Raw genomic sequence first — 57,281 nt, forward strand, 5'->3', positions numbered from 1 at the left:
GTGTAGTCGCCAGCCTTGATCCCGTCGTAGGCCCGCCAGGATGTCTGCGCGAGATGCGGTATCGACTGGATCGTGGCCAGTCCGATTTGCACGGTGCGCTCGCCGGATGCGCCAAACGGCGAGAGTAACCATGCGACCGTACCCAGGTCGGCCTGCGTGGTGCTTCGTGTCAGATGCCTGGTATTGAGGCGTGTGAGTTCAACGGCCGTATCGTAGGACGCATCGGTCAGGTCATCGGTGATGTCGCGATATGTGAATGCCTCTTCCAGCAGGGTGCAGAAGGCGTGGCCCGTGCCACCGGTCGCCCATTGCCAGGTCCGTGATGGGTGGGATACCGCGAAATGCGGTGTTCCGTCAGGGCCATATGTGGCAAATGAAGCGGGCAGGCGTTCAAGAAGATACGGTTCGAAACGCTGCTGGTGCAGGACATTCTCGATCATCTCTTCGCGGCTGGCGAACTGGCGCAAGGTGATTCCGTCTGGCGCGTCAGGCATGTAGAGCACGAGGCCTGAATCGGCTTGCCTGGACTTCGGTGCAATGACGAGTGCACCAGGAAGCGCAGTACCCCGGTACACCAGCTGTTGCACCGTAAGCTCACGCCCATCGACGCGAGGCCTTCTCCGTGCAGACGGATGCCTGGTGACGACATCCACCCAGCGCAGGCCAGATGCTTCCATGCTCGGCCGCGATGCGGAAAGGAGTGCATCGTGGCGCTTCAATGTTGCCGATGCGGCATCCAGGCGCATGCGCATCAGATACAGGTCGGAAGCCAGCTGGCGGTGCTGTCGCCCGACGGGCGTATCGCCCAGCACCTCGTCGATATGCCGGAGATATCGTGGACCAAGGTCGATATCACGGATAGCGTGCCGTACGGCGGACGGCGTAAGACGAGGGTGCGTTCCGCCGTCGTCGTCGAGGATCTGCAGGTCGTCGATGGGCAGTCCGGGTGCGTTGTCGAAAGACAGTTGCAAAAGGGAGGTTACGGATTTTTCCTTTGCTCCTTCCGCGTTGGACAGGGCTTCGGAAGGTGCGCCAGGCAAAGGAACGCGCGTTACCCGAATACGCTCCGGATCCTCGTTCACGCCCAGGTCGCGTAGTCGTTCATGCAGTGCGTTTCGCGCAAATTCGATAAGGGACAGCGGTGTGGCGATGTCCCGGCTCTCCTGTACGAGGGCACTGCGTCGCCGGCTCGCAAGATAGGCATCGGATGCCTCCCTCCATGTATCGGCGAGGTCCCCGGGGTAGGTGCTAAGCGTGTCGTCGCGATGGTGCCGCAGAAGGGCCGCATCGCGATGGAGAACGATACCGTGGATATCCACCAGTGCATGCAGGTCGCCGGTCTCATGGAGAAGGTCTGCGCGTGACACCGTGTCGAGGTCATGCGCGGTATCCCACGATTCGTCGATCTTTTGCCGGTGATGTTCGACAAGTCGTCCGGCGATGGCGTCGAAAACGTTTCCTCCCAGTGCGCGCACGCCGAGGAACGCATCGTCGATGGCGTCATCGATTTCGCGCGTGCCTATGCCTGGCAGGATACCTTCGTTGGCGAGAACCTGACGCATGCGTCGTTCGGTGTCGCGATACATGGTATCCAGTGAATCGAAGGCTTCCCACCCGCCTTGTGTCGTGAACAGGAGCACCAGCGCCGGATGGCGATCATCGCGGAGCACGAGTGCTCCCGCGTAAGCGACCCGGCCGAAGAGAAGCTCATACGCGTGCACAGGATCGCCATCAGGCTTCATGCCTGCCATCGTTGCCGAACGCAGCAGATCGACGGCTTCCGTCGGCAGGGTTCCATCTTCCACGCGCACGGCAGCATCGTCGCGGGCCACCTGCTCAAGCTGCCTTGCCAGGGCGTCGCGTCGTGTCGCCATCGGCTGGCCGGTCATCCACCGGACAGGTGTGTCCCAGAATTGATCGATGCGATCGAGGTAGGCATCCTTCGACCCTGCATCAACGGGAGGGTCGGGTAGCTGATCGTGTTGATCGACGAGCCAGGACTGGGCATCGCTGAGACGCCGGATCGCATCGACGCTTGCCTGTTGACGTACCGAAACGTGAGCGGGCGGGGCTTGCGGGGGCAGCATATCCACGGTGAATCATCCTTGATGTTGAAACATGGGCTGGATCAGGGCGAGGGCAGGTGCACCGAGACATGCTCGAAGAGCCACAGAGGATGACGTGCCGTGCCGGCCAGGGCATTGCGCGCCGTGGGACGCAGCATGAAGGCATGGCTTCCGGGGCCGCCCTGGCGGAACAGCTCGAACGATGGTGCATCGCCGTTGATACCCTTCAGGGCGGCGCGCAGGTCGATGCGCGCCCATGCCCCGGTGATCGAGCCGATGGTGTCCTGCGGGGCTCTTGCGCGGGCCGGAAGCCACCCATCGGCCAGTGCGGTGATCTGGTTCAGTGGTGTCTCGGGCGCAGCGGAAAACAGGGGGATGCCGCTGGCACCGCCCGGACTGAGCTGGGACTGGCTCAGGACGATCGCCGAGTCGCCGACGGTTTCAAGGGTTTGTCGTGGTGCGTAGTGATAGACCACATCGGGCCACTCGTCCTCGGGTACAAACCACAGGTTGTCGTCGAGAGCCTGGCGTGCCGTTGTGGCGGTTGGCTGGAGATACCGTTGCCTGCGCACGGCGGCGAGCGCATCGTTCCACGTAGCGAGCTTGTCCGTAGATACCGGCGATGGCACGGGAGAACCAGCGGGAAGGTAAGCCATATCCTGGTACAGCGCCTCTCCGGGGTAATAGTTGAGGCGTCGCTTCAGTTCCGTCCTCAGCATGCGCTGCTCCTGCATCGACAGATCTGCCAGATCGGATGAAAGCGAGAGGGTGGGGTTGTAGGGGCGGATACGTCTGGCACGTACATCGGAAAGCGCTTCATCCCACGCATTGCGCTGTATGGCAGTGAGCACTGGCGTGGGCGAGTTCGGTGATGGTGTAAGCGCCATGCTCCGGTAGGCCATGTCGCCGTCGAGCTCACCAAGCCTGTCCTTCAGCAGGTCGCGCAGGCTGGCGAGTTCCTGAGGACGCAGGTCGGCCAGGTCGGGCACGATCGTCTGCCTTGACCTCGGCTGGCCCCGTTGATTGCGTATGGTGGATACGATCTCGTCCCATGCAGTGCGTTGTGCGTCGGGAAGCGCAGGAATGTGATCCGTCTGCTGAAATGCCATCTCGCCGTACACATGTGCCCCTTGCTCCGGGCCCAGGCGCCTGTTGAGCTGATTGCGAAGCTTGGTCCGCTCGTAGCTGGTGAAGTCCTCGGTGTCGAAGGATTTCACCCGGCGCACCGGTGCTGGAGTGGCAGGAGGTGTCGGTGGCGACGGCGGCATCATCTGCAACCTGCGGCCTCGCACGTTGGTGAGTAGTTCGTTCCACAGGCCGACATGCTCGGAAGGTATGGCCGGGATACTCGTTTCGCCTGCGTTGCGGTAAGCCATCTCATGGAAGGCCCGCGTACCGTCGGCGAAATCGAGCCGGCGGATCAGCCGGCGCTGCATCCAGTGGATCTCGTCCGCGGAGAGGTCGGCCAGTTCGGGTGATATGTTCCGGCTTGGTGCCGGTGGCGGCGATGGCTGTCGCCGGCCCGTCCGCGCTATGACCATTGCCTCGTTCCACACCCCTTGTTCGCGTGCCGTGACCTGGGTGGTTTCGGCACCCGTGGTCGTGCGCCTCATCACGCGTTGATACAGATCGATGCCGTCGTTGAGACCGAGGCGATCCGTCAGCTCGCCCTGAAGGACACGCAGTTGTTCTGCCGTCAGTTGGTTCACCTCGGACGCTGCTGAAGCAGGCGCCGAGATGCGCCGCCGCGCCGTGGCTTGTGGACGGCCGCTGCCACCAGTCAGGCCGGTTCGCCGGTAATGCCACAGACCGTCGGCATGGCGTTCGACCAGTGGGCCGGAATAGCGCGGGTCCAGGGCACCGGGCCGGTCGAGTCGCCATCCGCCCATGCCGCTATCGAAGCGAACACCGTAGAGATTGTCACCTTGCCTGATGAAGCGGCGGCCGCCGATGAGATAGATGCCCTCCATGGGCACCTCCCCGGCAGGGACGGATACATCACGGGCGATGTATCGCGGTGACAGGAGCGTGTCGGGTGACGGAAGCACGGTAGTGCCTCGCGAAACGGTTGTCCGCCCCGGTAGATCGATACCTGCCTGCCGTGCACGCACCTTGAAGGGTATGCGGGCGATACGACCGCCCAGTGGAGGCAGCTGTTTCGCTCCCGTGCGGATGGCGCGCCCCGCGACACCGTTGACGACGAGGGGCGGGGAACGTCGGAGCCTCGTGGCTTCTGCTGGCGCATCATGCGACGTTGCGGCAAGCATGGCATGCGGGTCGAGCAGCCTGCTCGGGTCAGATGCCCTGTACAGGGCATCGATGCCGTCCGGGTCGTCCCATGCGTCATGCAATGTAGTGCGGAAATCGCTGAGCAGGTGTTCCGAGACGGCACCGAACGGCGCACGCCCGGCCTCGTAGGGATGGAAGGAGGGTGTTCCTACCGCTTCGCCGTCATCCGTAGTGTGCTGGCGGAGCCTGAACTCGACGTCTGCCAGAAGGGTATCTATCGAAGAAAAGGCCTCCCAACCAGCGCTGACGGTGAAAAGCAGCACTTCACCAGGGAACCGGTCGTCGCAGATGACAAGCATGCCGGCGATCGGCAGATCGTTTACCTTGATTTCTCCGGCACGTACATACGAGGGACGTACCGTTGGTGATGGCCGGGCGATGACCTGGATGATCGGCAACGCCTGTTCATCGAGTGCTCCGCTCTCCACCTGGAGGCGCGCGACATCGCGTGACGCCTGAATCAGCATGCGTGTGAAGGCCTCGCGGCGCGATATGAAACCTTCGCCCGGGGCACCAGGTACAAGGGCCGCCCAGAAGGCGTCGATGTCCGCCAGGAAGTCATCCGGCGATGCGTGGGGGGCCGAAGGATCGGGCAGCGCGTCCTGTTGCCCCGCAAGCCAGCGCTGCACATCGGCTAGTCGCTGTGACGCATCATGCAAGGCTTGCTGGCTGGAAGAAACGGAGGCAGGCGGAGCCTGCGGCGGCGGCATGTCCATGAGGTCTGTCCTCGGCGTGGCGGGGCTGCCACGTTAAGGTCATGCGGGGCGGGTTTCCGTCGGCGTCACGCTTGCCTGCATGTGGGCCATGCAGGGTGTTTCCGGTCCGCGCATGAGAAATCGCCCGCGCTTTCCTTGAAGGGGAAGCACGGGCGATTTGTCAGGCTACATGCCGGCAATGGCAGGCAGGATTGATCACTCGCCTGTGTGGTGGCGATGCTTTTCGTTCGCTACGTGCCGTTCGTGCAGTGAATCACCCGTGCCCGATGTCTGCGGATCGTCCGGCGGCCGCGCATCGAGATCGCGGTCGTTATCACCGCCCGGGGTGATCTTCAGGATCGAATGGCGCACTTCGCGAGCCAGGATGACGCGTGCATCGCGCACCATGTCTTCCAGGGCGTCGGCGAAGTCGAGCTTGCCCTGCTCGTCGGTCCAGACGATCTTCGCCTCGCGCAGCTTCTGGATGAAGCCGCGGAACAGCGCCTTGTCGAAGAATTCCGGTGCGGACAGTTCGTTGAGCAGGCTGAGGCGCTGCGCCGTGAGCGTGCAGGCATTTTCCAGCTCACCCGCCGACATGGTGTGCGGGCCATTCTTCACCAGAGCGGCAATGGCGATGTAATAGCGCTCAAAGGCCTGCAACATGCTGCGGGCGATCACACGCAGCTGGTAGGCGCCGTCGTCCTGACCGGGTCCGCGTTCCAGCACACGACCTTCGCCGGTCGCTTCGATGAGACCACGGCGCACGAAGAAATCGATCGTTTCCTGCACCTGGTTGGCAAAGCCTTCGGCATCCCACGGCAGGAACAGCTCGCCCTGGATGAACGGGTAGATGATCTTGCCCAGGCGCACCACGGACGAGCGCGACATGCGCCGGTTGTTGAGGAAGCAGGCCGCCACCCACGCAGCAGGCGCATTGAGGTGCAGCACGTTGTTGCGGAAGTAGGACAGCAGCACCGCCTGCTCGCCCTCGGTAACGAGCACGTCGCCCAGCGGATGGCGCACGCGGCGGATCCAGTTCATCTGCTCGCCGTAGGCGATGATGCCCTGCGGATTCATTGGCGTGATCGTGACGCGGTCGGAGTACGGCAGCTCCTGGAACATCGCCTTGGTGAGTTCGAGCTGTGCGAGCAGGTCGTTCTCGGCCATCGCGTGCTTGGGCGTGGCCAGCAGGGCCAGCGCGAGCAGGTTGATGGGATTCACGTCGGCCGCGCGATTGATGTTGATCTGGATGCGCTCGGCGAGGTCGTCCACCACGCGGCCCAGCCACTCCGGCTTGATGTCGGGGTCGGCCGTGGTTTCGCGCCATTGTGCCGAGGCGTCGTCCAGCATCGGGGTAAGCAGGATCGGCTCGCCGAAGTTGATGGTGACGTGGCCGTAGCGCTGGCGCAGCACCTTCAGGCCACGCAGCAGGCCGATCAGCGATTCCTTTTCCTTTGCCTTGCCCGACAGCTCGCCGATGTACGACTTGCCTTCCATCAGCTTTTCGTAGCCGATGTACACGGGCTGGAACATCACCGGGCGGCGCGGCGCGCGCAGGAAGGCGCGTACCGTCATCGCCAGCATGCCAGCGCGCGGCGTGAGCAGGCGGCCCGTACGCGAGCGGCCGCCTTCGATGAAGTATTCCAGCGGCACGCCGCGGTCCACCAGCTGCGCGAGATATTCGTTGAATACCACCGAGTACAGCGCGTTGCCCTTGAAGCTGCGACGCAGGAAGAACGCACCGCCACGACGTAGCACGGGGCCGATCAGCGGCAGGTTGAGGTTGACGCCGGCCGCGATATGCGGCGGCACGATGCCCGAATGGTGCAGCTGGTACGACAGCAGCAGGTAGTCGGCATGGCTGCGATGGCTAGGCACGTACACCACTTCGTGTCCCGGCGCGGCGGCGCGGGCCTTGTCGAAGTGATGCATGGCGATGCCGTCGTAGAGCTTGTTCCAGAAATTGGACAGCACGAACGAGGTGGAGCGTACCACCGGATGCGAATAGTCGGCGGCGATTTCCAGGGCGAAATCACGCGCGCGCCGTTCGGCCTTCGCCAGCGTGATGTTCTCCTTGCTCGACGCGGCCGCAATGGCATCGCGCACCGGCTGGGCGTTCAACACCGCATCGACCACGGTGCGGCGATGCGAGAGGTCGGGGCCGATCACTGCCGCGCGGATGCGGCGGAAGTGCGTGCGCAGCACGCGGGCGATCTTGCGGGTGAGGCGCTCGCGCGTGAGGCCGCTGGATTCCGACAGCACGGTGCGCAGCGACACCGGCGCGGAGAACTGCACGACGGTATCGCGGCCATTGAGCAGCAGCGCCAGCATGCGGCGAAAGCGACCGACCACCAGCCAGTTTTCGGCGAACAGCACGCTGAACCAGCCACTTTCACGGTTGGGTGCGCGGCCGACGTAGATGGACACCGGCACCACCTGGATATCGCGGGAGGGGTCGTCCTCCAGTGCCTGGATCAGCTGGCCGATGGGCTCCTTGGGGCCGCGCGTGTCGGTGCGCCCGAACAGCCAGCCCTCGCGGCGGCTCAGCGAGAACACCGAGCGACGGCGGCGGCCGGGCAGCTGGAGCAGTTGCATGGGGCTGGGCAGGCCCGCCTCGCGGCAGGCGCGCTCGAGGATCAGCGCATCGGAAGTGCCGTCGCGCTCGATGGCATAGCAGACGGCCGCACCGCTCTGGAGCAGGGCGGCGGGTTCGGCGGGTTCGCGCTTGATCTTCACCCAGGGTTCGAGCAGGCGCCCCAGCAGCTTGAACCACCAGGGAGAACGGGCGACTTGGACGTGCGGATCCGCACTCATCGGAATATCGGACATCACAGGATTGTACGGCCTTAGCGGGGGCGGGCGTCTGCCACGGGGGCAGCGGGCGCGGCGGCAGTGCCGGCGGGGGCGGGCGAGCTGGCGGCCGGCGCGGGAGCGCTCAGCCGGGCATGCTCGGCGCGGACGTCCTGCAGGAGGTCGCTGTCATACCAGCGGCCGTCGAGCAAAACCAGGGTGGTGTCGGTCTGGATGGGTTTGTCGAGCACGGTGTAGGTGATCTTCACGTGCGCCGAGGCGCCGCTGTTTTCCAGCGTCTCGATATTGGCCGTGTCGAAGCTCTTGTCCAGGGAAAGTCCGTAGACGTCGAGCAGTTTCTTCAGGCCCAGCCACGCGGTGGAATACGTTGCCATCGACTGCTGGAAATCCAGTGCATGCAGCGCCTCGGGCGTGGACAGGTGCGCGTTGCGTACCGTCTCCACGGCGATGGCGATGGCCTGCTTTGCCTTGGCCTGGTCGTTCCAGGCCACCGTCTGCGTCCAGGGCATGATCGCGTTCACGGCTTCGCGCAGCTGGCGCTTCTGGGGTACCGAGAGATCCTTGTCCTGGTCGATGGCCGTCAGCGCCAGTGACTGGCCCACGCCGGAGAGCAGGGGCATCTGGTCCTTGTAGTCGCGATCGAAGCGGACCAGCGTCGGGCGGACATCGGCAAACAGCTTCTTCTCGGCGTCCGCCTCGCTGAAGCGTTTCACCATGGCCGCAAAGCGGGCGCTGTCCTGCGGGTCCACTGGTGCGTGGGCGCTGTCGCGGCGCGTCCAGTCGGCGCGCAGCGTGGCGAAATCGGCGGGTGGCAGCGCGTGCTGCCAGTACATGTCGAAGCGACCGTCGCGGATCAGCTCCAGCGAGGCGCGCACGGCATCTTCCGGTGAGCCGCCACCCGGCGTGCCCGGTGGCTCCTTGTCCTTGCCGCAGGCGGCCAGGAGAACGAGAGCCGGGATCAGTAACCAGGCCTTGGTCGTGGAGCGGAGCATCGGTCGTCGTCCGTAAACGGCGGGGAGGCGAGGGTACGGGGGTGCCCCGCCGATCACAAGGGTAATCCGGTCAGGATGAAGGGCCGCATAAAGAAAAACCCCGGAGACCAGGAGGCCTCACGGGGTTATCCGGCCCGAAGCCGGCAAGGGAAATGGCCTTGCCCGCATTGCTTTCAGCGCCACGGGTTTTGGCGCCTCAAATGATAGTTGGACGACATTGCTAAAGCAATACCTTAGCAAATGTCGACTAACTTATTGAATTATTTGATTTTCAACGCGTCGATCTTCTTCTGCCGACGCGCTTCGCGAGGCAGAGTGTAATCGTTGTCGAACAGGGATGCCTCCCACGCGCCGTAAGTGGGGTTCGGCAGCACGAACCAGCGCTCGCCGATCCAGGCCGTGTAGGGGGCCATGGCCTTGGTGCGACCCTCGGCCGTATTGCCCGGGATGTTGGCGAAATCGGCGATCTGGTCGCCGAACTGCATCAGCACGCGGTAGTTCTTCGCCACCAGCTGGCGACGGCAGCCCTTCTCGCTGCCCACCTGCTCGCAGCCTTCGACGAAGGTGCCCAGGCCCAGGAAGGATTCCTTGCCTGCCACGGGGAAGCCGGCCGAGCGCAGGTTGGCGAGGGTGGATTCGTCGAGGTCCTTCGCGCGGTTGGAGATGTAGATCACGGCAATACCGTGGTCGGCGGCAAACTTCGTGAACTCCACGGCGCCCGGCAGCGGGCGTGCAATGGCTTCCTTGCACCATTCGGCCCAGGCGGCCTCGTTGAACTCGCCACCGGAACGGACCAGACGGGCCTGGTAAGGCGAGTTGTCGAGCACGGTCTCGTCGATGTCGAGCACCACGGCCGGTTTCAGGCCCTTCAGCGAAGCGTGGGCTTCGCGATCGTCCTTCGGCAGGGCGTCCCAGCGGGTGTCTTCCTTCGCTTTGAGCAATTTCTCTTGCGCGTTGCGGAACGTCTGCAGGTAGATGAAGTCGTGCTCGCTGGCCGTCTGTGTCCACGCCACGGCATTCAGGTTGTCGTCGGCGACGGGGCCGCCCGGAGCCGGTGCGGCGGCGGGTGCCTGCGGCGCGGGAGCGGCGGTAGCGACAGGTTTCTGCACGCCAGCGCAGGCGGTCAGCAGCAGGGCCGCGGCAAGCGCGGTCGGGACGAACTTCTTCATGGTAAGGAAAACCCCTGGTGAAACAGGCTGCGCGCCCGTGGGGCGGCGATTGTCCGGGGAGTTTACGACAGCGTGACGACGGACGGGGCTCTGGTATACGCCACCCCGTACTGACAGACTTCGCCCTCATCCACGACGAGGTCGTTCATGGACGCCGTCTCATCCCGGATCAGGGCATCTCGTATCGCCAGCTACCTCATGGCAGGTCTTGGCCTGTTCCTGATTCTTTACCTGCGCCTGCTGCCCGCCCTGATGGCCGGCCTGCTGGTGTACGAAGTGGTGGTGTCCCTGGCGCCGCTGATGGGCCGTCGCATCTCGGGCGATCGTGCCCGCGTGCTTGCCGTGGCCATCATCGGCGTGGTGGTGGTGGGCGTGATTACCCTGCTCATCCTCGGCGCGATCAGCTTCTTCCGCATGGAGATCGGCAACCCCGAAGACCTCTGGCAGAACAAGCTGATGCCGATGGTGGAGCGCGCGCGGCAGCAGCTGCCGCAGGCCGTGGTCGATCGCCTGCCCGACAGCGTGGACGACCTGCGCGTCACGGCGCTGGACTGGGCCCGCTCGCACGCCGTCACGCTTCAGCTTGCCGGAAAGGAAGCGGCCCGCGTGCTGGTGCATATCGTCATCGGCCTCGTGCTGGGTGCTTTCGTGGCCCTGAGCCGCACGCGACCGTCTCACCAGATGGGGCCGTTCGCTGCCGAACTGAGTCTGCGCTGCGCCCGGCTGGCCGATGCCTTCCACAACATCGTGTTCGCCCAGATCAAGATCTCGCTGGTGAATACGGCTTTCACCGCCATCTTCCTCGTCGGCGTGCTGCCCCTGTTCGGCGTGCACCTGCCGCTCACCAAGACGCTGATCGTCATCACCTTCATCGTCGGCCTGCTACCGGTGATCGGCAACCTGTTCTCCAACACGGCCATCACCATCGTGGGCCTGTCGGTCGGCCTGTACGTGGGCCTGGGGGCGCTGGCGTTCCTCATTCTCATCCACAAGCTCGAATACTTCCTCAATGCCCGCATCGTGGGTGGGCAGATCCGGGCGAGGGCCTGGGAGCTGCTGGTGGCGATGCTGGTCTTCGAGGCGGCGTTTGGCTTGCCGGGCCTCGTGGCGGCCCCCATCTTCTATGCTTACCTGAAGGCGGAGCTGGAAGCCGGGCGATTGATCTGACATTCATCGCCTCCCTGCTGGAATCCCGCCACCCCTAGGAGTACCGGCATGGTCCAGCTTCCCACCGATTCCCGCATCGTGCGCATCGCCAGCTACCTGCTGGCGGCGCTGGCGCTGTGGGGCATCCTGATGATCCACCTGGTCTCTGCCCTGCTCGCGGGGTTGCTGGTGTACGAGGTGGTGGAGGCGCTGACCCCGCTGATCCGGCGCATCACCTCCGGGCGCGAAGGCGCGCGAACCATCGCGGTGGCGGTGGTGGCCGTGGTGGTGGTCGGTGCCATCGTGCTGATCGTGGTGGGCATCCTCGGCTTCTACCGGCACGACCTGGGTGACCCGCAGCAGCTATGGGATACCAAGCTGTCGCCCCTGCTCAACAAGGCGCACGAGCAACTGCCGGCCTTCATCACCACGAACTTGCCCGACAGCTTCGCCGACATGCGTTCGCAAGGCATGGACTGGGCGCACAAGCATTCGGGCGACCTGCAACTGGTGGGTACGACGGCGGCAAGAGTGTTCGCCCATGTGCTGATCGGCCTGGTGCTGGGCGCCATAGTGGCGATCTCGCATGGCTCGGGTGGCCGCCCTGCACGCCCGCTGGCGTTCGAACTGTCGACGCGGGTGCGTCGCCTGGCCGAAGCCTTCCACAACATCATCTTCGCGCAGCTGAAGATCTCGGCGATCAACACGATGCTGGCGGCCCTGTTCCTGCTGGTAGTGCTGCCGCTGCTGGGCGCCGATGTCCCGCTGGCAAAGACGCTGGTGATCATCACCTTCGTGGTGGGCCTGCTGCCCGTGGTCGGCAACCTGATTTCCAACACCCTCATCACCGTGGCCGCGCTGTCGGTATCGCTGTGGGTGGGCGTGGCAGCGCTGGGTTTCCTGGTGGTGGTGCACAAGCTGGAATACTTCCTCAATGCCCGCATCGTGGGCGGCCAGATCCGCGCACGCACCTGGGAGCTGCTGGTGGCCATGCTGGTATTTGAGGCCGCTTTCGGCATCCCCGGCCTGGTGGCCGGCCCGATCTACTACGCCTACCTCAAAAGCGAACTCGAAGCCGAAGAGCTGGTGTAGGAGCGCGCCTGCGAGCGACCGGAGGTATCGCAACGGCCGGTCGCGCGCGAGGCGCGCTCCTACAGGAGCTGGCAGCAAAAGTTATTCCAGAAGCTCGTGCAAGCTGGGCAGGTCATTCATCGGACTGAGAGCGACCGCGTACTCGGTGTTATGCAGGAGCAACGGTAGGTCGCTCCGGGGCCGCACGATAAGATCGTCGGGATTCTGCAGATGGCGGTAGACATCAAAGCGCGCCTGCCCTGCCTGGATGCTCTCGTCGTAAGCCTCGCGAAGCCTGATCCGGAGGGAATAGGAAGGCACATCCAGTGAGACAGGATGCGTCGTCGTGCTGCGCATGGTGATGCCTTGATGGGTGACAGATACCATGTCCGACTCCATGCGCAGATAAGTGGATGGCCGCCCACCGAAGGTTCGTATTTGCACGAGGTGTCCTTCGGATCGCCAGGGCGTGTACGCCAGTTCGGGTATCTCGGTGTCGGTCAGCACCCGATACCCTGGCGGAGCAGGGGCTGGTGTGGATGGCAAGCGGGGAGGGTGTACGTCCGCTGCGTGATTCACTGCGAAGTCGAGACGGTGCTGATGCTCCATTGAAAGCGTCCTGACATACCCGGGATTACCGATGCGATGGCGTAGATCGACGAGAGCCGCTTCCCGCTGTACGGGATTCGGAAAGGCATCTTCAAGTTCGCCGATGAGACGCTGGAAGTAACGGATACCTCTTTGCGGCGGGGCCGGATTTCTAGCGGGCGGGAGTGATGCCGGACGAGGCCTGTCACCTCCGCCAAGCAGGCCGGTCCGGTGATGTGTCCAGCGATTGGTGCCGATTCGCTGGATGGGAGGGCCGTAAGCCGTGGGAGCGGCATCCGGGCGACGCAGGCGAACGGTACTCATCTGTTCGTCATAGCGGGCGCCGTACATCAGGCCGTCATGATCGATATAGGTCTGCCCGCCTATCCGGTACAGTCCGTGGCTATCCGGCTCGCCTTGCTTGCGCACGCGGGTAGCGAGGAACCTGGGCTCGAAGGGCTCCGGAGTGAGATCCTGCGTTCGTAGATGCACGATTCCCCATGCTTCATCGGGCATGCTCCCACCGATAACCTTTGGCCATCTTGGTTTGCGACGAAAGGGACGGAGCAACCATGTGAACAGATCGCGCTTGCCCCGGGAAGCGGGTTCGCCGGAACCGGTTGCATACCATGGCGGCGTCACATGTCGAAATGGCGCGGTCAGCATCGATGGCATTGCGCTATCCCCGATCAGCGCAGACTGCGAAAGCGCGGCGAGGGCGTCATCGAAGTGAGCGTCGAGCACGTCACCCTTGATTTCACGCTGCAGGGAAGCCTGCTGCCCGAAGTCCCCCGGAAGCTGCGGAACGCGTGCTGCGAGGTAATCGTGGAACATGGGGTGGTGAAGGAACCGGTTCGTGGCATCCTGCCAGTCGTCGAATTCGCGAAAGTGCTTGCCGTCGGGCGCATCCGGTGTGTACAGCACCACAGTCGGAACACTTTGCGGCTGCCGCACGCCGATGGCGATCAGGCCCTCCACGGGAATGCCCGCAAGGAGAACCTGGCTGGCGACAATCTCGTGTCCCTCCACCTTGGCACGCCCTGCAGGCGCCGGTGAATCGAGAACCGCCTTGACCCATTGATATCCGCGCTGGGAATGGTCGTCACGAAAAGTGGCCGGCTCGTGCGACAGGACATAACCGAGCCGTGCGTCTTCGGCCCTGATCCGCATCAAGGCATGGCTCAAGCCGGTCGTCAGCTGCTTGCGCAGCTCGCCGGCGCGGCCGGAACGCAGGCTCTCCAGATAGGCATCGTATAGCGCGATGGCGGGCTGCTGTTCATTGCGCTGCAGAGCGAATGCCAATGCATCCACGGGAGGTGCGATGCCATGATCGGCAAGGATGCCAGCCGCTGCGCGATGCGCGGAACGATAGGCCAGCGCAGCGGCAATCCAGTCCTGTCGCATCGGGGCAGGCACGGCTGCCAGACGATCTTCCTGGTGGGCAAGATAGAGGCGCTCGTCACGGGTGGCGAGCATGGCATCGATGTCGATCACGGCATCCAGTTCCAGGGTATCGCGCATCTGGTCGATGATGGCGAAACCGGGTGACGCGTCAGGCGACATGACCTGCGACTGGAACCAGGCTTGCCGAAACTTTTCCTTCTGCAGGTCGACGATTCGCTTGGCCATGGCTTGCCACGGTGAACCTTCCACGGTGCGGAGTCCTGCCGAGAATCGCTGCATGGCAAGAGCGGATTGCATGCGATCCATGGCAGGAAGGTCGGATCGTCGCGTCAGTGCGTGACGCATGCGGTGCTCCAGTTCGCGGTAGTAAGCATCGAGGTTTCCGATGACCTTCCAGCCACCATCCAGGGTCAGCACGATGGCCTGGCCGGGTTGGTTGTCGTTCTGCAAGACCAGCGTGCCCGCGAGCGGCACGCCGTTGACCAGCAGCTCACTAGCGTGCAGCCCTGCCGGAATCTGCTCAAGGTTGGCAGCCAGTGCTTGCGCAGCAGTGGCCGCCGTGTCATCCAGGCTGCCGTCCCGGGCCATCAGCGCCGCGATGTCGCGGGCCAGCCCAGCCAGCTGCCAGGCCAATGCCTGTTGGCGTGGCATGGAATCGCGATCAGCCTCAAGGCGGACGGAATCGATCCAGTAGGCATCGAGTGCCGTAAGGAAGGCGTCGACATCCCGCTGTGACGCTATGTCGTCGACCGATGGCATCAGTGCCTGCTGGGTAGCGATCCAGCGTTGCCTGGATGCCATGCGTGCGACGGCATCGATGCCTTCCTGCTGTGTAGAGAGCATCAGGGCTGGGGGAGCTTGTGGTGGCGCGGTATCCATGACACGTCCTTTGTGTGGGAAGTGTGGGATTCTCGACGCTCCAGGTAGTTGCTGCTGTCGGTGCGTTCGGGAGAATCGCGTGTGTTTATGGCTCACCAGGTGGGCTTTTGCATCGTAGGGAGGGCTCGTCTTCCGGCCTCTCCCGACGTGATGGCGTGCTTTTGCAGGAGCGCGCCTGCGCGCGACCGGTTATCGCGAACATCATCATCGTTTCGATTCATCCGGTCGCGCGCAAGCACGCTCCTACAAGGGAGCGTCACCCCATGGGCTTTCCCACCGGACCCCTTCCGCTCCGGGCGATCCGCCGGGCGCGAGGCCGGAAAGCGAATCGTCCCTACGGGGCGAGACACAACCCCGGACACCCTCAGTACGTCACGGTCACCGTAATCGTGTCGCTATAGATCCCCGCCTGCACGGCAGACTGTGTCCTGACGAAGCCATACACCGTCAACGTCTGCTGTGCTCCGGATCCCGTGCCGCCCGCCGTGTCGGTGTTGAGCGTATTGCCCCATCGCTGCGTCCCCAGGTTATCGGTGTACAAATCGTAGAGGACGTACCCCGTACCGGACGACATGCGTCGCTGTCCGCTCAATGCATTTATTCCGTTGTCCAGGCCCACCTGAAAGGCTGCGCGATTGGTGCAGGTGACGCGCACCAGCGTCGTCGCATTGCTGGTGGTGTTCAGCAGGCCCGACACATTGCCGAACTGCATGTTGGTGGCGGTGCCGAGCGTGCACTTGGCGGCCACCGATGCCGATACGTTTATCTGCGGCATCGTGGCCTGGAGAGGGCCGCCGGAACCTCCCGCCGTGCAACTGGACGGGAAGGTGCCCAGGCTCAGCAATACCTCGTTATAGCTATAGGTCAGCTGGTTGTTCGCGGCAGCAAGCGTGGCGGCGTACGCGCCGGGCGAGAGGTTGGATTGTGACGCAGGTACGCGACCATAGATCGTCGTACTTCCGTTCACTATGGCGCCATTGCTCAGCAGGCCGATCTGCAGGTTGAACGAACCGGGGGTATAGCTTCCGCTGAGGCGGGAGCCCCAGACCACCGTTCGGCCTGCATCCTGGAACAGTCCGTACTGCATGCGATCGCCGCTCGGGTCGATCATCGTGCGTGGCGAGAAATTGCCGAGATCGTCAGGCCCGATGCTGCCGCACAGAGTGACGAAGCTGCCGAACAGCGCACCCAGCGCGCCCGTGTATGTGCAGCTGTAGTTGAGCGTGGCCGTCGTATCCACGAAGGTGCCGGTCGGGTCGACCGGTCCGAACGCCACGCCCGTGATGCTGGTGACACTGCACGTCGTGGTGGCATCCGCTCGCGGAGCCACGCACAGGGCCGCCAGCAACAGGGCGATCACGGCAAGCCATTTCATGGCGTATCGCTCCGGCAGGTGAAGGGGCCCAGCTGTGGCAGGTCCGTTGCCTTGTCCGGATAGGTGAAGCTGACGCTGCATGGCGGCCCTTCGGGAGGCTGGACGTGGATCGTGGTGTCGCCCGCCTGCAAGCGGTCGAGGTAGACCATGCCGTCGAAGCCGATGATGGCCGGCTCGCCACCGTCGCCGGTATCCACGGTACCGCCCACCTTCAGCGGCTTGCCTGCGCCATCGACGAGCAGGATCGTCGCCGCTCGCACATACTTCACCGGAAAGCGGACCAGTACACCCGATCGATCCGATGGTGCGACGACCGCATCGACGCGCTGGATACGCGCGTCCGCAGGCAGATCGAGGGGATCGATACCCAGGTGATTGTCCTGCCAAGCGTTGAGGCGGGCGACCAGCAGTGTGCCGCGGCTGTCGGTCTGTCCGATGGCGCGGTTTTCGAGCGTGACAGGTACATCCGGTGTGCCGTCGGTACTCACCAGGGCGAAGGCGTCGTCGATGCGGCGGGATGCATAGGCATGACCACCCATCAGCACCACGGCGCCGACGGCATCGGCATACGTATACGTCGAAGGCCCGAGGTTGTTCGCACCCACGGTCAGCTGACCGCGATCGCCAAGCCAGCCGGCTTCGGCCAGGCCACCGCTGTTTTCTCCGCTGCGTCCCTGGACATGCCAGCCAAAGCCGCCGTCGCCGTCGATGGGGCGGCTGACGTCGGCGATGGCGAAGGTCTGGTTGTGGTCCCTCTGTCCGGCCAGGCTGGCGGTGAGGCCATCGTCCAGCGAGATGGTGACGCCCACGAAGAGGCTGCGGTCGCTGCCGCTGTCGAGATTCTGGTTGTAGTTGAGGTTCACCGAGATGCCGCGGCCGAGCGTCCGCATGGCGAACAATCCGCCATAACGGGAGTTGGGCTGCCCGGGGTAACGAAGCCGCACGTAGTTCACGCCGAAGTTCGACTCGTGCACCGTGAAGCCCACGAGGGCGCGCTCGGACACGCGCGGAGGTGGCGAGCCGTAACTGGATGCCACGTCGCGGTAGCTGCTGTTGCTGCGCAGGCTGTCCACGGCAACGTTCATGAACTTGCCCACCCACGTATAGCCCAGCCCATACTGCATGCCGCCACCACGCGAACCGGCGAGCGAGCCATTGAAGATGCTTGCGCCGAACGGGTTCCACAGCCCGCCCACGCCCCCGCTGGTACGTCCGTCGCCCGCCTCGGCATGTCCTTCCAGCGTGAACTGGTCGGTGATGCCGTGCCGCCACGTGCCGCTGCCGATCAGCGCGCTGCCATACGAGAACGATGACGTGCCGTAGTTTTCGCGTACCTTGCCGAGATCGACCGACCAGTCATCGATGCCCTGCCGCAACAACTGCCTCGCCGCATAGAACGGAAAGGTGACCGTGCTCGTCCTGCCCAGCGCGTCGGTGAGCACGACCTGGGCCTGGCCGGCCTGGTCGATGCCGGGCGTCGCCGTCAGCTGAAACGGCCCCGCCGGCACGCGGCCACTGTACTGGCGGATACCATCCACATACAGATCGACCGATGAAGGAGCCGTGGCTTCGCCGAAGAACTGCGGCAGGGGCGTGGTGATGCGATAAGGCTGCTGCGAGAAGTCCGTGCCAAGCGATATGCCGCCGATACGCGTTGCGCGCGACCACGACGTATAGCCGGTGAAGTTGTCTCCCACGGTCAGCGCAAGCGAGTGCTGCGGGAATGACAGCCGCCATTGCGTATCCAGACGTACCGTCTGGCTTTGCCAGCCCTCTCCCTGCAACTGGTAGCGTCGGGCCAGCGCGGTGGAGCTGAGCACGCCCAGTCCGTCGCTGAATCCGCGCAGTTCCGTGAAGGCGCTGACGTTGCCGAGCCCTCCGCCGCGCGAGGCATATACGTCGTAGTTGAGAAGTACGCCGGTGCCGCTGGTGGGCGGTGTCGAGGCACGCTCCACGGTATTGAGCACCTGGCGTTGCAGGTGGAGCTGGTCGAGCGGGGCCTCGATATGGATGACCTGTTCGCTGGCATCGTAGGTGTACGTAACGCCTTTGAGATCGCGCAGGCAACGCAGCTCGTCGCTGGCAGGCAGCTTGAAACCGATGGCCAGCAGATCCGCGTTCTGCACGCAGAGGGTGTCGTCGCGCATGATGAAATGCACGAGACGTTCGGTGCTCGTGCCATTGAGGGTGACCTCCAGGTAGAGGTCTTCCCCGGCCAGGCGTTCGCGGGTGGTCACCGTCGGCGGAGGAATCGCGTCGGCGGGACCATGGTTTTCGACGGCGTGCACGACAGCAGCATCGAACGCCAGGAGGCTAGCGGCCGCCCGCGCCAGTGACCAGGGTCGATTCGACCGGTTCACTGTTCACCCTTGCTTTCAGCACCCCGGTGGCTGGTGGCGTTTCCTTCGGTGTCGGCCAGCTCATGGTGCTTCCGGGCAGCGCATAGCCGACCAGGCCGCGCACCAGCGTGGTTCGCTTGCCACTGGCGTCCGTGAAGGACAGTTCCGCGATCTGCGCATGGCCATTGCCATCGTTGCGAATCCGGACCATGGGCCCGGAGGGCGTCGTGATCCATTCGGTATGCAGCGTCGCCTTGACTGCAGGATCGCCCTTTGGCGCGAGAAAGACCGGTACGGAATAGCGCAGCACGAAGTTCAGTCCGTCGTGCTTGCCGTTGGGCAATTCGTCCACGATGACGCGATAGGCCGTTTCCGCGCCGTCGGGCGGCGCGCCCGTACGTATGACGCGCACCATCTGCTTGCCGCCCGGTGCGATGGTCACCATGGGCGGGCTGGCCAGCAGGTCGCGTGACGCGTCGTACATGTCCTGGCCATCCTGCTGTATCCAGCGGAAGACGCGGACTTGCGCGTGAAGGATTTCGCTGCCGGTGTTGGTGAGCCATAGCGCATCCGCAGGTGTGCCGGCAGCCAGGCGAAGGCCGATGGGCGACACCTGCAATCCGCTGGCCCACGTGGTGGGTGCAGTCAGGATCGCGGCGGCCAGCAGCCCGGCCAACCCCATCCGGGAAAAGCACCGAAACACCGTCAGTACGTGATCGTGGCGGTGATGGTGTCGGTATACGAACCGGTGGCGAAGTTCGTGCTTGGCACGTTGCCGTAGACAGGTATCGGGACGCTCAGCCCGGTACCGATGCCGGAGTACACATTGCCGCCGGTACCGGTGGTGCTGCCCCATACCGTGCTCGGACTGATGACAGCGGTCTGATACAGCTGATAGGGGACCAGCGTCGTTCCGTTCTTCATGGCGCGATTGTTGACGTTGGTACCGTTCAGGCCGTTATCCAGTGCAATGGTAAAGGGTGCCAGCGGCGTGCAATTGACGTTCAGGGCGCCCTGGTTGGGCACGTTGGTGGCGGTGGACGGTTGCGTACCGAAATTCACGTTGGTGGGCGCGGTAGTGGTGATGTTGCACGCCGATGTAATGGTGATCAGTACGTTGAACGTATTGGTGGCGGTGGCGGCAAAGGCGCCAGGCGTGGCAACGACGGCGAGCACGGTAGCGCTGGCGGCGATGAGTGAGCGGATGCGGATCATGATGGCTCTCCTTCTTCCCTCGAAACGTGGGTCGCAGTCAGTACGTGATGGTGGCCGTGACGGTGTCGCTGTAGGAACCGGTGGCAAAGTTCGTGCTGGGCACATTTCCGTACACCGGAATGGGCACGCTCAGGCCTGTGCCAATTCCCGAGTACACGTTGCCGCCGGTGCCCGTGGTGCTGCCCCACACGGTGGTCGGGCTGATGACGGCGGTCTGGTACAACTGGTACGGAACCAGCGTGGCTCCGTTGTTCATGGCGCGGGTGTTGACGTTGGTTCCGTTCAGTCCGTTGTCCAGCGCAATGGTGAACGGTGCCAGCGGCGTGCAGTTGACGTTAAGTGCGCCCTGGTTCGGCACATTGGTAGCCGTGGACGGTTGCGTGCCGAAGTTCACGTTGGTCGGCGCCGTGGTGGTGATGTTGCATGCCGAGGTGATCGTGATCAGCACGTTGAACGTATTGGTACCGGTGGCGGCGTAGGTGTGCCCTGTCGCCATGGCGGCAAGCACGACGGCGCTGGTAGTGGCGAACAGACGGAGGCGGATCATGTTGACTCTCCTGCTCAAAGCCTCGTGCGTTGGAGCGCGTCATGCGGTAACTGTGTCCGTCGAGGACAGCATTGACGAAGGACGATGTGCGCGTGTGTGAAAATTCGGATGCACTGCCGTATTCGCCTAGCGATGCCGAATTAGCCTGTTGGCAGGTCATGTAAAGGGTGCTTGACACGGTGAGGGGAAGGGCTCAGGATGCGTGTCAAGCGTGCTTGACACGCTCCACGCCACTGGGGAGGGGCTTCACCATGTCGTACCGCATCATCTTCCGTCTCGCCGCGCTCGCGATGGCTGCCTGCGCCGCGTCCACCCTGCACGCCGCCACGGCGCCTTCCGTTGCTGCACCCTTCGAGGTGGGCACGCTCAAGGTCGAACAGCATGGTCATGGTGGCCGCACCATCATCCTGGTGCCCGGACTGGCCGGTGGCCCCTGGGTATGGAAAGACACCATCGCCGACCTGTCCCGCCATAACACGGTATACGCCGTAACCCTGGCCGGTTTCGACGGCATGCCGGCACCCAGCGCCGACGGCAACTGGATGGATCGCGCCGACGCCTCGCTCGCGCAGCTCATTCAGGAGAAACACCTGGGCAAGCCGGTACTGGTCGGCCATAGCCTCGGGGCCACTCTTTCGCTGCGTTTTGCAGGTCGCCATCCGGATCTGACCGGCGGCGTGGTGGCCGTGGATGGCCTGCCGGTGTTCCCGGGCATGGAGCGCGTCAGTCCTGAGCAACGCACGGCGATTGCCGCGGGCATGCGGGCTCAGTTCGAATCGGCCACGCCGGACGTCTTCAAGGCACAGCAGCTCCAGTACATGCAGAAGATCGGGACGCTCGATCCGAAGATTGCCGAAAAGGTGGCGCCGCTTAACGGGCGCAGCGACCAGAAGGCGGTGGCTCGCTACGCGGCGGAAGATGCCGGCGCCGATTACCGTGATGACCTCAAGAGCGCCACGGCACCCATCCTGGAAATCGCCCCTTACAGCGAGGCAGATGCCGCGCAGGGGCCGGTGAAGCTCACCGAAGCGCAGAAAGTGGCCTATTACCAGTCGCTGCTGGCAAACGCCCCGAATGCGAAGGTCATCGCCATCGCACCGTCACGCCACTACGTGATGCTCGACCAGCCGAAGGCCTTCGAAAAGGCGCTCAACGACTTCATCGAGGCCCACTGACATGGCGATGCGTGCCGTCCACAAGCGTTACCTGCGGGAATTCATTCCGTCGATGCTCGGGTACGTGGTGCTGATCTTCCTGTCGGTGAGCTGGCTGAAGACCCTCGAAGGCACGGCACTGCGTGCCGTCGTCACCCTGCTGCCGACGATTCCCGTCGCCTTCATCATCCGTGCCATGGTACGGGTCATCCGCGATCAGGATGAATTCGAACGGCGGATCGATCTCGAATCGATCGCCATCGGCGGTGGCATCGGTGCCTTCGGGTACTTCTCGTACGGCATGCTGCTGAACGCACAGGTGCTGCCGCTGCCGAAACCCGAGGCCGTGGCGATCTGGGTACTGCCCGTACTGTTCGGCTGCTTCGGCATCGTGAAGTGCGTGCTCGGTCTGTACTATCGCCTGCGATGAACAACCGCGTCCGTGAATTGCGAACCGCCCTGGGCTGGTCCCAGGCGGACCTGGGTGAAAAGCTCGATGTCTCCCGGCAGACGGTGAATGCCGTGGAGACAGGAAAATACGATCCCAGCCTGCCCCTGGCCTTCAAGATCGCGAAGCTTTTCACGCTACCCATCGAATCCATCTTCACGCCGGAGGACTGACGGCATGAAACGCGCTCCACGGATCGCCATCGTCATCGCGATCCTCGCCGCCGCCTTCGGCCTGCGGCAGACCCTGCATCACGGACAGCACCCGCCCTCGAACGCGCCGGCCGCACCACATGCCGCGGTGCCTCGTGTCTGGAAACTTGGCTCGCTGGAACTGAAACCCTGCGAACTGCCGCAACCCCATTCGGGGCTGTCCACGGCAGCGTGGTGTGCGCCGTTTGAAGCGCCCGAAGACCGTGAGCATCCGGAAGGGCGCAAGATTCCGCTGCGCCTTGCCGTGCTGCGCAGCTCGGCCCAGGTACCCGCCGACGACATGGTGGTGTTCCTTGCCGGCGGCCCCGGACAGTCGGCGGTGGAAAGCTATCCGCAGATAGCCCCAGCCTTGCAGGGCCTGCTCGCCCATCGCAACATCCTGCTGCTCGACCAGCGCGGCACCGGTGAATCGCATCCGCTGAGTTGTCGCGACGAGCCGGGTGGCGCCGATGATTCGCATCTGCTCCAGGCCGATGCCATCCGTCATGACACGCAACGCTGCCTCGACCAGCTGTCGAAAGACGCGGACGTGCGTTTCTACACCACCACGGATGCCGTGGCCGACCTGGAAGACGTGCGCCAGGCGCTGGGTTCGCCGCGTTTCGACATCCTCGGCGTGTCCTACGGAACCCGTGTGGCGCAGCAGTATGCGATGCGTCATCCGCAGTCGGTACGTACGCTGGCGCTCGACGGCATCGCGCCGAACTCGCTGGTGCTGGGCGAGGAATTCGCGGTGAATCTCGACGCCGCGCTCAAGGCACAGTTCGCCAGGTGCCATGCAGATGCCGCCTGTGAGAAACGCTTTGGCGACCCGTATCAGACGCTCTACCAGCTGCGCGATGCACTGCGCGCCAATCCACACAAGGTAAGCTTCCGTGACCCGCAGAACTACGCATCGGTGCAGCGGGTGCTCAGCGATTACGCACTGGCCACGGTGGTGCGCATGTTCGCCTATTCGCCGGAAACGGCGGCGTTGCTTCCGCTCTCGCTCGATGCGGCGGCTCACGGTGACGTCGGTCCCTTGCTGGGACAGGCCAAGCTGCTGACGGGCGATCTGGGCGATACGATGGATGGCGGCATGCAGTATTCGGTCATCTGTTCCGAGGATGCCGACGACCTGCATTCGCGGCCGCAGGATCGCGAGCTGATTCTGGGCGACAACATGGTCGAGGCCTTTCACGCGGCCTGCTCCGTCTGGCCCCATGGCAAGCGCCCGGCGGATTTCCGCCAGCCGCTGAAGAGCGCCGTGCCCGCCTTGCTGATGTCCGGCGAGTTCGATCCGGTCACGCCGCCGCGTTATGGCGACGATGTGCTGAAGGGCCTGCCCAATGGCCGCCACGTTGTACTGAAAGGGCAGGGCCATAACGTCGTGATGCGCGGCTGCATGCCACGGCTTTACGTCGATTTCGTGGACAAGGGCGATGCGAAGTCGCTCGATACCTCCTGTCTTGACCGCCTCTCCCCGCTGCCCGTCTTCGTGGGCTTCAACGGAGCCACGCCATGATCGAAGTACGCAATCTGCACAAGGCTTTCGGCGAGGTCCGCGCCGTGAATGGCGTGAGTTTCACGGCACGCGACGGTGAGATCACCGGCCTGCTCGGCCCGAATGGTGCTGGCAAGACCACGACACTGCGCATGCTCTATACGCTCATGAAACCGGACAGCGGCGAAGTGCTGGTCGATGGGCGCGAGGTGTGGAGCGATCCCGTGGCCGCGCGCCGTCAGCTCGGCGTGCTTCCCGATGCCCGTGGCCTCTACAAGCGGCTGACGGCGGCGGAAAACATCGACTACTTCGGCCGCCTTCATGGCATGTCCTGGCAGGACATCGCGCGCCGCCGGGAAGCGCTGGTCGAAGCGCTGGACATGCATGACATTGCCAGGCGGCGCACGGAGGGGTTCTCGCAGGGCCAGCGGGTAAAGACGGCCATTGCGCGTGCTCTTGTCCATGATCCACGCAACGTGCTGCTGGACGAACCCACCAATGGCCTCGATGTGATGGCAACCCGCGCCATGCGCCGCTTCATGCGGCAGCTGAAGGACGAGGGGCGTTGCGTGCTGTTCTCCAGTCACATCATGCAGGAGGTCGCCGCGCTGTGCGATCGCATCGTGGTGATTGCCCATGGGCGTGTCGTTGCCGATGAATCGCCGGCGGCGCTGCTCGAGCAGACCGGGCAGGCCAACCTGGAAGATGCTTTCGTCAGCCTGATCGGCACCGATGAAGGGCTTGCCGCATGAGGGCCTTTACTGCCGTCTACTGGAAAGAAGTGCGCGAGAACCTGCGTGATCGCCGTACGCTTATCAACGCGCTGCTGACGGGTCCGCTTCTGGGGCCAGTGATGTTCATCATGCTGATGAACGTCATGGTGAATCGCGAACTGGACAAAGCTGACCGGCCCATCGATGTGCCGGTGATCGGTGCGGAGCTGGCGCCGAACCTCATTCGTGCGCTGAAAGGGGCAGGTATCGATGCGACACCTGCGGTAAGCGATCCGGAGGACGCGGTGCGCGACCAGCGCGCCGACGTGGTGCTTCGCATTGCGCCCAGCTATGCCGATGCCTGGAGCAAGGGGCAGGCCGTGCAGGTGGAGCTGATCTACGATTCCTCGCGACGCGATGCATCCACGCCGGTATCGCGCGTGCGTAACGTGATCGAGTCGTATGGCAAGCGCGAAGGCGCCATGCGACTCATTGCCCGCGGCCTGTCGCCGACGACGGCATGGCCGGTGCAGGTGGCCGACCGTGACCAGGCCAGTTCGCAGTCGCGCTCGGCGTTGATGTTCTCGTTCCTGCCGTATTTCTTCGTGCTCACCGTGTTCCTCGGCGGCATGTATCTCGCCATCGACCTGACGGCGGGCGAGCGCGAGCGGCAGTCGCTGGAGCCGTTGTTCGTCAATCCGGTGGCGCGCTGGACGATCCTGGCCGGCAAGCTGGCAGCGATCTGCACGTTCTCGCTGGTGAGCCTGTTGCTGAGCGTGTCGGCATTTTCCACGGCGCCGTTGTTCATACCCGTGGAGAAGCTGGGGATTGCGCTCGACATGGGCTTTGCCTTCGGTGGGCAGGTGGTGCTGTTGATGCTGCCGCTGATTCTGCTGCTGGCGGGTCTGCAATCGATGGTCTCGGCGATGGCCAAGAGCTACCGTGAGGCGCAGACGTATCTTTCGGTGCTGATGATCATCCCGATCCTGCCCAGTGCCTTGCTGTCGGTGATTCCGCTGAGGCCCGAGGCCTGGATGTACGCGGTGCCGTTGCTGGGGCAGAACCTTGCCATCGTGAAGCTGCTGCGCGGCGATGGCGTGACCGCGCACGAGATGGGTCTGATGCTGGCCGGTGGTTTTGCAGCAGCCATCCTGGCGGTGATCGGTGCGGCGTGGATGTATCGCTCCGAGCGACTGGCGATCTCCGGCTGATCCCGGTCGCGCGCAAGCACGCTCCTACACGAACCCCATGTAGGAGCGCGCCCCGCGCGCGACCGTTCAGGCCGTACCCCACCCCCCACCCATCTGTAGGAGCGCGCCTCGCGCGCGGCCGGTCCAGGCCGTACCCCAGCCACCGCTCCATCTGTAGGAGCGCGCCTCGCGCGCGACCGTTCAGGCGATCACCCAACCCCTACCGCCACCGCACATCCACTCCCACCAGAAACGTCCTTCCCGGAGCCGGCTCGTAATACCGCCCGTTCCCATCGTTGACGATCACCGACCCGATCACATGCCGGTCCGCCAGATTGTCGACACGCGCAAACGTATTCACCCGCCACGGCCCCTGGTCGAATACGTACCCGCCGGACACCCCGAACAACGCATACCCCGGGGCCGATTCCGTCCCCAGGTCGTTCACCGACGTCGCCCCCATGGCATTCATGTCGATCCCCGCCTGCCAGCCCTTGTCGCGCCCATACTTCAACGCCGCATAACCCATGGACCGCGGCACACCGGGAATGCGCGTGCCCGCTGCCACAGGCGCCTGCACGCACGGCGTCGCGACACAGGTCATGAACGCGGACCGGAAGGTCGCCTGCAAACGCGTATACGACGCGAGCAGATGCAGGTCCTTCGCCAGCTCCCCGTCGAAGGACGCCTCGATCCCCTGCCGCCGCGACTGCGCGATGTTCTGGTAGGTGGTGCGCCCTCCCTGGTTCGTGGCCACGGCCAGCTCGTTATCGCTGTCGGCCCGGAACAGTGCCACGCCGGCATGAATGCGATCGGAGGGTTGCAGCTTGACGCCCACCTCCATGTTCTTCGACCGCGAAGGTTTCAGGTTGAACGCCAGCCCGGCACCGCCATCGGCGCGATAGCCGATCTCCGAGAACGTAGGCGTTTCAAAGCCTCGCCCCCAGTTGGCATAAAGATGCGCCCACGGTGCGGCTCGCCACAATGCACCGAAGACGGGTGTGGTAGCCGAATACTTCACGCTGCCGCTGTCATCCGGGTTCCCCGGCGTGACATACCGATCGTCCGAGCGAAAGCGCACATTGCTGTGCCGCACGCCGCCCATCAAGGTCCAGTTATCCGCCACGCGCCATGTCGCCTGTGCGTATTGGTCGAAATCGAACACGCGATCAATCTCGTCACGGCGCTTGCGACCGCGCACGCCGAGTTCGTCGCCGATAAAGTTTTCGTAGCCCTGGCGATGCTGATGCTGGTTGTCGTAAGCGCCGCCGGCGGCGATCTCGAACGGACGCCCGGCAAGCGTGTCATGCCAGGTCCAGCGTACATCGCCACCGCCGTACTGGTTCGACAGGTCCACCATGCCACCAGAATTGCCTGCATTTCGCGGACCGGTCTGCGACGTCACAGGGATGGACAGATATTGCGTGACACTTCGTTGTCCGTAGTAACCCATCACCCGCAGGCTGTTCGCCGCATCGATACGTTGCTCGTAGATCAGTCCGGCCTGCTGCTGGTCGGCCGATTTGCGGGTGTCGTAGCTATCAGCCACGGCGGCTACCTGACGCGGATTGGCCTTGTACTGTGCACGCGTGAGGCCCAGTGGGTCCTGCGCGCCCGGAATGTCCACGGCATTGAGCACGAGGGTGAGCTTGCGGTCGTCGTCGATGGCCCAGCCGATCTTCGCGTTGCCGGATTCGCGCCGGGCTGCGCTGTGGTCGCGGTAGCCGCTGGTGCGGAAGTGACTCACGTCCACGTTGTAATCCAGGGGGCCTTCCACGCCACGCGCATTGGCCGAGACGCGCAGATTGCCATTGCTGCCACCCGCCACGCCGAAACGCAGCTCGGGTGGTTCGGTGCCATCGGCAGTGAACAGCTGGATCACCCCTCCGGAGGCATTGCCGTAAAGCGCGGAAAACGGACCGCGTAACACCTCCACACGCTCGGCGGAATCAAGGTTGAAGTGCGTCACCTGCCCCTGGCCATCCGGCATGGTCGCGGGGATGCCGTCGGTATAGAGGCGGATACCGCGGATGCCGAAGGTGGAACGGGCGCCGAAGCCGCGGATGGATATCTGGGTATCCTGCGCGTAGTTCTGCCGGTCGCGGGCGGTGACGCCGGGGATCGATTGCAGCCGTTCGGACAGGTTCACATCCAGCGTCCCATCGGGTGGCGTGGCAACGCTGTCGATGGCGGCGGGAATGTCATACGGCGACTGCGCGGTACGCGTGGCAGTGACCACCACGGGAGCGAGGTGCGGCGCCTCCTGGGCGGTGGCGGTGGCGATGGCGGCCAGGGCGGTGACAAGGGGACGCAGAGGGGGCATGTGGACGGTCTTCCCTGAATATCCCCCTATGATGCTCGCTCATGCGTAGACATACCGTCCACCCCATCACTGTAGGAGCGCGCCTCGCGCGCGACCGTTTGATGCGTGGCGTCGCCAGTTGAAAAGGGGCTTACCTACCGAAGGTGTGGGAGCCGATCGCATCGGCGATGTTGCGCTCCGTAGGAACCCAGCCCTTGTGGTGTTTCGCTCCGTAGTAAAGGCTCGCCCATGGGCCTCGCCCTCGACGCTCGAACGTGGCCGAGAACGAGGCGGCGGGGGCGGCCCTTGGCGCGCCGGCCTGCGGTGTCCCTCGGGAAAGGAGGAGCCGCTTCGCGGCTCGGTGTCTTATGGCTTCGCCCCTTCGGGCGCGGGGAGCGGGCGGGGTTTCCTGACTCGGCTCCTGCCTCGGCAGGAAAGGCCGGCCTTCCTGGCCGGCCCCGCTTCGCGGCCTTTTCCGCCCGCTCCCCTCACCTCCATCAAGTCGCGCCAAGGGCCGCCCCCGCCGCCTCTCCTAACGTGATCGCAGGCTGTTGTAGGAGCGCGCCTGCGCGCGACCGGTTATCGCGGACATCATCATCGTTTCGATTCATCCGGTCGCGCGCAAGGCGCGCTCCTACATGGGGTGCATGGATCGCATCTTGGCACCGTTTCGTCGCACGCGCTTGAGGGCATTGGGGGCACCCATGCTAGCCTTTCCGTCCATTCTCCCAACCCCATCGGTAGCGCCATGAAGACATTCATCATTGCCAGCGTGATCGGCCTCGCCGTGTCCTGTAGTGCCGAAGCCTTCCAGGCCGACCAGCCCGCCCAGGCCACGCCGCCCGCCAGCGCGGGACAGGTCTCCGCCTCCCAGCTCGACAAGGCCATCGCCGGCAGCTGGCGCTCGCCGCAGAACAAGGCGCGCGACGTCTATCGTCACCCGAAGCAGATGCTCACCTTCTTCGGCGTGCGCCCGGACATGACCGTGATCGAGATCTGGCCGTCGGGCGGCTGGTTCACCGAAATCCTCGGCCCCTTCCTCAACGCCAACGGCCACTACATCGGTGCCGTGCCGACCGGTTCGAAGAGCAAGGCGGCGCTGGAGAAGAAGTTCTCGTTCGGCCCGCAGCAGTACTCGAACGCGAAGCTGCTTGAGTTTGACAACAAGACGCCGAACCTTGGTCCCGATGGCTCGGCCGACATGGTGCTGACCTTCCGCAACGTGCATAACTGGGCGGCCGACGGCAGCGCCGAGACGATGTTCAAGTCGTTCTACAAGGTGCTCAAGCCCGGTGGCGTCCTGGGCGTGGAAGACCATCGCGCCGACAAGGGAAAGACCCTCGACCAGGTGGTCAACACCGGTTACCTGCCGACGGAATACGTGATCAAGCTCGCCACCGATGCCGGCTTCAAGCTGGATGGGCAGAGCGAGATCAACGCCAACCCGAAGGATAACCACGATCATCCCAAGGGTGTATGGACACTGCCTCCGGTGCTCGAACTGGGCGCGCAGGACAAGGCGAAGTACGAGGCCATCGGCGAGTCCGATCGCATGACGCTGCGTTTCGTGAAGCCCGCGAAGTAAGTGCTGGTCGCGCTCAACAAACCCTTCGGGGTGCTCTGCCAGTTCACCGACGAAGCCGGCCGGCGCACGCTGGCCGACTTCGTGCCGTACAAAGGCGTGTATGCGGCAGGGCGGCTTGATCACGACAGTGAAGGCCTGTTACTGCTTACCGACGATGGTCGCCTGCAGCACCGGCTGGCCGATCCGAAACACAAGCAGCCGAAGACATATCTGGTGCAGGTGGAAGGCGTGCCCACCGAAGAGGCAATCGAGCGTCTTCGGCGTGGCGTAACGCTCAACGACGGGCCCACATTGCCAGCAGGTGTCGAGGCGGTGGCCGAGCCGGAGTGGCTGTGGCCACGTGATCCGGCGGTACGCTATCGCAAAACGGTACCGGATTCATGGCTGCGCATCGTGCTGCGCGAGGGACGTAACCGCCAAGTGCGGCGGATGACGGCGGCAGTAGGGTTTCCCACGCTGCGGCTGGTACGCGAGGCGGTAGGCGGGTATCGGCTGGATGGACTCGGTGTAGGGGAGACGCGGCTCTTGCGATAGCCCCTGTAGGAGCGCGCCTCGCGCGCGACCGGTCATAGCGAAACCATCAATCCTTTAGCTAACCCTGCCAGCAAAGGAGTGGGAGCACTGCTGCGTTGTAGGAGCGTGCTTGCGCGCGACCGGATGAATCGAAACGCTGATGATGTTCGCGATAACCGGTCGCGCGCGAGGCGCGCTCCTACAAGGGTGCGGTAGCCCAAAGGTTTTTCCACATGGCCACCTTGCGATCGGTAGAGGCGGCGGGGGCGTGGTTACCACTCTGCTACGGTGCCATCCGCATGTCGCCACAGGGGATTACGCCAGTCTCCGGCGTCACGGCTGCGCTCGATCACCAATTCCTCGTTCACGTCGATACCGAGGCCCGGGCCAGTGAACGGCATGGCATAGCCTTCGGCGTCGAGCTTCAGCGCTTCCTTGTTGCGCACGTAATCGAGCACCTCGCCACCCTTGTTGTAGTGGATGCCCATGCTCTGTTCCTGCAGCGTGGCATTCCAGCTCACGAAGTCCAGGTGCAGGCACGAGGCCAGGGCGATGGGCCCCAGCGGGCAGTGCGGTGCTACGGCAACGTCGTAGGCTTCCGCCATCGCGGCGATCTTCACGCACTCGGTGATGCCGCCGGCATGCGACAGATCGGGCTGCAGGATCGAGATGCCGCCACGCTCCAGCACGTGCTTGAATTCGAAGCGTGAATACATGCGCTCGCCCGCTGCCAGCGGAATCGAAGTGAGCTCCGCGATGCGCGGGTAGTACTCGGCCTGTTCGGCCAGCACCGGCTCTTCAATGAACAGCGGACGATACGGCTCCAGCTCGCGGACCAGCACCTTCGCCATCGGCGCCGACACGCGGCCGTGGAAATCCAGGCCGAACTCGACATCCGTGCCGAACGCCTCGCGGATCTCCGCCACGCGCGATACGGCGGCATCCACGGCCTTGCTCGTGGCGATGATCGCCATCTCTTCGCAGCCGTTGAGCTTGAAGGTGTCGAAACCGTGCGTCATGCGCTCCTTGATCTGGGCGATGACATCCGCAGGACGGTCACCGCCGACCCAGCAGTATGTCTTCATGCGGTCACGCACGCGGCCACCCAGCAGCTCGTATACCGGTGCGTTGAGCACCTTGCCCTTGATGTCCCACAGGGCCTGGTCGATGCCGGCGATGGCGCTCATGAATACGGCGCCGCCACGATAGAACCCGCCGCGGTACATGGCCTGCCAGAGGTCGTTGATGCGGGAGGGATCCTGGCCGATGACGAGCTCGGAGAGCTCGTGCACGGCGGCTTCCACGGTCCGCGCGCGTCCTTCGACGACAGGCTCGCCCCAGCCGACGACGCCTTCGTCGGTTTCGATCTTCAGGAACATCCAGCGGGGAGGAACGCGGTACGTGGTAATCCGGGTGACTTTCATGCTTAGACCGATCGATAGGCTTTGACGAAGGCTCGGGCGCGCTCATGGGTGCGCTCCACGGGCTGGCCCGGCTTGTAGAGGTCGCTGCCGAGACCCGCGCCGATGCATCCCGCGTCGAGGTATTGGCCGAGGTTATCAGGGGTGACACCACCTACGGCAAGCAGGGGCACGTCCGGAGGCAGTACGGCACGCAAGGCCTTCACATATCCCGGCCCGAAGGAGGATGCCGGAAACAGCTTCAGCGACTGGGCGCCCGCCGCCAGGGCCGCGAAGGCCTCGCTGGCCGTGGTGAAGCCGATGGAGGCGTACATGCCGCGCGCGCGGCCCTGTCGGATCACCGCCGGGTCGGTGTTGGGGGTGACCAGCAGGTGGCCGCCCAGGTCGGCAACCTGGTCCACGGCCTCCGGGGTGAGCACGGTGCCCGCGCCTACCAGCGCCCGCTTGCCGGCAGCCTCGACGGCAAGGGGGATGCTGCGCTGCCAGTCGGGGGAGTTGAGCGGCACCTCGATGGCGTCGAAGCCTTCGGCGATGAGGGCTTCGACATGCCCGACGACCTCGTCGGGGGTGACGCCGCGAAGGATCGCGATGAGGGGGAGCGCAGTCGGCCAGGCCATGGGGTTACTCGTGATAGAGCTGGGAGCGGCCACCGTCGATGCGGATGTCGGCGGCGTTGATGTAGCGGGCTTCGTCCGAGGCGAGGAACAACGCCGTATAGGCGATTTCCTCCGGCTCGCCGATCCGCTTGTTGGGCAGGATCTCGGTCTGCTTGCGGCGCTCGGCTTCCGGATCGGGCGCGGCGTCGAAGCCCGCCTTCGCAATGGCGGTGAGCACCAGGCCGGGCGAGATCGAGTTCACGCGGATGTTCTTAGCGGCGTATTCGATGCCCAGTGCCTTGGTCAGGCCGATGAGGCCGTGCTTGGCGACGGGGTAGGGGAAGCAGTGCGGGATGATCTTGTGGCCATGCACCGAGGCGATGTTCACGATGCTGCCGCGACCCAGCGAAAGCATGCCCGGCAGGACGGCCTTGGCGCAGTTCCAGGCGCCTTTGAGGTCCACCTCGAAGCAGCGGGTCCATTCGTCGTCGGTGAGCGACAGCGGCTCGTTGAAGACGTTGATACCGGCATTGTTCACCAGCACGTCGGGCGCGCCGAAGCGTTCGGTGGCGGCAGCCACCATGCGCTGGATGGCCTGCGGGTCGGTGACGTCGGCCTCGAACAGCATGGCCTGGTCGGTGTTGAGGTCGTGCAGGGTCTTGCGGGCCTGCGCGTTGTCTTCCAGCACGTTCAGCACCACGGCGGCGCCATGGGCGGCAAACAGTTTCGCGGTGGCAGCGCCGATGCCCTGCGTGGCGCCGGTGACGATGGCGACCTTGCCGGCAAGGCGGGGAAGCGGGGTAGTGCGCGGATCGGGCGTGCTCATGCGTTCACCTTGTGACCGTAGCGGGCTTCGGGCAGGCCGCGACCGGCGGGCGGCGTGCCGATGTAGATGGCGCCGTCGAAGGGACCGGCCTTGTCGCCCAGGCCGAGGTGGGCGGAGGTGATGACCATGCGATCCAGTCCGGGACCGGCAAAGCTCACGCAGCTGGGCTGCTTCGAGGGCAGGGCGATAGTGGCGTCCACGCGGCCGTCGGGTGCGTAGCGCACCACGCGCGAGGCCGCCCATTCGGCGTTCCACAGGAAGCCGTCGGCATCGACGGTGGAGCCGTCGGGCTCGTAGCCCGGTGTGAGTTCGGCGAAGACGCGGATGCGATCGACATCGCCCGAGGCGGCGTCGTAATCGCAGGCCATGATCTGCGCGGTAGGCGAATCAGTGAAGTACATCGTTTCACCGTCGGGGCTGAAACAGATGCTGTTGGTGATGGCGGCCTTGGGCAGGGCGAGGCGATGCAGGTGGCCATCGTGCGTATAGCGCCAGAACGAAGCGACCTTTTCCGGCCCGCGCTCGTTGAGCGTGCCGAAGACGAAGTTACCGCCGCGGTCGCAGCGGCCGTCGTTGGCACGCGTACCGAGGATCTCCGGCTCGATGTCCTGGAGGATGTGCAGGCGGCCGTCGCGCGTGTCGAAGCGGGCGATCTGCTTTTCCAGCGCGAGCAGCAGCACGCCGGTCTCGTGCGTGAGCGCGAAGCAGCACAGCCGGGCGGGCAGCACATGCTCGCTGACATGGCCGGTGGCCGGGTCGTAGGCGAACAGGCGCGAGGTGGCGATGTCGGTCCAGCGGACCAGGCCGGCCAGGTCGTCCCAGATCACGCCCTCGGCGTGGGCCTGGCGCTGGTCGGAGAGGGGCTTGAAGTCGGATTCGGTCATCAGCGGGCTTGCCTGCGATTCTTGAGCTGGTCCACGAGTACGGCGATCAGGAGGATCGTGCCGCGGACCAGGTACTGGTAGAAGGCGTCGATGTTCATGAGGCTCATCGCATTCTGCACAGTGCCCATGATGAGAACGCCAACGATCACGCCGCTGATCGTGGCGCGGCCGCCCAAGAGGGATACGCCGCCCAGCACGCAGGCCGAGATCACGTTCAGTTCGAAGCCTTCGCCCGCATTGGGCTGGCCGCTGGTCATGCGCGAGGCCAGGATGATGCCCGCCAGCGCCGCCACCACGCCCTGGATCAGGAAGATGGCGATGCGCACGCGATCCACCGACACGCCGGCCAGGCGGGCCGCGTCGGGGTTGCCGCCGATGGCCAGGGTGTTGCGGCCGTAGATGGTCTTGTTCAGCAGCACGCCGAACACGGCGAAGCAGGCCAGGGTGACCCACACCGGCACGGGCAGGCCCAGCAGCTCGGCACTGCCGATGGTGAAGAACGCCTCGTTGGTGACGCCCACCGCCTGCCCCTGAGAGCTGATGAAGGCGAGGCCGCGCACGATTTCCATCGTGGCCAGCGTGGTGATCAGTGCGTTGATCCTGAGCTTGGCGATCACCGCACCGTTGACGAAGCCCACGAGACCACCGGCGACCAGGGCCGCGGCGACACCGATGGTGACGCTGCCCGTGGCATTGGCGACGATGGCGCAGAACACACCGGCGAAGGCCACGGTGGAGCCCACCGAGAGATCGAAGTCACGCGAGGCCAGGCAGAACATCATGGTGCAGGAGACCATGCCGATCTGCGACACGGACAGCAGCAGGCCGACCATGTTGTCCCACGAGAAGAAGTACTGGACGCTGGCGCTCAGCACGGCGAACAGCGCGATGAAGATGAGGATGAGGCTGTAGTCGTCCACGACCTGCCAGAGCAGGGCACGGCGGCGGGCGGCCGGCGTTTCGCGGGTGGCACCGATGGCGGCGGCTTGGGAGTCGGTCATGGGATTACCTGGCGTTCGTGGCGGTGGTGCCTTCGGGGAGCGCGGCGGCGAGCACGTTGCGCTCGTTCGCTTCGCCGCGGGCGAACTGGGCAACGATGCGGCCGTGGCACATGGCGATCACCCGGTCCGAGACGCCGAGTACTTCCGGCAGCTCGCTGGAGATCATCACCACGGCCACGCCACGCGCGGCCAGCTCGTAGAGCACGTTGTAGATTTCGTTCTTGGCGCCGACGTCGATGCCACGGGTGGGCTCGTCGACGATCAGCACGCGGAGGTCTTTCTCGGCCAGCCAGCGCGAGAGCACGGCTTTCTGCTGGTTGCCGCCGGAAAGCAGGCGGATTTCCTGGCGCCGGTGCGGCGTGCGGATGCGCAGGCGTTCGATGTAGCTGTCGGCCGTCTTCGCTTCCACGCGGTCGTTCACGAACAGGCCGGCGGTAAGGTGGTTGCGTCGCGCACTGATGTTGATGTTCTCGGACACCGAACGCACGCCGATGATGCCTTCTTCCTTGCGGTCTTCCGGGCAGAAGACCAGGCCGTGGCGGATCGCATCGCGGATATGCGAGGGCTTCACCGGATGGCCGTCCACGCTCACCTCGCCGGAGAGACGGCGGTCGGCACCGTAGACGGCGCGCATCACTTCGGAGCGACCCGCACCCACGAGGCCGAAGAAGCCGACGATCTCGCCGGCCCGCACCTCGAAGCTCACCGGGCGCTGCACGATACGGCTGGTGACGTCCTGCACGGCCAGGCGCACGTCACCGTGCTCGCGGGGTTTGTAGCCCCAGATGTCGCCGATGTCGCGGCCCACCATGCGCTGCACGAGGGTGTCGCGGGTCACGCCTTCCAGCGTGTCGAAATCGGCCACCTTGCGGCCGTCGCGGAAGATCGTGGCGGCATCGCACAGCTCGAAGATTTCATCGAGGCGATGCGAGATGTAGATCATCGCCTTGCCCTGCGCACGCAGGTCGCGTACCAGGCGGAACAACACGTCGGTTTCGCGGTGTGACAGTGAGCTGGTGGGCTCGTCGAGCGCAAGGATGGTGGCGTCGCGCAGGATCGCCTTCACGATCTCCACCATCTGCCGCTGGCCGATGGACAGCTGGCGCAGCTTCGCTCGCGGGTCGAGGTCCACGCCCAGTGCATCGAGGCGTTCGCGTGTCCAGGCCAGTGCGCGGCGGCGGTCCACGAGGCCGAAGCGCGTGGGCAGGCGACCGAGCAGCAGGTTTTCCATCACCGACAGCTCGGGGACGTACTGGAGTTCCTGGTGGATCACGGCCACGCCCGCACCGATGGCATCGGCGGCGCTGCGGAACGCCTGCACGTCGCCGTCGATCGCCACGGCGCCCTCATCGGGAATGTATTCCCCGCCGAGGATCTTCATCATCGTGGACTTGCCGGCGCCATTTTCGCCGAGCAGGCCATGCACGCTGCCGGCGCGCACGGCAAAGCTCACATCGGAGAGCGCGCGTACGCCGGGAAAGCTCTTCCCGATATGACGGAATTCCAGGCGCGGCGCGCTCCCCATGCTCAAAGCCCCATTTCCTTGCGCACTTCGGCGACGTTGCCGCGGGTGATGAGGCGGCCCGTGGTCAGCGTGAGTGCGGGCGGTGCCTTGTCGGCCTTGATCCACTCGTACATGTCGATCGAGGTCTCATAGCCATGACGCTTCGGGCTGATGAGCACGCTGCCGAAGAAGCCGGTCGGCTCGCCCTTGGCAAACTCGTTCAGTGCCGACTTGCTGCCACCGATGCCCACGCCGATCATGTTGTCCGCGCGGAAGCCACGGCCTTCGGCGGCACGCACGGCGCCCAGCACGGCTTCGTCGTTGAGGCCGAACGCTACCCAGTGCTTGAACTTCGGGTTCTGCGTGATGGCGATATTGGCCGCGTTGAAGGCGTTTTCGGTGTCCGTCTTCGCCTGCGGGGCATTGATGACGTTGGCCTTCGGGAAGCCTGCAGCCGTGAGTGCGGCAATGGCGCCGTCGGTGCGGTCCTTGGCGGTGGGCAGCTGGTCGTAGGAGATGCGCAGCGCGCCGGTTTCTTCCGGCTTCCAGCCGCGCTTCTTGATTTCGTCGGCAATGGCCTGGCCCACCTGCTCGCCGATCTTCGAGGCCGAGATGCCCATATGCGGCACCGACTCGATGGGCTTGCCAGCGCCATCCACGAGACGATCATCCACGGTCATCAGCTTCAGGTGGTTCATCTTCGCCTTGGCGACGATGGACGGCCCCAGCTTCACGTCAGGCGTGCAGATGACAAAACCCTGTGCGTGCTGCGACTTCAGATTGTCGATGGCGGTAAGCACCTGGCCACCGTCCGGCGCGCCGATCTTCACCAGGGTGAAGCCCTTTTCCTTCGCGGCCTGCTCGGCGTACTTCCATTCGTCCTGGAACCAGGGTTCCTCGGGCTGCTTCACCACGAAACCGATCTTCACCGGTTCGTCGGCAAAAGCGGGCGCGGCGGTGAAAGCCATGGCCAGGGCAAGGGCGCGAAGGCCCAGTGCGATCTTCATCTTCATGCGATCCCTCCTCATGTGCGTGCGCAGTTCAGCCGAGCAGCCCGCGCTGGCGGGCGACGGCGATGGCGCCGCTGCCCGCGAGATCGCGCTGTTCGTCGTCGCCCAGCACCGTGACGGTGCCGGAAAAGAAATCGTCGCCTTCCACCAGACGGGCAATGGCCTCGCGCAGGATGGGCTTGCCGCTGACGACGAAGCGCGTACCCGGGCTCATGCGGATCGCGCTGGAATTCTTGAGCGTGAGCAGGTCCGAGCCCAGCACCGCGCCCAGCAGGAAATTGGCGCGTGCGTTGGCGTCGTATACCGCGAACTGGTCGAGGATGCGCACGCTGAAGCAGGCGCGCCCCAGGCCGATCTTCTTCGACGATTCGGCACCTGCCAGCAGCATCTCCGGATCGATGCGCTTCGCGAAGCCGTCCTTCAGCGAGCCAGCCAGGATGGTGTCGTGCGAGATCACATGCAGCAGTTCGCCGGCCAGCGTGGTCACGCAGCCATCGATGCGCTGTTTTGCGTCGATGCTGACGAACTTCGAATGCGAACCCGGCAGCACGATGACGGTGGGCTCGGCCAGGCCGAGGCGTTCCACGAGCGCGAAGGATTCGGTTTCCTCGCCGCGCATCATGTCCATCGCCTCGCAGTTGTGCAGGCCGATGTGATCCACCGCGTTGCGTACGCCGGGCACGAACCAGATCGGTGCGTGCCATACATCGGCGATCAGCGATTCGCGCATGGCTTTGGCGAGGTCGTCGATGCCGGCAGGTGCAGGTACGTGCGGGATCTCGCACAGGCCGACGTTGGAGGTGATCATGCCCGAGGCAAGCACCAGCCCCACGTCGTCACGCTGCACGTTTGCCGTTTCAAGGGTTTCGGCGATGGTCTCGCGTACGCCTTCTTTCAGCTTTGCCGTGCTGCCCGTGATCGCGGTATCGCGCACGCCCACCTGGCGTGCGGCATTGGCGAGCACCTCGCCATCGCGCCAGAGCGTGACGCGGGTGTTGGTGGTGCCGGTGTCGATGGTAAGGATGTTCATCGAAGATCCGTTCGAAAGCGCAGCGGATTCTTGGCGGCTTCCGGTAACGCAGGCAAACTAGAAATTCTTCGGGTCTTCCCCAAATTTTTCTTGATGACTCTGCAATGAAGCGTTCGCTCCCCCTCAACGCCGTGCGTGTGTTCGAGCTTGCGGCGCAGCATTTGAGCTTCACCAAGGCCGGCGAGGAACTCTCGCTGACGGCCGCGGCGGTCAGTGCGCAGGTCAAATTGCTGGAGGCGTATCTCGGTACGCCGCTATTTGTGCGAAGCAACAATAAGCTGTCGCTGACAACGGCCGGGGAGAATTATTTCCCTCGCATCCGGGATGCTTTTCGTGCGCTGCAGCATGCTACGGACCAGGTGATGGGCCAGCGCAGCGTGGGCCTGCGGGTGTCGGTGCCTCCTACCTTTGGCACGAAGTGGCTCGTGCCGAGGCTGTTCCGCTTCTTTGCGAAGCATCCGGATATCGCCGTCGAGGTGGTCACCGATGGCGGAGCGGAGGGCTGGGATCTGGCCATCGACGACCGTCTGGTGGATGGCATGGAGCTGCTGGTGACCTCAGGCTACACGCCGGTCTGCGCCCCGGCGCTTGCAGGGCGTATCCACACGCCGGCCGACCTCGTGGACCATCTGCTGCTGCACGAGCGCCCGGGTCGCCGCGCGGCGGCCATCGCGGGCTGGGATCAGTGGTTCGAGAAGGCGGGTGCGGAGCCTTCGGCGATCTCCCGCGAAATGGGCTTCGGCGACGGCACGATGATGTTGCAGGCGGCCATCGAAGGGCAGGGCGTGGCGTTGGCCCAGGAGCTGCTGGTGGCCTACGACCTCGCGGCAGGGCGCCTGGCCGAACCGTTGCACGTGGAGGTGCCGCTGCAACACGCGTGGTACCTGGCGGTATCGCGCGAGGCGGCATCAAAAGAAGAAACCGAAGTCTTCCGATCCTGGCTCTTCACCGAACTAAACGTCCCCCTGTAGGAGCGCGCCTCGCGCGCGACCCTTCGAAGCCGTGACTGCATCGCTCCCGATCCGGTCGCGCGCAGGCGCGCTCCTACAAGAGGTGCGGCAAGGCCCTGTAGGAGCGCGCCTCGCGCGCGACCCTTCGAAGCCGTGACCGCATCGCCCCGATCCGGTGGCGTACAGGGCAAGGATCAGCAGTCCCGCGCGTCAGCCTTGCGCTTGCGCCACCACAACACGCCGAGGATCACTACTACGGCACCGATGGCAAGCCACACGCCGGTCTGCCCGCGGCGGATCCACATCGTGAGCCACTCGTGGTTATGCGCACCGAAGTACCCCAGGTACACCCATAGCGGCACGCTGATGATCGCGGCCATGCCATCGAGCAGCAGGAATCGGAAAAAACCCACGCGATGCGTGGCACCGGCCGTGATGAACACGGCGGTACGCATGCCCGGCAGGAAGCGCGCCACGAACATCATGCGATTGCCGTAACGCTCGAATTTCTCCTGCACCTTCGCATAGCGCTCTGGCGTAAGCAGCCGCGCCACGAAACGCCAGCGCAGGATGCGGGCACCGAAATGGCGGCCCAGCAGGAACATGGTGGAATCGCCGACCAGCACGCCGGCCAGCCCCACGAGCACCATGGTGTGAACGTCGCCGTAGCCCAGGCCCGTAATGATGCCGCCGGCCACGAGGGTGATGTCTTCGGGCAGCGGGATACCCGCTCCACAGAGCATCAGGGCGATGAAGACGGCCGCATAGCCGCTCCGCCCGAACACATCGACGAGGTTGTTGAGCAAATCCATCAGTAACGCACGAACCCGGCCCCGGCCGGTCCCTTCATGGAACGAAGGACGGATGATCCCATGGATCGCGTGTCATGCGCGGTGCGCTGCATCATCGGGCCTCCAGCGGCGAAGGTGCGGCCCGGGCCGCGAGCAGTACCCGCAGCTCGGCTTTTTCGGTGTCGTCGAGCTGGCCGTCGCGCATGCGGTGGATCAGGTACTCGCGACGCTGTGTCATTGCCTGGCGCTCCATCTGGGCCAGCCCGTCGAGGAATTCGGTGCGCTGCGCGTCGGCCTCGCCGATGAGCGCGCCTTCCACCAGTTTCATCAGGGCCGGGTATTCCGGCCGTTCGTTGAAATGCTCCAGCAGCACGGCCGGATTGATGCCCGGCCGGTTGCGCGCCACGTCGATCAGTTCGGACAGCAGGTCGATGCCGCGCGCCTGGAACCGGCGGAAGCCGTGGGGTTCCTCGATATCCAGCGCAAGGCTGGGCTGGGACAGCAGCATGGCGATGGCGGCGCGCACGAGGCTGCGCTGCACATTGGTGGGCTTGTTGCCGGAGGTGGGCCTGGGTGCCTCGGCATCCAGCTGTGCTTTCGCACCCGTCCGGCGCTGAAGCTCCTGCGCCATGAGGTCGCGGAAGGCGCCGTCGGGCAGCTTCGCAATGAGCGGACGGGCCCGTTCCGCGAGTCGTGCGCGGCCGTCGATACGGCTGACATCCACGTCGCGGCCCAGCTCGTCGAAGAAGTACTCCGATAGCGGCATGGCTTCCTTCATGCGCTTTTCGAAGCCTTCCTTGCCCTCCTGGCGTACCAGGGAGTCCGGGTCTTCGCCATCGGGCAGGAACAGGAAGAACGCCTGGCGGCCGTCGCGCATGCGCGGCAGGATGGACTCCACGGCCTTCCACGCGGCCGCACGGCCGGCACGATCGCCGTCGAAGCAGAAGAAGACGTCGGGTGCGGCGCGGAACAGCACTTCGGCATGGTCGGGCGTGGTGGCCGTGCCCAGGGTGGCCACCGCAATGGGCAGGCCGGCCTGGTGCAGGGCGATGACGTCCATATAGCCCTCGACCACCATGATCCGGGTGAGGTTCTGGTTGGCCTGCTTCACCTGCCACAGGGCGAACAGTTCGCGGCCCTTGTGGAAGAGTGGGGTTTCCGGCGAGTTGAGGTATTTCGGGCCCTGGTCCGAAGAGAGCACGCGTCCGCCGAAGGCGATCACGCGGCCCCGCCGGTCGAGGATGGGGAACATCACTCGTTCGCGGAAGCGGTCGTAGCGGTTGCCGCGCTCGTTGCTGGCGACCATGCCCGCGTCGTTGAGCAGCTTGCGCTTCTGGTCGCTGGTGCCCAGTGCCTTCAATACACCGTCGAAACCGGCCGGTGCCCAGCCGATGCGGAAGCGTTTCAGTATTTCCGCATCGAGGCCACGGCGCTCGACATAGGCCAGGGCTTCGGCGCTGTTGCCCAGCTCGCGCTGGTAGTACGAGGCGGAATCGTCGAGCAGGGTGTAGAGGTCGGTGCGATCCTCGCGGGGCTTGTCGTCGCGACCGCCCTCGTAAGGCACCTTCATGCCGACCGACTGGGCCAGTTCCTCGATGGCGTCGGGGAACTCGAGACGGTCGTAGTCCATGATGAACTTGATCGCGCTGCCGTGGGCGCCGCAGCCGAAGCAGTGGAAGAACTGCTTGGCCGGGCTCACGTAGAACGACGGGGAGCGCTCGTTGTGGAATGGGCAGCAGGCCGTCCACTCGCGCCCGGCCTTCTTCAGCGGCACGCGCCGCTCGATCACGTCGACGATGTCGACGCGAGTGAGCAGTTCATCGATGAAGTTGTCGGGAATACGACCGCGCATGGACGCCTAGGATGCCACGCCTCGGCTTCCGTCAGGAGCTTGACGAGACGTCAGAAAGCCAGTTTGAACACGCCGATGACGGCCAGGATGGCGATGACGAAGAGGATCAGGAAGATCGCGAAGCAGACCTTGGCAATGGTCGCGGCGACGCCTGAGATCCGGCTGAAGCCGAGCGCGCCGGTGACGAGCGCGATCAGGCCGAAGATGATGGCGTACTTGAGCATGGGATTCCCTCCGCAGGTGGCGCCGGAGGTGCTCCCCAGCTGTGGAGGGAGGATGCGTTGGGGTTCGTGGGGTTGCCGTGAACACGTGCCCCATCGCCCCACGCTTCCTGTAGGAGCGCGCCTTGCGCGCGACCGGTGATGCGAATGCGTCGATGGTTTTCGCGAAAACCGGTCGCGCGCAAGGCGCGCTCCTACAACGGCGAGGGCGGGCACGTCCGAACACGCGCCGGACGCGCCACCGCAGGGCGGCGAGAGGCCTCAGCCCAGCTTTGCCTTCACCTTGCCTGCCACGGCACCCATGTCGGCGCGGCCGGCGGCCTTTTCCTTCACCAGGGCCACGACCTTGCCCATGTCGCGGGCCGAGGTGGCACCGGATTCGGCAATGGCGGCGGCAATCACGGCGTCCAGCTCGGCTTCGCTGAGCTTGGCCGGCAGGTAGCCGTCGATGATGCCCATCTCATAGCGCTCGACGTCTGCCAGCTCGGTGCGGCCGGCCTTGTCGAACTGCTCGATGGAGTCGCGGCGCTGCTTCTGCATCTTTTCGAGGACGGCCAGCACCTGGTTGTCGTCCAGTTCGATCCGTTCGTCGACTTCGCGCTGCTTGATGGCCGCCTGTACCAGGCGGATCACGGCCAGGCGATCCTTCTCGCCGCCCTTCATGGCGGCCTTCATGTCTTCGGTGATCTTTGCCTTGAGGCTCATCGCTTTATCTCCAGGACGACGAAAAGCCGGCTCCACCTTTCGGCGGAGCCGGCTCGGATTTCCGCCTGATTGCGGCGGCAGCGGGCAAACGCGCCAGCCGCGAGTCCATTTCCCGGCCCGGGGGCCAGGAAGGCAATCAGTACATGCGGGTCCGGCGCGTCGTGTCGCGAGACAGACGGCGCAGGTGACGCTTCACCGCGGCAGCGCGCTTACGCTTACGCTCCTGGGTGGGCTTTTCGTAAAATTCGCGCTTGCGCGTTTCGGCCAGCACGCCAGCCTTTTCGCACGTACGCTTGAAGCGGCGGAGGGCAAGCTCAAACGGCTCGTTCTCGCGGACTTTAACGCTCGGCATGGAAACTCCACTTGTCTAAACTAACCCGTGAACCCGGGTGAGCCGTGGATTATACCGTGATCAAAACGAAAATTTCAAAGCCTGTGTTGGGCGTGGAAACCTCCTGCGACGAGACGGGCGTGGCCCTGCTCCGCTGGGACCCTGAACAGCCGGGTCGCGGGCTGCTTTCCCATGCGCTCTACAGCCAGATCGCCCTGCATGCCGAATATGGTGGCGTGGTGCCCGAACTGGCCAGCCGTGACCATGTGCGCAAGCTGCTGCCCCTGGTCCGCGAGGCCCTGAAGGAGGCCGGCCTCACGCCGGCCGACCTGGGCGGGGTGGCCTATACGGCCGGCCCCGGCCTGGTGGGCGCGCTGCTGGTGGGTGCCGCCGCCGCCCGTGCCATGGCCTGGGCGCTCGGCGTGCCGGCCATCGGTGTACATCATATGGAGGGCCACCTGCTGGCGCCCCTGCTCGAAGACGACCCGCCGGAGCCGCCTTTCGTGGCCCTGCTGGTCTCCGGCGGGCATTCGATGCTGGTGGAGGTCAAGGCCATCGGCCAGTACCGCATCCTGGGCGACACCCTGGATGACGCCGCCGGCGAGGCCTTCGACAAGACCGCCAAGCTGATGGGCCTGCCGTATCCCGGCGGCCCGGCGCTGGCAAAGCTGGCCGAGCAGGGCACGCCCGGCGCGTTCCGCTTCTCCCGCCCCATGGTCGACCGGCCGGGGCTGGATTTCAGCTTCTCGGGTCTCAAGACCCAGGTGCTGCTGGCCTGGCAGAAGTCCGACCAGTCGGATCAGGTGCGCGCGGACATCGCCCGGGGCTTCGAGGAAGCCATCGTGGATACCCTGGCCATCAAGTGCCGCCGCGCACTGGAAGCCACGGGTGCGAAGCGGCTGGTGATCGCGGGCGGCGTGGGTGCCAACAAGCGCCTGCGGGCCCAGCTGGCCGAGGCCGGCGCTGCCGATGGCTTCCGCGTGTACTTCCCGCGTCTCCAGTTCTGCACGGACAACGGCGCCATGATCGCCCTGGCCGGCGCGATCCGCCTCGCGGCGGGCCAGCAGCAGGACGAAACGATCCAGGTACAACCCCGCTGGAGCCTCGAAACCCTGCCCCCCGCTGCCTGACACCCTCCCTGTAGGAGCGCGCCTGCGCGCGACCAGAGGCGCAGGCCGGTCCGGTCGCGCGCAGGCGCGCTCCTACAGGGACGTCCGGCAGCGGGTGAGAGGGAGTGGCACCCCCGGTCGCGCGCAGGCGCGCTCCTACAGGGACGTCCGGTAGCGGGTGAGAGGGAGTGGTACCCCCGGTCGCGCGCAAGGCGCGCTCCTGCATGGCTTGCGTTAAGCGGGTCAGTCACCGACCCTGTAACACTCCCAAGCAACAACAGCCCCCTCTTCATGGACATCGTCTTCATCGAAGACCTGCGCATCGACGCGGTCATCGGCATCTACGACTGGGAACGCCGTATCCGGCAGACGCTGTCGTTCGACCTGGAAATGGCCTTCGACAACCGTCGCCCGGCCGCCAGCGACGACATCGAACACACCCTCAACTACAAGTCGATCTCCAGGCGGCTGCAGTCCTACGTGGAATCATCCAGCTTCGGCCTCGTGGAAACCCTGGCCGAACGCTGCGCCGAGATCGTGCGCGAGGAATTCGGCGTCTCCTGGGTGCGCCTGAAACTCTCCAAACCCGGCGCCGTACGTGGCGCGAAGGCCGTAGGCGTGCGTATCGAGCGGGGTACGAAGCCGGAATGATGGCCCCGAAGGCGGCGCTCTCGGTCGTGGAGGGCTTCATCGAATCGCCGGAGCTGCGTCGTGTCACGCTGGTGGCCGGCCTGTTCCTCGCGGCGTGGCTGGTAGGCCTCATCGGCCGCGTGTTCCTGCACCGCGTGGTGCGCGTGGCCACGCGACACACCGTCTGGCGCTGGGACGATGCGCTCTACGAGCACGGCGCCTTCCGCTGGCTGGCGCGCATGCTGCCGGCCATCGTCATCTATTACGGCATCGACATACTGCTCGAACCCGGTGACGGCATTGGCGTCTTCGTGCGCAACCTTGCCGTGTGCTGGATGATCGTCTGCGTGATCGCCTCGCTGGGGCGCGCGCTGATCGCCTTCGAATCGCTTTATAGCGCAACACCTGCCGGCAAGCGCTCGATCAAGGGCGTGGTGCAATTGCTGAACCTCGCGCTGTGGATCGTGGCGCTGGTGCTGGTGATCACCAAGCTCACCCACCAGAGCATCGGCCTGCTGCTGTCGGGCATCGGCGCCATGTCGGCGGTGCTGCTGCTGGTGTTCAAGGACACCATCCTGGGTTTCGTCGCGGGCATCCAGCTCAGCACCAACGACATGCTGCGCGTGGGCGACTGGATCACGATGTCCTCGGCCGGCGTGGATGGCGATGTCATCGACATCACGCTGCATACGGTGAAGGTGCGCAACTTCGACCGCACCATCGTCACCGTACCAACGTGGAAGCTCATCGCCGAGTCGTTCCAGAACTGGCGCGGCATGTCCGAGTCCGGCGGTCGCCGCATCAAGCGCGAGCTTTATGTCGATGCGGCCTGCGTGCGTTTTCTCGAAGACGACGAAATAGAACGTTTTGGCAAGGTGCACCTGCTGAAGGATTACCTCATCCGCAAGCGCGAAGACATCCAGCGCTGGAACGAAGCCCTGGGCGAGCCGGGCAGGCTGCCGGTGAACCGGCGCCGACAGACCAATATCGGTGCCTTTCGTGCCTATGCCGAGGCCTATATCAAGGCGCATCCGGACGTACACGATCGCATGACCCGCATGGTGCGCATGCGCGACCCGGGTGCGCAGGGCATTCCGTTCGAGATCTACTGCTTCACCAATACCGTGGTCTGGCTCGACTACGAGCGTATCCAGGCCGACATCTTCGATCACCTCATCGCGATCCTTCCCGAGTTCGGCCTGCGTCCGTTCCAGCAGCCATCGGGTGGCGACGTGCGCGAGGCTTTTTCCGCCCTGCGCGACGCAGGTGTCGTGGAGCACTGAATGGGCCGCGCGTACCTGAGCCTGGGTTCCAACATCGATGCGGGACGCTGGTTGTCCGCCGCCGTGGCCGAGCTTCGCGAGCGTTTTGGTGCGCTGGACGTCTCACCGGTGTACCGGAGCGCGGCGGTCGGCTTCGACGGCCCTGATTTCCTGAACCTGGCGGTGGGTCTCGACAGCGACCTGCCTCCCCAGGAGCTCAACGACTGGCTCCACGCGCTGGAGGACCGCCATGGCCGCATCCGTGGCGGCGACCGCTACGCCAGCCGGACACTCGACGTGGACATCGTTCTGTACGACGACCTGGTGCTGAGCGGCGAAGGCCACCTGGAACTGCCCCGCAGCGAACTGCGCCACGCCTTCGTTCTGAAACCGATGGCCGACATCGCCCCGGACCTGCGCCACCCCATCAGCGGCCAAAGCATGGCCGAGCTATGGCAGGCTTTCCCCAAAGCAAAAGAACCACTAACCATAGACCCCCACCTGACCTCCCTCCTCCTGTAGGAGCGCGCCTGCGCGCGACCGTTTGATACGTTTCGTTAACGACCGTAGAGGCCTCGCTACCGAAGGTGTGGGAGCTGATCGCATCGGCGATGTTGCGCTCCGTGGGAACGCAGCCCATGTGGTGTTTCGCTCCGTAGGAAGTGCTCGCCTGTCGGCCTCGCGCTCGGCGCTGGAACGTGGCGTTGCAGAGGCGACGGGGGCGGCCCTTGGCGCTCCGGCCTGCGGTGTCCCTCGGGAAAGGAGGAGCCGCTGCGCGGCTCAGTGTCTTATGGCTTACGCCCCTTCGGGCCGGGGAGCGTGCGGGGTTTCCCGACTCGACCTCCGTGTCTCGGCGGGAAATGGCGGTCATCCTGACCGCCACCCTTCGGGCCTTTTCCACCCGCTCCCCTCACCTCCATCAAGTCGCGCCAAGGGCCGCCCCCGCCGCCTCTGTCGAACGTGATCGCGGCTTGTTGTAGGAGCGCGCCTGCGCGCGACCGGTTATCGCGAAAATTTTCATCGTTTGCGATAACCGGTCGCGCGCGAGGCGCGCTCCTACAGGAAGAAGGGGCTATGGCGGCGGGGGCGTTCAGGTGCTACAAAGCGCGCACTCGGCCAAGGGAATCGGAAGGACATGGGCAAGTTCGCACGTAGCTGGGCGTTGATGAAGGCCAGCGCCAATATTCTCCGGCAGGACAAGGAGCTGATGCTGTTTCCATTGCTGGCGGGGCTTTGCTCGCTGGTGGTGATCGCCAGCTTTGGCTGGCCGGTGTTCATGTCGCTGCGGCATCACCATGCCGACTTCGAAGGGCAGCGCCATCATGTGATGCCGCCGCTGGTCATGCTGCTCAGCTTTGTTTTCTACTTTGTGCAATATGCCGTGGTGATTTTCTTCAACACGGCGCTTGCCTCGGCGGCCCTGGTTCGCCTGGGTGGCGGCAATCCAACGTTCCGTGAGGGCCTGAGTGCGGCCTGGAGCCGGTTACCCAGCATCCTTGGTTATGCCCTGATCGCGGCGACCGTCGGTGTCATCCTGCGTTCCCTCCAGGAGCGCTTCGGCCTGATCGGGCGCATCGTGGTCGGCATGCTGGGCTTCGGCTGGTCGGTGGCGACTTTTCTCGTGGTGCCGGTGCTGGCCGCGCAGGACATTGGTCCGGTGGATGCCGTCAAGCGCAGTGCATCGCTGCTCAAGGGTACCTGGGGCGAGAACCTCATCGGCAACGCCGGTATTGGCGTCGTGGGCGGCATCCTGACGTTCTGCCTGGTGGCGGTCAGCCTCATCCTGTTCGGTGCCGCGGCGGCCACGCAATCCATGGCGCTGATGATCGCTGTGGCTGCGGCGGGCGTGCTTGGCCTGGTTGCCCTGAGCCTCTTCCAGACGGCGATGCACGGTGTGTATTCCGCTGCACTTTACCGCTACACGCAGGAAGGCGATCCGGGGCAGGGTTTCGACCGAGCCCTGCTTGAATCGGCATTCCGCCAGAAGAACTGATCGGTTTACCGGCAGCGCACGCTCAGATGGTGAGCGTGCGTCCGCCGTCGATGCGGATGGTCTGCCCCGTGGTGTAGCGGGCGTCCAGCATCAGCCAGCGCACCGCTTCGGCGACGTCATCTGGCTCGCCCTTGCGAGCCAGTGGTGTTTTTGCGATGAGCGCTTCGGCAGCGTCTTCCGGCTTGCCCGACTCGGGCCACAGGATGGCACCCGGTGCCACGGCGTTGACGCGTACGTCGGGGGCGAGATCCTTCGCCAGCGACAGCGTGAGCATCGCCAGTGCGGCCTTTGCCATCGTATAGATGGGGTGATCCGCGAGAGGCCGCTCGGCGTAGATGTCCACGATGTTGACGATGGCGCCCCTGTTTTTACGAAGCTCTGGCGCGGCCGCTTGCGCCAGAAAAAAAGGTGCGCGTGCATTGGCGGCGAAGAGGTCGTCCCACTGCTTGCCCGTGGCGGTGCCGATAGGGGTCGGATAGAACGCCGAGGCGTTGTTCACCAGTCCGTCCAGGCGACCGAAGGTGGCGATGACGGACGACACGAGTGTCGGCAGTGCGGCATCGTCTTCGAGCGGGGCGGCGAAGGTCGCTACGCTGCCTTCGCGCGATGCGTTGAGTTCGTCGGCCAGCATCCGGGCTTCGTCGCCGGAGTGGCGGTAGTGCACGGCCAGCCGGCATCCGGCGGCATGCAGATGGCGAACGATGGTGGCACCCACACGTCGGGCGCCACCGGTGACGAGCACGACCGGCGAGGCGTTCATCGGAGTTCCTTTTTCACGATGGGTGAAGCTTGACGCAAACGACCGGTGACGTCACGTCGCGGGCTTTGCCTTGCGGATGCTTCTCTTTGCAGGCGTGCGCTTGGCGACGGTTTTCTTCGTGGCCTTCCGGGTGGCCGATTTTGTCGTTTTGGTTGCAGCGGCTCGTTTTTTTGGAGCCGCCTTCTTCATTGGCTTGCGGGACGTCGCCTTGGGCGACGGATCGCCGACCGTGTCGGCGATGGGGGCCGCCTTGTCGTCAGTAGCGCGATGCTTTGGTGTCTTCGACGAAGACTCATCGCCATCATCGATATGAATTTCTCCACTGAACAGGTCGATGGCGGTCTTCGCGACTTGTCCGGTGTCGTAGTAAGCGTAAGCGCCTACTCCCAGTGCACCGATCACGGGCAGCCAGCGTGAAATGCCTTTGCCTACGGCGCGCTTGGACACGCTTACGCCGATGCGTCCTGCCAGGCGCTGCAACACGCTCGTTGCGGTAGTGCGGAATACCAGCCGGTCACCCACGCGTATGGCAATGTCACGAAACGCCTGCGCTGCCGTGTGGCGGAACAGGCACCACAACATCTGCTCGCGACCCAGCTTGGCGGTCTTGCCGTACGCCGCGGCAATGTCGCTCACGAGCTGCCCCTGGATGCGCCAGATGGCCACCAGTTCGGGTAGCACCGTCAACCAGCCGAGCGGCCCTGGTGGCAGGGCGAGCGAACCGGCGGTGAGTGCCGCCTTGTTGGCGGCGGTGCTGGCGAGGCGTCGGCATTCCTCTTCCACCGTGCTTTTGCTTGCGCGCGGCACGTCGCTTTCAGGGATGCGACTGACGAATTCGAGGATCGCCTTGGCGACAGCACTATCGCCACGGTCACCGGCAGTGACGGGAACGATCTCGCGGGAAGTGGACTCGGAATCGCGCTTTGGCATGAGGGTATCCGGCAGAAAAACGATATGCCTTCGATTGATAGCGCATCATGTTTAACGCTTGCGTGAAAGCGGTTGGAAAGGTACCGTCATGAAACTGTGTATCGCAACATTATAACATTTTACGAAAGGCCCCCGATGACTCCCGCCCGTCTCGCTCTCAGCATCGCCCTGGCGCTCGCCGCCGCCCCTGTTTTTGCGGATGACGCGCCTCCGCAAAAAGCTACGAATCTGGGCGAGGTCGATGTGACCGCCCGCCTCGACGAGGCACGCAACAGCCTTTCGCCCGATACCGGCAGCAGCCAGTACGTGATGGACCGGCAGACGATCCAGGCCCTTCCGCTGGGTGATTCCACGCCGCTGAACCAGGTGATCCTGCAGGCACCGGGTGTAGTCCAGGATTCCTACGGCCAGCTGCATGTGCGTGGCGATCACGCCAACCTGCAGTACCGCATCAACGGCGTGCTGATTCCCGAAAGCATCGGCGGTTTCGGCCAGACGCTCGACGCGCGCACCATCGACAGCGTGAAGCTGCTCACGGGTGCGCTGCCGGCCCAGTACGGTGACCGTACGGCCGCCGTGGTGGATATCACCACGCGCACGCCGAAGCAGGATGGCGTCGGCGGCAGCGTGGGCATCACCGGCGGCCAGTTCGGCACGGTGAACCCGAACGCCACGCTGTTCGGTCGCAGTGGTGACTGGAGCTGGTTCCTCACCGCCAATTACCTCGAAAACGATGTCGGCATCGAAAACCCGACGTCCAGCCGCAAGCCGATCCATGACCACACCAACCAGGTGAAGGCCTTCGGCGATGTCTCGTATCTGATCAACAACGATACGCGCCTGAGCTTCATGTTCGGCGTGACCAACAACCGCTTCGAACTGCCGAACAACCCGGGCCAGACCCCGCAGTTCGGTTATCTCGACGTCACCAACTTCGATTCCTCCCAGCTCAACGACCGCCAGCAAGAAAAGACCCGTTTCGGGGTGCTGAGCCTGCAGGGAAAGCTGGGTGATACCGCTTATCAGGTGTCGGCTGGCGCGCGCTACAGTGGTCTGGATTTCACGCCCGACGACATCGGCGACCTGATGTTCAACGGCGTGGCGTCCACCGTGCGTCGTGCCAATCGCGCGACCACGCTGCAGGCAGATTTCTCGACGCCGTGGGGTGACAACCACACCCTGCGTTACGGCATCTACGGCTCGTTCGAGCGTGCCACGTCCAGCAATAATTCGCTGGTGTTCCCGGTAGACGACACCGGTGCGCAGTCGTCGACCGTGCCGCTCAATATCCTCGATACGAGCCGCGTACTGGCACGTACCTATGCGGTGTACCTGCAGGACGAGTGGAGCATCGGCGACAAGTGGACCGTGAACTACGGCCTGCGCGGTGACCGTTACGACGCGTTCCGCGTGGAAAGCCAGCTCAGCCCGCGCGTGGGCGTGGTGTACCAGCCCACCGATACCACCACGATCCATGCCGGCTATTCGCGATACTTCACGCCGCCGGCCTCGGAGATGATTTCGCCCACCACGATCGCGAAGTTCGCGGGCACCACGGGTGCGCAGCCGGATAGCGGCAACGATACCCCGCTGGCCGAGCGTTCCAGCTATTACGACATCGGTATCTCGCAGAAGATCGGCAGCCAGTGGACGCTTGGCCTGGACAGCTACAAGCGTCGCGTTTCGCGCATCCAGGATGAAGGCCAGTTCGGCACGGCGCTGGTGTATTCCACGTTCAACTACGACCAGGGTCGCGTGAAGGGTACCGAGTTCACGGTGAACTACGACGGCGGTGCGCTCACGGCGTACTTCAACTTCGCGTACAACCGCTCGGTCGGCAAGAACGTGATCACCAGCCAGTACAACTTCCAGCCGGATGACCTGGCCTATATCGCCGATCATTACATCCACCTCGACCACGACCAGAAGTTCACCTCGTCGGGCGGTGTCAGCTATGTATTCGACGATACGACGCGCATCGGTGCGGACTACCTCTACGGATCGGGCCTGCGCCGTGATGGCATCGTGCCCAACGGCGACACCATGCCGGCCTATTTCCAGCTGAACCTCAGCGTCGGTCGCGATTTCCAGTTCTTCCAGGGGGCGGCGACGCATGCGCAGCTGGCTCTGGTGAATGCGCTGGATCGTACGTATGAGCTGCGTGATGGCACGGGTATCGGCGTAGGCGCGCCGCAGTTTGGTCCGCGTCGTGGCGTATTCCTTTCGTTGCAGCAGGATTTCTAAGGGAAGCCTCGCTTCGAAACGGTCGCGCGCAAGGCGCGCTCCTACACGATTGCCCTGTAGGAGCGCGCCTTGCGCGCGACCGGACTGGCGACTGCCTTCGGCTCACCCCATGGGATCGGTTATCCTGATCCCCATGACCGACCGCCTCCCCGAACCTGGCGCCGACGAGCGCGCCCACTCCGAACACCTGTCCGCCCTGCTGCGTGAAGAAATCGCCGCGCATGGCCCGATGCCGTTCTCGCGCTTCATGGAGCGCTGCCTCTATACCCCCGGCCTGGGCTATTACAGCGCAGGCAAGACCAAGTTCGGCGCAGACGGCGACTTCGTCACCGCACCCGAACTGGGCACGCTGTTTGCCCGCTGCGTCGTGCGCGCTTTCGAGCCGGTGCTGGCGTCGCTGGGGCCGGATGCCGACTTCATGGAGATCGGCGGTGGCAGTGGTGCCTTTGCGGAAGCTGCGTTGCGCGCGCTCGATGTCGCTGGGAAGGTCCCGCGCCGTTACATGATCCTGGAGCCCAGCGCCGACCTGCGCGAGCGCCAGCGTGAGCGCCTGCATGCCAACCTGCCGCCGGCACTGGCGGCGCGGGCTGTATGGCTCGACGCTCCGCTGGAAGAAGAATGGCAGGGCGTGCTGTTCGCCAACGAGGTGATCGATGCGCTGCCGACCACGCGCTTCACCACGCGCGACGGCGAGGTCTACGAGGAATACGTGGTGCTCGATGGCGATGGCAGGTTTCATCGCAACGACCGCCCGGCCGACGTGCTGGTCAATGGCGCGGTCCGCCATGTCGAGCGTGACCTCGGCCGCGAATTCGAGGCAGGTTACCGTACCGAGATCCTTCCGCAGCTGCCGTACTGGATGCAGGCGGTGGCCGGGACGTTGCGCAAGGGCGCGATGATCTTTGCAGACTATGGGTATACGCGCAGCGAGTATTACCTGCCCGAGCGCACGGACGGCACTTTGCGTGCGTTCTACCGTCATCGCGCGCATGGCGATGCGTTCTTCCTGCCGGGTCTTCAGGATCTCACGGCGTCGGTGGATTTCACGGCGCTGGCCGAGGCGGGTAACAGTGCCGGCTTCGGTGTTGCAGCGTATGTGCCGCAGGCGCAGTTTCTTATCGCCGCCGATATGCAGGAGTTCTTCGAGAATGACTACCTTGCGCTGGAAGACGAGGCGGCGCGTTATCGACTGGCGCAGGAAGTGAAGAAGCTCACCCTGCCGGATCAGATGGGAGAGCGGTTCCAGGTGATGCTGTTTGCACGGGGTGTGGATCCTTCGGTGTTGCCGGACGCCGTGCTGGCGGCGGATCAGGGGGCGCGGCTTTAGGGCTCGGCGTTTCGCGATGACGGTCGCGCGCAAGGCGCGCTCCTACAAGGGCGGCGCGCGACCACAACGAAGCGACACCCCAACTGTAGGAGCGCGCCTCGCGCGCGACCACCTTGATCCGAAGCCGACAGCCAAGCCCCGCGGCTCACCCATTCCCCGCCAGCATCGCCCGGATCTTCGCCATATGCGATTCCGCGGTGTCTTTCTTCACCTCGGCATCCGCTTCCGGATCCTGCCCATCCCAATGCAGATCATCCTGCGGCAGCTCTTCAAGAAACCGGCTGGGATCGTTCGACAGCACCTCGCCGTACTTCTTGGAGCGTGACGCATACGAAAGCGTCAGCATCTCCTTCGCACGCGTGATACCCACATACATCAGGCGCCGCTCCTCATCGAGCCGGCCCTCGTCCAGCGCGCCCTCATGCGGCAGCGTGCCATCCTCGCAACCCACGATGAAGACGAAGCGGAATTCCAGGCCCTTCGCCGAATGCAGCGTCATCATGCGCAAGGCATTGCCAGGATCATCGCGATCGGCATGGCTCAGCAAGGCCAGCTGCTGCGCGATGTCGCCGGTGCGGCCGCCATCGCGGCCCATGGCGCGGAACCAGTCCATCAGCTCGCGAATGTTGCCCAGGCGCCGCTCACGCAGGGCATCGTCCGGTGTTGTCGCTGCAATGTGCGCGCCATAGCCGGTTTTCTCTACCACGGTGGCGACGAGATCCGCTGCACTCTCGTGCACGGCGTGACTGCGCAGCTCGTCCATCAGCCGCGAGAAACCCGCCAGTGCAGAGGCAGGGCGCGCAGCCAGGTTCTTCAGCGCGGCATCGCTGCGCGCGGCATCCAGCAACGAGGCATTGCGCGTCTGCGCGATCTGGCCCAGCTTTTCCAGGGATGTCGAACCGATCTCCCGCTTGGGCACGTTCACCACGCGAAGAAACGCCGCATCGTCGGTGGGATTCGTGAGCAGGCGCAGATAGCAGAGGATGTCCTTCACCTCGGCACGGTCCAGGAACGACAGCGCGCCACTCAGGTGGTAAGGCACCTTGGCCAGGCGCAGCGCCTTCTCCAGCGGACGTGCCTGGAAGTTGCCGCGATACAGGATGCAGAAATCATCCCATCGGCAACCCTTGTCCTTGTACTTCTCGTGCAGCGTGGACGCGATGGCGGCAATGCGCTCGGCTTCGTGATCGCCATCCTTGCACTCGATCACCCGGATAGGCGGGCCTTCGACGTGGTCGCTCCACAGCTTCTTCTCGTGAACGTGCGGATTGTTCGCGATGAGATGGTTTGCCGCACGCAGGATACGCTTGGCACAGCGATAGTTCTGTTCCAGCTTGATCACGCGCAGCTGCGGGAAGTCGCGACCCAGCTGGTCGATGTTTTCCGGGTTGGCGCCACGCCAGGCGTAGATGCTCTGGTCGTCATCACCCACGCAGGTAAAGCGCGCCTTCGGCCCTGCGATGGTCTTCAGCAGGCGATACTGTGCGTCGTTGGTATCCTGGTATTCGTCCACCAGAAGGTAGCGCAGGCGCTCCTGCCAGATCGCGCGCGCATCGGCATCGGTTTCGAGGATACGCAAGGGCAGGCGGATGAGGTCGTCGAAATCCACCGCGTTGAAGGCGGCGAGGCGCTGCTGGTAAAGATCGTAGATCGTCGCCGCCTCGATCTCGCGCGGCGTACGTGCGGCAGCCATGGCTTCTTCCGGCGTGAGGCCGGAGTTCTTCGCCTTGCCCAGCAGGTTGCGGATGCCAGTGATCACCTCGGGCTTCACGCCCTTGGGCGACAGCTCCTTGATCATGTTCGCGCTGTCTTCGGCATCCAGCACCGAGAAGCCGCGGCGCAGCTGCGCGCGCTCGTGCTCGATCTGCAGGAACTTCAGGCCCAGCGCGTGGAAGGTGCACACGGTAAGGGCCCGGGCGGCATCGTCGGAGATGAGCCGGCCCACGCGCTCGCGCATTTCCTTCGCGGCCTTGTTGGTGAAGGTGATCGCCGCGATCTTCTCGGCCGCCAGGTGCCGCCGGGAGATCAGGTGCGAGATCTTCTCCGTGATGACACGGGTCTTGCCGGAGCCGGCGCCGGCCAGCACAAGGAGGGGACCGTCGCAGTATTCGACGGCCGCGTGTTGTTGGGGGTTGAGCATCGGATCGGCCGGGGTGGACTGGCGGACGAGGCCCCGGATGGTAGCAGGTGGCGGACCGGGGGCGGGGCGGAGCCGGCGGGGGCGGGTTTGGGTACCATGTCCGGTCACGAACGGACCGGGCCCGCATGGCAAAGCTGTATTTCTACTACTCGGCAATGAACGCCGGAAAGACCACGACCCTGCTGCAGAGCGCCCACAACTACCACGAGCGCGGCATGCGGACGCTGATTCTCACGCCCGCGCTGGACGACCGCTATGGCGAGGGCGTGGTGGCTTCCCGGATCGGCCTCCAGGCCCGCGGCGTGCGCTTCGGCGCCGAGGACGACCTGCTGGCGGCCGTGGAGGCGGATATCGCCGCCCGGGGTCCCCTGCACTGCGTCCTGGTGGACGAGGCCCAGTTCCTGAGCAAGGCCCAGGTCTGGCAGCTGTCCGACGTGGTGGACAACCTGAACATCCCGGTCCTGGCCTATGGCCTGCGCACCGACTTCCGGGGCGAGCTCTTCGAAGGCAGCCGCTACCTGCTGGCCTGGGCCGACAACCTGGAAGAGATCAAGACGATCTGTCACTCAGGGCGCAAGGCGACCATGGTGGTTCGCGTGGATGAACACGGGCGTGCCGTGACCCAGGGGCCCCAGGTTGAGATCGGCGGCAACGACCGCTATGTCTCCGTGAGCCGTGCCGAGTTCAAGAGCATCACGGCCGGCGATGGCCGGATCGAGCTCCAGCAGTCCGTACTGCCCCTCGGCGAAAACGACACCAACGAAGGAAATCCCGCGTGACCGAGACGACGACCCCCGCCGCCGAATGGCCGCGCCCCTACTGGCAGCCCAGCGACGAGCAGGCTGTACTGCTGTACTTCGTTTTCGGATCGTTCGCCGAGGACGTGGTGATTCCGTCGTCGAAGTACGGCAGCCCCGGCCTGCCCGAAGGCATCGAGATGCAGCGCATGCAGAATACGGTGCTGGCACGCTGGGAGGGCTATCCTCTGGCTGGTGCGCTGGGTGACCTGCTGAACGAGGACAACCCCGAAGGCTACAGGGCCGCCAGGGCGGCACCCCACGTCATGGTGATTCGCGGGCGATTCCCCGATCGCGAGAGCCTCGATTACCTGCGTGACACGCTGGGCGTCGTCGCCGCACTGACCGATGTCGGCGGCAAGGTCGTGGTCGACCCGCAGATTCTCACCTTGTTCGATGCGAAGGACTGGCGTGAGCACTATCTCGTACCCGGCGGCGCGCCGCCGCGCCACCATGTGCTGATCCTGTGCAGCCCCGAGGAAACCAAGGGCCGCTCGTGGATCCGCACGCGTGGCATGCGCAAGTTCGGTCGTCCGGATGTCAGCGTCACCAACGTGCCCGATCGCGACATCGATAGCGTCGGCGTGCTCACGGAAAACTTCGTGGAGCTGGCCGCCCTGGGTTCGCGTTTCGAGGAAGGCCAGCTGATCGATGTCACGGGCGTGCGCGGTGGGCTGAAGGTCGCCCTGTCCGGTGACGAGAGCGACCCCCGGTTCAACAATTCGCACGCAGCGATGCGCTGGCCGGATTAAAGCGCCTCAGGGCGAGGTTTCGACCACCG

49 protein-coding genes (2 of these 49 running past the window's edge) are annotated in these 57,281 nt (G+C 64.6%); 20 read left to right on the plus strand and 29 right to left on the minus strand.

What is annotated here, in order from left to right; translation table 11 throughout:
• The 5 genes from KR767_RS08470 to KR767_RS08490 all read right to left on the minus strand — a co-directional run.
• Positions 1–2,087, minus strand: the 5' portion of a protein-coding gene (locus KR767_RS08470) for a dermonecrotic toxin domain-containing protein (RefSeq protein ID WP_345779901.1). Its footprint begins 700 nt before the window's first position; the window shows 2,087 of its 2,787 coding nt (coding positions 1–2,087); it begins with the start codon at positions 2,085–2,087; its stop codon lies beyond the left edge, outside the window.
• A 41-nt stretch (positions 2,088–2,128) separates the two neighbouring features.
• Positions 2,129–5,071: a hypothetical protein gene (locus KR767_RS08475; RefSeq protein ID WP_250878808.1), complete on the minus strand. Its 2,943-nt coding sequence runs from the start codon at positions 5,069–5,071 to the stop codon at positions 2,129–2,131.
• A 195-nt stretch (positions 5,072–5,266) separates the two neighbouring features.
• On the minus strand, positions 5,267–7,879 hold the full coding sequence (gene plsB / locus KR767_RS08480; protein ID WP_250878809.1) for a glycerol-3-phosphate 1-O-acyltransferase PlsB: 2,613 nt from the start codon (positions 7,877–7,879) through the stop codon (positions 5,267–5,269).
• Between the two features lie 17 nt (positions 7,880–7,896).
• Entirely contained in the window at positions 7,897–8,853 is a 957-nt protein-coding gene (locus KR767_RS08485; RefSeq protein ID WP_250878810.1) for a hypothetical protein, read from the minus strand.
• Between the two features lie 260 nt (positions 8,854–9,113).
• Positions 9,114–10,022: a 5'-nucleotidase, lipoprotein e(P4) family gene (locus tag KR767_RS08490; RefSeq protein WP_250878811.1), complete on the minus strand. Its 909-nt coding sequence runs from the start codon at positions 10,020–10,022 to the stop codon at positions 9,114–9,116.
• 147 nt (positions 10,023–10,169) lie between these two features.
• Between KR767_RS08490 and KR767_RS08495 the strand changes: the two genes are divergently transcribed.
• Both KR767_RS08495 and KR767_RS08500 read left to right on the plus strand, forming a co-directional pair.
• Positions 10,170–11,189, plus strand: a complete 1,020-nt coding sequence (locus KR767_RS08495) for an AI-2E family transporter (protein WP_166946242.1) — start codon at positions 10,170–10,172, stop codon at positions 11,187–11,189.
• Positions 11,190–11,237: 48 nt separating this feature from the next.
• Positions 11,238–12,260 carry an AI-2E family transporter gene (locus KR767_RS08500; RefSeq protein ID WP_250878812.1) on the plus strand — a complete coding sequence of 341 codons (1,023 nt, stop codon included), beginning with the start codon at positions 11,238–11,240 and terminating at the stop codon, positions 12,258–12,260.
• A gap of 81 nt (positions 12,261–12,341) precedes the next feature.
• Here KR767_RS08500 and KR767_RS08505 read toward each other — a convergent pair whose 3' ends face one another.
• The 6 genes from KR767_RS08505 to KR767_RS08530 form a co-directional block, all read right to left on the minus strand.
• Positions 12,342–15,110: a DUF6543 domain-containing protein gene (locus KR767_RS08505; protein WP_250878813.1), complete on the minus strand. Its 2,769-nt coding sequence runs from the start codon at positions 15,108–15,110 to the stop codon at positions 12,342–12,344.
• 364 nt (positions 15,111–15,474) lie between these two features.
• Positions 15,475–16,485, minus strand: coding sequence for a Csu type fimbrial protein (locus tag KR767_RS08510; RefSeq protein ID WP_250878814.1), 1,011 nt, complete (start codon positions 16,483–16,485; stop codon positions 15,475–15,477).
• Positions 16,482–18,773, minus strand: coding sequence for a fimbria/pilus outer membrane usher protein (locus KR767_RS08515; RefSeq protein ID WP_250878815.1), 2,292 nt, complete (start codon positions 18,771–18,773; stop codon positions 16,482–16,484). The genes KR767_RS08510 and KR767_RS08515 overlap by 4 nt, the downstream gene beginning before the upstream one ends.
• Positions 18,774–18,798: 25 nt before the next feature.
• Entirely contained in the window at positions 18,799–19,500 is a 702-nt protein-coding gene (locus KR767_RS08520) for a fimbrial biogenesis chaperone (protein ID WP_250878816.1), read from the minus strand.
• A gap of 29 nt (positions 19,501–19,529) precedes the next feature.
• Entirely contained in the window at positions 19,530–20,039 is a 510-nt protein-coding gene (locus KR767_RS08525) for a Csu type fimbrial protein (RefSeq protein WP_166946250.1), read from the minus strand.
• Between the two features lie 37 nt (positions 20,040–20,076).
• Positions 20,077–20,586, minus strand: coding sequence for a Csu type fimbrial protein (locus tag KR767_RS08530; protein ID WP_250878817.1), 510 nt, complete (start codon positions 20,584–20,586; stop codon positions 20,077–20,079).
• A gap of 251 nt (positions 20,587–20,837) precedes the next feature.
• Here KR767_RS08530 and KR767_RS08535 point away from each other — a divergent pair, with 251 nt between their 5' ends.
• The 6 genes from KR767_RS08535 to KR767_RS08560 are packed head-to-tail and all read left to right on the plus strand — an operon-like array spanning position 20,838 to position 25,807.
• On the plus strand, positions 20,838–21,761 hold the full coding sequence (locus tag KR767_RS08535) for an alpha/beta fold hydrolase (RefSeq protein ID WP_250878818.1): 924 nt from the start codon (positions 20,838–20,840) through the stop codon (positions 21,759–21,761).
• Between the two features lies 1 nt (position 21,762).
• Positions 21,763–22,170: a hypothetical protein gene (locus tag KR767_RS08540; RefSeq protein WP_250878819.1), complete on the plus strand. Its 408-nt coding sequence runs from the start codon at positions 21,763–21,765 to the stop codon at positions 22,168–22,170.
• Positions 22,167–22,361, plus strand: a complete 195-nt coding sequence (locus tag KR767_RS08545) for a helix-turn-helix transcriptional regulator (protein ID WP_166946255.1) — start codon at positions 22,167–22,169, stop codon at positions 22,359–22,361. The genes KR767_RS08540 and KR767_RS08545 overlap by 4 nt, the downstream gene beginning before the upstream one ends.
• 4 nt (positions 22,362–22,365) lie before the next feature.
• Positions 22,366–23,904: an alpha/beta hydrolase gene (locus KR767_RS08550; protein WP_250878820.1), complete on the plus strand. Its 1,539-nt coding sequence runs from the start codon at positions 22,366–22,368 to the stop codon at positions 23,902–23,904.
• Positions 23,901–24,635: an ABC transporter ATP-binding protein gene (locus tag KR767_RS08555; RefSeq protein WP_166946257.1), complete on the plus strand. Its 735-nt coding sequence runs from the start codon at positions 23,901–23,903 to the stop codon at positions 24,633–24,635. The genes KR767_RS08550 and KR767_RS08555 overlap by 4 nt, the downstream gene beginning before the upstream one ends.
• Positions 24,632–25,807, plus strand: coding sequence for an ABC transporter permease (locus tag KR767_RS08560; RefSeq protein ID WP_250878821.1), 1,176 nt, complete (start codon positions 24,632–24,634; stop codon positions 25,805–25,807). The genes KR767_RS08555 and KR767_RS08560 overlap by 4 nt, the downstream gene beginning before the upstream one ends.
• Positions 25,808–26,006: 199 nt before the next feature.
• Here the strand turns inward: KR767_RS08560 and KR767_RS08565 are convergent, their stop codons facing one another.
• Positions 26,007–28,109 carry a TonB-dependent receptor family protein gene (locus KR767_RS08565; protein ID WP_250878822.1) on the minus strand — a complete coding sequence of 701 codons (2,103 nt, stop codon included), beginning with the start codon at positions 28,107–28,109 and terminating at the stop codon, positions 26,007–26,009.
• 727 nt (positions 28,110–28,836) lie between these two features.
• Here KR767_RS08565 and KR767_RS08570 point away from each other — a divergent pair.
• Positions 28,837–29,673 (plus strand): class I SAM-dependent methyltransferase, encoded by an 837-nt coding sequence (locus KR767_RS08570; protein WP_250878823.1) that lies wholly within the window; start codon positions 28,837–28,839, stop codon positions 29,671–29,673.
• A complete protein-coding gene (locus tag KR767_RS08575; RefSeq protein ID WP_250878824.1) occupies positions 29,674–30,207 on the plus strand; it encodes a pseudouridine synthase in 534 nt (177 codons plus the stop codon).
• 251 nt (positions 30,208–30,458) lie between these two features.
• Here the strand turns inward: KR767_RS08575 and dgoD are convergent, their stop codons facing one another.
• The 8 genes from dgoD to KR767_RS08615 are packed head-to-tail and all read right to left on the minus strand — an operon-like array spanning position 30,459 to position 38,458.
• Positions 30,459–31,610: a galactonate dehydratase gene (gene dgoD / locus KR767_RS08580; protein WP_166946267.1), complete on the minus strand. Its 1,152-nt coding sequence runs from the start codon at positions 31,608–31,610 to the stop codon at positions 30,459–30,461.
• 2 nt (positions 31,611–31,612) lie between these two features.
• Complete coding sequence (locus tag KR767_RS08585) at positions 31,613–32,239, minus strand: 2-dehydro-3-deoxy-6-phosphogalactonate aldolase (protein WP_343203644.1); 627 nt, start codon at positions 32,237–32,239, stop codon at positions 31,613–31,615.
• Entirely contained in the window at positions 32,229–33,029 is an 801-nt protein-coding gene (locus KR767_RS08590) for an SDR family oxidoreductase (protein WP_166946271.1), read from the minus strand. Before KR767_RS08590 ends, KR767_RS08585 begins: the two co-directional genes overlap by 11 nt.
• Positions 33,026–33,913 (minus strand): SMP-30/gluconolactonase/LRE family protein, encoded by an 888-nt coding sequence (locus tag KR767_RS08595; protein WP_166946273.1) that lies wholly within the window; start codon positions 33,911–33,913, stop codon positions 33,026–33,028. Before KR767_RS08595 ends, KR767_RS08590 begins: the two co-directional genes overlap by 4 nt.
• Positions 33,913–34,914 (minus strand): L-arabinose ABC transporter permease AraH, encoded by a 1,002-nt coding sequence (gene araH, locus KR767_RS08600; protein WP_284732880.1) that lies wholly within the window; start codon positions 34,912–34,914, stop codon positions 33,913–33,915. The genes KR767_RS08595 and araH overlap by 1 nt, the downstream gene beginning before the upstream one ends.
• Positions 34,915–34,918: 4 nt before the next feature.
• Positions 34,919–36,439 (minus strand): L-arabinose ABC transporter ATP-binding protein AraG, encoded by a 1,521-nt coding sequence (gene araG, locus KR767_RS08605; protein WP_250879138.1) that lies wholly within the window; start codon positions 36,437–36,439, stop codon positions 34,919–34,921.
• 2 nt (positions 36,440–36,441) lie between these two features.
• Positions 36,442–37,431 carry an arabinose ABC transporter substrate-binding protein gene (locus tag KR767_RS08610; RefSeq protein ID WP_250878825.1) on the minus strand — a complete coding sequence of 330 codons (990 nt, stop codon included), beginning with the start codon at positions 37,429–37,431 and terminating at the stop codon, positions 36,442–36,444.
• A 28-nt stretch (positions 37,432–37,459) separates the two neighbouring features.
• Positions 37,460–38,458: a 2-dehydro-3-deoxygalactonokinase gene (locus KR767_RS08615; protein ID WP_250878826.1), complete on the minus strand. Its 999-nt coding sequence runs from the start codon at positions 38,456–38,458 to the stop codon at positions 37,460–37,462.
• A gap of 104 nt (positions 38,459–38,562) precedes the next feature.
• Between KR767_RS08615 and KR767_RS08620 the strand changes: the two genes are divergently transcribed.
• Complete coding sequence (locus KR767_RS08620; RefSeq protein WP_250878827.1) at positions 38,563–39,429, plus strand: LysR substrate-binding domain-containing protein; 867 nt, start codon at positions 38,563–38,565, stop codon at positions 39,427–39,429.
• Between the two features lie 173 nt (positions 39,430–39,602).
• Here KR767_RS08620 and KR767_RS08625 read toward each other — a convergent pair whose 3' ends face one another.
• The 5 genes from KR767_RS08625 to rpsU form a co-directional block, all read right to left on the minus strand.
• Complete coding sequence (locus KR767_RS08625; RefSeq protein ID WP_250878828.1) at positions 39,603–40,220, minus strand: DedA family protein; 618 nt, start codon at positions 40,218–40,220, stop codon at positions 39,603–39,605.
• A gap of 91 nt (positions 40,221–40,311) precedes the next feature.
• On the minus strand, positions 40,312–42,051 hold the full coding sequence (gene dnaG / locus KR767_RS08630; protein ID WP_250878829.1) for a DNA primase: 1,740 nt from the start codon (positions 42,049–42,051) through the stop codon (positions 40,312–40,314).
• A 50-nt stretch (positions 42,052–42,101) separates the two neighbouring features.
• Complete coding sequence (locus KR767_RS08635; protein ID WP_166946289.1) at positions 42,102–42,275, minus strand: DUF1328 domain-containing protein; 174 nt, start codon at positions 42,273–42,275, stop codon at positions 42,102–42,104.
• 258 nt (positions 42,276–42,533) lie between these two features.
• Positions 42,534–42,977, minus strand: a complete 444-nt coding sequence (locus KR767_RS08640) for a GatB/YqeY domain-containing protein (protein ID WP_166946291.1) — start codon at positions 42,975–42,977, stop codon at positions 42,534–42,536.
• Positions 42,978–43,113: 136 nt separating this feature from the next.
• Positions 43,114–43,329 (minus strand): 30S ribosomal protein S21, encoded by a 216-nt coding sequence (gene rpsU / locus KR767_RS08645; protein WP_029213735.1) that lies wholly within the window; start codon positions 43,327–43,329, stop codon positions 43,114–43,116.
• Positions 43,330–43,412: 83 nt separating this feature from the next.
• Here rpsU and tsaD point away from each other — a divergent pair, with 83 nt between their 5' ends.
• From tsaD to KR767_RS08670, 5 genes are all read left to right on the plus strand, one after another.
• Positions 43,413–44,438 carry a tRNA (adenosine(37)-N6)-threonylcarbamoyltransferase complex transferase subunit TsaD gene (gene tsaD, locus KR767_RS08650; RefSeq protein ID WP_166946456.1) on the plus strand — a complete coding sequence of 342 codons (1,026 nt, stop codon included), beginning with the start codon at positions 43,413–43,415 and terminating at the stop codon, positions 44,436–44,438.
• A gap of 270 nt (positions 44,439–44,708) precedes the next feature.
• Positions 44,709–45,068, plus strand: coding sequence for a dihydroneopterin aldolase (gene folB, locus KR767_RS08655; RefSeq protein ID WP_250878831.1), 360 nt, complete (start codon positions 44,709–44,711; stop codon positions 45,066–45,068).
• Positions 45,065–46,330, plus strand: coding sequence for a mechanosensitive ion channel family protein (locus tag KR767_RS08660; RefSeq protein WP_250878832.1), 1,266 nt, complete (start codon positions 45,065–45,067; stop codon positions 46,328–46,330). The genes folB and KR767_RS08660 overlap by 4 nt, the downstream gene beginning before the upstream one ends.
• Positions 46,331–46,831: a 2-amino-4-hydroxy-6-hydroxymethyldihydropteridine diphosphokinase gene (folK, locus tag KR767_RS08665; RefSeq protein WP_250878833.1), complete on the plus strand. Its 501-nt coding sequence runs from the start codon at positions 46,331–46,333 to the stop codon at positions 46,829–46,831.
• A 613-nt stretch (positions 46,832–47,444) separates the two neighbouring features.
• Positions 47,445–48,302, plus strand: a complete 858-nt coding sequence (locus tag KR767_RS08670) for a DUF6159 family protein (RefSeq protein WP_250878834.1) — start codon at positions 47,445–47,447, stop codon at positions 48,300–48,302.
• Positions 48,303–48,324: 22 nt separating this feature from the next.
• On the opposite strand, the gene KR767_RS08675 is transcribed toward KR767_RS08670, so the two are convergent.
• Together KR767_RS08675 and KR767_RS08680 are read right to left on the minus strand one after the other, a co-directional pair.
• Positions 48,325–49,062, minus strand: a complete 738-nt coding sequence (locus tag KR767_RS08675; RefSeq protein WP_250878835.1) for a pteridine reductase — start codon at positions 49,060–49,062, stop codon at positions 48,325–48,327.
• Positions 49,063–49,113: 51 nt separating this feature from the next.
• Complete coding sequence (locus KR767_RS08680) at positions 49,114–49,992, minus strand: EcsC family protein (protein ID WP_250878836.1); 879 nt, start codon at positions 49,990–49,992, stop codon at positions 49,114–49,116.
• A 135-nt stretch (positions 49,993–50,127) separates the two neighbouring features.
• Between KR767_RS08680 and KR767_RS08685 the strand changes: the two genes are divergently transcribed.
• The gene (locus KR767_RS08685) at positions 50,128–52,236 is read left to right on the plus strand and encodes a TonB-dependent receptor (RefSeq protein WP_250878837.1); all 2,109 of its coding nucleotides are present in this window, start codon (positions 50,128–50,130) and stop codon (positions 52,234–52,236) included.
• Positions 52,237–52,369: 133 nt separating this feature from the next.
• On the plus strand, positions 52,370–53,563 hold the full coding sequence (locus KR767_RS08690; protein WP_250878838.1) for a class I SAM-dependent methyltransferase: 1,194 nt from the start codon (positions 52,370–52,372) through the stop codon (positions 53,561–53,563).
• 145 nt (positions 53,564–53,708) lie between these two features.
• Here KR767_RS08690 and KR767_RS08695 read toward each other — a convergent pair whose 3' ends face one another.
• Positions 53,709–55,703, minus strand: a complete 1,995-nt coding sequence (locus tag KR767_RS08695) for a UvrD-helicase domain-containing protein (protein ID WP_166946307.1) — start codon at positions 55,701–55,703, stop codon at positions 53,709–53,711.
• A 125-nt stretch (positions 55,704–55,828) separates the two neighbouring features.
• Here KR767_RS08695 and KR767_RS08700 point away from each other — a divergent pair, with 125 nt between their 5' ends.
• Together KR767_RS08700 and KR767_RS08705 are read left to right on the plus strand one after the other, a co-directional pair.
• Positions 55,829–56,482, plus strand: coding sequence for a thymidine kinase (locus KR767_RS08700; RefSeq protein WP_166946309.1), 654 nt, complete (start codon positions 55,829–55,831; stop codon positions 56,480–56,482).
• A complete protein-coding gene (locus KR767_RS08705; RefSeq protein WP_250878839.1) occupies positions 56,479–57,252 on the plus strand; it encodes a hypothetical protein in 774 nt (257 codons plus the stop codon). The genes KR767_RS08700 and KR767_RS08705 overlap by 4 nt, the downstream gene beginning before the upstream one ends.
• Positions 57,253–57,258: 6 nt before the next feature.
• On the opposite strand, the gene KR767_RS08710 is transcribed toward KR767_RS08705, so the two are convergent.
• Positions 57,259–57,281, minus strand: partial view of a phosphatidylinositol-specific phospholipase C domain-containing protein gene (locus KR767_RS08710; protein ID WP_250878840.1) — the end only. It continues 1,219 nt past the right edge of the window; the window shows 23 of its 1,242 coding nt (coding positions 1,220–1,242); its start codon lies beyond the right edge, outside the window — the gene reads right to left on this strand; the stop codon is at positions 57,259–57,261.

The organism is Luteibacter anthropi, assembly GCF_023699965.1.
In the GTDB taxonomy this organism is placed as follows: domain Bacteria; phylum Pseudomonadota; class Gammaproteobacteria; order Xanthomonadales; family Rhodanobacteraceae; genus Luteibacter; species Luteibacter anthropi.

What these genes read in the sequence shown, in the direction of transcription:
- KR767_RS08475 (WP_250878808.1), bottom strand. Translation starts at nt 5,071, where the DNA reads ATGGACATGCCGCCGCCGCAGGCTCCGCCTGCCTCCGTTTCTTCCAGC.
- plsB (WP_250878809.1), bottom strand. Translation starts at nt 7,879, where the DNA reads ATGTCCGATATTCCGATGAGTGCGGATCCGCACGTCCAAGTCGCCCGT.
- KR767_RS08485 (WP_250878810.1), bottom strand. Translation starts at nt 8,853, where the DNA reads ATGCTCCGCTCCACGACCAAGGCCTGGTTACTGATCCCGGCTCTCGTT.
- KR767_RS08490 (WP_250878811.1), bottom strand. Translation starts at nt 10,022, where the DNA reads ATGAAGAAGTTCGTCCCGACCGCGCTTGCCGCGGCCCTGCTGCTGACC.
- KR767_RS08495 (WP_166946242.1), top strand. Translation starts at nt 10,170, where the DNA reads ATGGACGCCGTCTCATCCCGGATCAGGGCATCTCGTATCGCCAGCTAC.
- KR767_RS08500 (WP_250878812.1), top strand. Translation starts at nt 11,238, where the DNA reads ATGGTCCAGCTTCCCACCGATTCCCGCATCGTGCGCATCGCCAGCTAC.
- KR767_RS08505 (WP_250878813.1), bottom strand. Translation starts at nt 15,110, where the DNA reads ATGGATACCGCGCCACCACAAGCTCCCCCAGCCCTGATGCTCTCTACA.
- KR767_RS08510 (WP_250878814.1), bottom strand. Translation starts at nt 16,485, where the DNA reads ATGAAATGGCTTGCCGTGATCGCCCTGTTGCTGGCGGCCCTGTGCGTG.
- KR767_RS08525 (WP_166946250.1), bottom strand. Translation starts at nt 20,039, where the DNA reads ATGATCCGCATCCGCTCACTCATCGCCGCCAGCGCTACCGTGCTCGCC.
- KR767_RS08530 (WP_250878817.1), bottom strand. Translation starts at nt 20,586, where the DNA reads ATGATCCGCCTCCGTCTGTTCGCCACTACCAGCGCCGTCGTGCTTGCC.
- KR767_RS08535 (WP_250878818.1), top strand. Translation starts at nt 20,838, where the DNA reads ATGTCGTACCGCATCATCTTCCGTCTCGCCGCGCTCGCGATGGCTGCC.
- KR767_RS08540 (WP_250878819.1), top strand. Translation starts at nt 21,763, where the DNA reads ATGGCGATGCGTGCCGTCCACAAGCGTTACCTGCGGGAATTCATTCCG.
- KR767_RS08545 (WP_166946255.1), top strand. Translation starts at nt 22,167, where the DNA reads ATGAACAACCGCGTCCGTGAATTGCGAACCGCCCTGGGCTGGTCCCAG.
- KR767_RS08550 (WP_250878820.1), top strand. Translation starts at nt 22,366, where the DNA reads ATGAAACGCGCTCCACGGATCGCCATCGTCATCGCGATCCTCGCCGCC.
- KR767_RS08555 (WP_166946257.1), top strand. Translation starts at nt 23,901, where the DNA reads ATGATCGAAGTACGCAATCTGCACAAGGCTTTCGGCGAGGTCCGCGCC.
- KR767_RS08560 (WP_250878821.1), top strand. Translation starts at nt 24,632, where the DNA reads ATGAGGGCCTTTACTGCCGTCTACTGGAAAGAAGTGCGCGAGAACCTG.
- KR767_RS08565 (WP_250878822.1), bottom strand. Translation starts at nt 28,109, where the DNA reads ATGCCCCCTCTGCGTCCCCTTGTCACCGCCCTGGCCGCCATCGCCACC.
- KR767_RS08570 (WP_250878823.1), top strand. Translation starts at nt 28,837, where the DNA reads ATGAAGACATTCATCATTGCCAGCGTGATCGGCCTCGCCGTGTCCTGT.
- dgoD (WP_166946267.1), bottom strand. Translation starts at nt 31,610, where the DNA reads ATGAAAGTCACCCGGATTACCACGTACCGCGTTCCTCCCCGCTGGATG.
- KR767_RS08590 (WP_166946271.1), bottom strand. Translation starts at nt 33,029, where the DNA reads ATGAGCACGCCCGATCCGCGCACTACCCCGCTTCCCCGCCTTGCCGGC.
- KR767_RS08595 (WP_166946273.1), bottom strand. Translation starts at nt 33,913, where the DNA reads ATGACCGAATCCGACTTCAAGCCCCTCTCCGACCAGCGCCAGGCCCAC.
- araH (WP_284732880.1), bottom strand. Translation starts at nt 34,914, where the DNA reads ATGACCGACTCCCAAGCCGCCGCCATCGGTGCCACCCGCGAAACGCCG.
- araG (WP_250879138.1), bottom strand. Translation starts at nt 36,439, where the DNA reads ATGGGGAGCGCGCCGCGCCTGGAATTCCGTCATATCGGGAAGAGCTTT.
- KR767_RS08610 (WP_250878825.1), bottom strand. Translation starts at nt 37,431, where the DNA reads ATGAAGATGAAGATCGCACTGGGCCTTCGCGCCCTTGCCCTGGCCATG.
- KR767_RS08615 (WP_250878826.1), bottom strand. Translation starts at nt 38,458, where the DNA reads ATGAACATCCTTACCATCGACACCGGCACCACCAACACCCGCGTCACG.
- KR767_RS08620 (WP_250878827.1), top strand. Translation starts at nt 38,563, where the DNA reads ATGAAGCGTTCGCTCCCCCTCAACGCCGTGCGTGTGTTCGAGCTTGCG.
- KR767_RS08625 (WP_250878828.1), bottom strand. Translation starts at nt 40,220, where the DNA reads ATGGATTTGCTCAACAACCTCGTCGATGTGTTCGGGCGGAGCGGCTAT.
- dnaG (WP_250878829.1), bottom strand. Translation starts at nt 42,051, where the DNA reads ATGCGCGGTCGTATTCCCGACAACTTCATCGATGAACTGCTCACTCGC.
- KR767_RS08635 (WP_166946289.1), bottom strand. Translation starts at nt 42,275, where the DNA reads ATGCTCAAGTACGCCATCATCTTCGGCCTGATCGCGCTCGTCACCGGC.
- KR767_RS08640 (WP_166946291.1), bottom strand. Translation starts at nt 42,977, where the DNA reads ATGAGCCTCAAGGCAAAGATCACCGAAGACATGAAGGCCGCCATGAAG.
- rpsU (WP_029213735.1), bottom strand. Translation starts at nt 43,329, where the DNA reads ATGCCGAGCGTTAAAGTCCGCGAGAACGAGCCGTTTGAGCTTGCCCTC.
- folB (WP_250878831.1), top strand. Translation starts at nt 44,709, where the DNA reads ATGGACATCGTCTTCATCGAAGACCTGCGCATCGACGCGGTCATCGGC.
- KR767_RS08660 (WP_250878832.1), top strand. Translation starts at nt 45,065, where the DNA reads ATGATGGCCCCGAAGGCGGCGCTCTCGGTCGTGGAGGGCTTCATCGAA.
- folK (WP_250878833.1), top strand. Translation starts at nt 46,331, where the DNA reads ATGGGCCGCGCGTACCTGAGCCTGGGTTCCAACATCGATGCGGGACGC.
- KR767_RS08670 (WP_250878834.1), top strand. Translation starts at nt 47,445, where the DNA reads ATGGGCAAGTTCGCACGTAGCTGGGCGTTGATGAAGGCCAGCGCCAAT.
- KR767_RS08675 (WP_250878835.1), bottom strand. Translation starts at nt 49,062, where the DNA reads ATGAACGCCTCGCCGGTCGTGCTCGTCACCGGTGGCGCCCGACGTGTG.
- KR767_RS08680 (WP_250878836.1), bottom strand. Translation starts at nt 49,992, where the DNA reads ATGCCAAAGCGCGATTCCGAGTCCACTTCCCGCGAGATCGTTCCCGTC.
- KR767_RS08685 (WP_250878837.1), top strand. Translation starts at nt 50,128, where the DNA reads ATGACTCCCGCCCGTCTCGCTCTCAGCATCGCCCTGGCGCTCGCCGCC.
- KR767_RS08690 (WP_250878838.1), top strand. Translation starts at nt 52,370, where the DNA reads ATGACCGACCGCCTCCCCGAACCTGGCGCCGACGAGCGCGCCCACTCC.
- KR767_RS08695 (WP_166946307.1), bottom strand. Translation starts at nt 55,703, where the DNA reads ATGCTCAACCCCCAACAACACGCGGCCGTCGAATACTGCGACGGTCCC.
- KR767_RS08700 (WP_166946309.1), top strand. Translation starts at nt 55,829, where the DNA reads ATGGCAAAGCTGTATTTCTACTACTCGGCAATGAACGCCGGAAAGACC.